The 57,671-nt window shown below is 40.8% G+C and carries 36 protein-coding genes (2 of these 36 cut by a window edge); 24 read left to right on the plus strand and 12 right to left on the minus strand.

Annotated features, from left to right (window positions below):
- From BFL47_RS05415 to BFL47_RS05505, 19 genes are all read left to right on the plus strand, one after another.
- On the plus strand, positions 1 to 116 hold the final stretch of the coding sequence (locus BFL47_RS05415; RefSeq protein WP_069658788.1) for a glycoside hydrolase family 140 protein. The gene continues 1,282 nt to the left of window position 1, outside the view; only the last 116 of its 1,398 coding nucleotides appear in the window; its start codon lies off the left edge, out of view; it ends in the stop codon at positions 114 to 116.
- A 9-nt stretch (positions 117 to 125) separates the two neighbouring features.
- On the plus strand, positions 126 to 1,031 hold the full coding sequence (locus tag BFL47_RS05420; protein ID WP_069658789.1) for a glycoside hydrolase family 43 protein: 906 nt from the start codon (positions 126 to 128) through the stop codon (positions 1,029 to 1,031).
- Between the two features lie 51 nt (positions 1,032 to 1,082).
- Positions 1,083 to 2,942 carry a sialidase/neuraminidase family protein gene (locus tag BFL47_RS05425; protein WP_069658790.1) on the plus strand — a complete coding sequence of 620 codons (1,860 nt, stop codon included), beginning with the start codon at positions 1,083 to 1,085 and terminating at the stop codon, positions 2,940 to 2,942.
- On the plus strand, positions 2,939 to 4,366 hold the full coding sequence (locus BFL47_RS05430; RefSeq protein WP_069658791.1) for a sialate O-acetylesterase: 1,428 nt from the start codon (positions 2,939 to 2,941) through the stop codon (positions 4,364 to 4,366). Before BFL47_RS05425 ends, BFL47_RS05430 begins: the two co-directional genes overlap by 4 nt.
- 1 nt (position 4,367) lies before the next feature.
- Positions 4,368 to 7,154 carry a glycoside hydrolase family 2 protein gene (locus BFL47_RS05435; protein WP_069658792.1) on the plus strand — a complete coding sequence of 929 codons (2,787 nt, stop codon included), beginning with the start codon at positions 4,368 to 4,370 and terminating at the stop codon, positions 7,152 to 7,154.
- An 8-nt stretch (positions 7,155 to 7,162) separates the two neighbouring features.
- Positions 7,163 to 9,937, plus strand: a complete 2,775-nt coding sequence (locus BFL47_RS05440) for an alpha-L-rhamnosidase (RefSeq protein ID WP_069658846.1) — start codon at positions 7,163 to 7,165, stop codon at positions 9,935 to 9,937.
- 2 nt (positions 9,938 to 9,939) lie between these two features.
- The gene (locus BFL47_RS05445; RefSeq protein ID WP_069658793.1) at positions 9,940 to 11,076 is read left to right on the plus strand and encodes a sialidase family protein; all 1,137 of its coding nucleotides are present in this window, start codon (positions 9,940 to 9,942) and stop codon (positions 11,074 to 11,076) included.
- A gap of 13 nt (positions 11,077 to 11,089) precedes the next feature.
- Positions 11,090 to 12,487, plus strand: a complete 1,398-nt coding sequence (locus tag BFL47_RS05450; protein ID WP_069658794.1) for an acetylxylan esterase — start codon at positions 11,090 to 11,092, stop codon at positions 12,485 to 12,487.
- Positions 12,488 to 12,662: 175 nt separating this feature from the next.
- Positions 12,663 to 13,625, plus strand: coding sequence for a sugar phosphate isomerase/epimerase family protein (locus BFL47_RS05455; RefSeq protein WP_083257023.1), 963 nt, complete (start codon positions 12,663 to 12,665; stop codon positions 13,623 to 13,625).
- Positions 13,626 to 13,752: 127 nt separating this feature from the next.
- Complete coding sequence (locus BFL47_RS05460; protein ID WP_069658795.1) at positions 13,753 to 16,524, plus strand: family 78 glycoside hydrolase catalytic domain; 2,772 nt, start codon at positions 13,753 to 13,755, stop codon at positions 16,522 to 16,524.
- A 16-nt stretch (positions 16,525 to 16,540) separates the two neighbouring features.
- A complete protein-coding gene (locus BFL47_RS05465; RefSeq protein WP_069658848.1) occupies positions 16,541 to 17,656 on the plus strand; it encodes a glycoside hydrolase family protein in 1,116 nt (371 codons plus the stop codon).
- Between the two features lie 7 nt (positions 17,657 to 17,663).
- Positions 17,664 to 20,093, plus strand: coding sequence for a beta-galactosidase GalB (galB, locus tag BFL47_RS05470; RefSeq protein ID WP_069658796.1), 2,430 nt, complete (start codon positions 17,664 to 17,666; stop codon positions 20,091 to 20,093).
- The gene (locus BFL47_RS05475; protein WP_069658797.1) at positions 20,093 to 22,000 is read left to right on the plus strand and encodes a right-handed parallel beta-helix repeat-containing protein; all 1,908 of its coding nucleotides are present in this window, start codon (positions 20,093 to 20,095) and stop codon (positions 21,998 to 22,000) included. Before galB ends, BFL47_RS05475 begins: the two co-directional genes overlap by 1 nt.
- A 134-nt stretch (positions 22,001 to 22,134) precedes the next feature.
- The gene (locus tag BFL47_RS05480; RefSeq protein WP_069658798.1) at positions 22,135 to 24,315 is read left to right on the plus strand and encodes an alpha-L-rhamnosidase-related protein; all 2,181 of its coding nucleotides are present in this window, start codon (positions 22,135 to 22,137) and stop codon (positions 24,313 to 24,315) included.
- Position 24,316: 1 nt separating this feature from the next.
- The gene (locus tag BFL47_RS05485; protein ID WP_069658799.1) at positions 24,317 to 27,616 is read left to right on the plus strand and encodes a glycoside hydrolase family 2 TIM barrel-domain containing protein; all 3,300 of its coding nucleotides are present in this window, start codon (positions 24,317 to 24,319) and stop codon (positions 27,614 to 27,616) included.
- Positions 27,617 to 28,077: 461 nt separating this feature from the next.
- A complete protein-coding gene (locus BFL47_RS05490) occupies positions 28,078 to 31,503 on the plus strand; it encodes a glycosyl hydrolase (protein WP_069658800.1) in 3,426 nt (1,141 codons plus the stop codon).
- Positions 31,504 to 31,509: 6 nt separating this feature from the next.
- Complete coding sequence (locus BFL47_RS05495) at positions 31,510 to 33,552, plus strand: aceric acid hydrolase (protein WP_069658801.1); 2,043 nt, start codon at positions 31,510 to 31,512, stop codon at positions 33,550 to 33,552.
- A gap of 14 nt (positions 33,553 to 33,566) precedes the next feature.
- Positions 33,567 to 34,988, plus strand: a complete 1,422-nt coding sequence (locus tag BFL47_RS05500; RefSeq protein ID WP_069658802.1) for a sialate O-acetylesterase — start codon at positions 33,567 to 33,569, stop codon at positions 34,986 to 34,988.
- A gap of 67 nt (positions 34,989 to 35,055) precedes the next feature.
- Positions 35,056 to 37,404, plus strand: a complete 2,349-nt coding sequence (locus BFL47_RS05505) for a DUF5703 domain-containing protein (RefSeq protein ID WP_069658803.1) — start codon at positions 35,056 to 35,058, stop codon at positions 37,402 to 37,404.
- A gap of 87 nt (positions 37,405 to 37,491) precedes the next feature.
- Here BFL47_RS05505 and BFL47_RS05510 read toward each other — a convergent pair whose 3' ends face one another.
- The 3 genes from BFL47_RS05510 to BFL47_RS05520 form a co-directional block, all read right to left on the minus strand.
- On the minus strand, positions 37,492 to 39,669 hold the full coding sequence (locus BFL47_RS05510) for a glycoside hydrolase family 3 C-terminal domain-containing protein (RefSeq protein ID WP_211480935.1): 2,178 nt from the start codon (positions 39,667 to 39,669) through the stop codon (positions 37,492 to 37,494).
- Between the two features lies 1 nt (position 39,670).
- A complete protein-coding gene (locus BFL47_RS05515; protein ID WP_069658804.1) occupies positions 39,671 to 42,058 on the minus strand; it encodes a glycoside hydrolase family 31 protein in 2,388 nt (795 codons plus the stop codon).
- 169 nt (positions 42,059 to 42,227) lie between these two features.
- The gene (locus tag BFL47_RS05520; RefSeq protein WP_069658805.1) at positions 42,228 to 43,991 is read right to left on the minus strand and encodes a glycoside hydrolase family 9 protein; all 1,764 of its coding nucleotides are present in this window, start codon (positions 43,989 to 43,991) and stop codon (positions 42,228 to 42,230) included.
- A 451-nt stretch (positions 43,992 to 44,442) separates the two neighbouring features.
- Between BFL47_RS05520 and BFL47_RS05525 the strand changes: the two genes are divergently transcribed.
- The gene (locus BFL47_RS05525) at positions 44,443 to 45,033 is read left to right on the plus strand and encodes a GIN domain-containing protein (protein WP_069658806.1); all 591 of its coding nucleotides are present in this window, start codon (positions 44,443 to 44,445) and stop codon (positions 45,031 to 45,033) included.
- A gap of 765 nt (positions 45,034 to 45,798) precedes the next feature.
- Here the strand turns inward: BFL47_RS05525 and BFL47_RS05530 are convergent.
- Positions 45,799 to 46,335, minus strand: coding sequence for a GNAT family N-acetyltransferase (locus BFL47_RS05530; RefSeq protein WP_069658807.1), 537 nt, complete (start codon positions 46,333 to 46,335; stop codon positions 45,799 to 45,801).
- Positions 46,336 to 46,370: 35 nt separating this feature from the next.
- On the minus strand, positions 46,371 to 47,069 hold the full coding sequence (locus tag BFL47_RS05535; RefSeq protein WP_069658808.1) for an SDR family oxidoreductase: 699 nt from the start codon (positions 47,067 to 47,069) through the stop codon (positions 46,371 to 46,373).
- A gap of 333 nt (positions 47,070 to 47,402) precedes the next feature.
- Here BFL47_RS05535 and BFL47_RS05540 point away from each other — a divergent pair, with 333 nt between their 5' ends.
- Together BFL47_RS05540 and BFL47_RS05545 are read left to right on the plus strand one after the other, a co-directional pair.
- The gene (locus tag BFL47_RS05540; protein WP_069658809.1) at positions 47,403 to 47,813 is read left to right on the plus strand and encodes an EVE domain-containing protein; all 411 of its coding nucleotides are present in this window, start codon (positions 47,403 to 47,405) and stop codon (positions 47,811 to 47,813) included.
- A 127-nt stretch (positions 47,814 to 47,940) separates the two neighbouring features.
- Positions 47,941 to 48,426, plus strand: coding sequence for a DinB family protein (locus BFL47_RS05545; protein WP_069658810.1), 486 nt, complete (start codon positions 47,941 to 47,943; stop codon positions 48,424 to 48,426).
- Between the two features lie 15 nt (positions 48,427 to 48,441).
- On the opposite strand, the gene BFL47_RS05550 is transcribed toward BFL47_RS05545, so the two are convergent.
- The 7 genes from BFL47_RS05550 to asnS form a co-directional block, all read right to left on the minus strand.
- Entirely contained in the window at positions 48,442 to 48,924 is a 483-nt protein-coding gene (locus BFL47_RS05550; protein WP_245681313.1) for an acyl-CoA thioesterase, read from the minus strand.
- Between the two features lie 50 nt (positions 48,925 to 48,974).
- Positions 48,975 to 50,273, minus strand: coding sequence for a type IX secretion system plug protein (locus tag BFL47_RS05555; RefSeq protein ID WP_245681314.1), 1,299 nt, complete (start codon positions 50,271 to 50,273; stop codon positions 48,975 to 48,977).
- Positions 50,266 to 52,179, minus strand: coding sequence for an ABC-F family ATP-binding cassette domain-containing protein (locus BFL47_RS05560; protein WP_069658812.1), 1,914 nt, complete (start codon positions 52,177 to 52,179; stop codon positions 50,266 to 50,268). Before BFL47_RS05560 ends, BFL47_RS05555 begins: the two co-directional genes overlap by 8 nt.
- A 218-nt stretch (positions 52,180 to 52,397) precedes the next feature.
- Positions 52,398 to 52,991, minus strand: a complete 594-nt coding sequence (locus tag BFL47_RS05565; protein WP_069658813.1) for a DUF4142 domain-containing protein — start codon at positions 52,989 to 52,991, stop codon at positions 52,398 to 52,400.
- Positions 52,992 to 53,230: 239 nt separating this feature from the next.
- On the minus strand, positions 53,231 to 54,412 hold the full coding sequence (gene nhaA / locus BFL47_RS05570) for a Na+/H+ antiporter NhaA (protein WP_069658814.1): 1,182 nt from the start codon (positions 54,410 to 54,412) through the stop codon (positions 53,231 to 53,233).
- 20 nt (positions 54,413 to 54,432) lie between these two features.
- Positions 54,433 to 55,053 (minus strand): L-threonylcarbamoyladenylate synthase, encoded by a 621-nt coding sequence (locus BFL47_RS05575; RefSeq protein WP_069658851.1) that lies wholly within the window; start codon positions 55,051 to 55,053, stop codon positions 54,433 to 54,435.
- Between the two features lie 70 nt (positions 55,054 to 55,123).
- Positions 55,124 to 56,569, minus strand: coding sequence for an asparagine--tRNA ligase (asnS, locus tag BFL47_RS05580; protein ID WP_069658815.1), 1,446 nt, complete (start codon positions 56,567 to 56,569; stop codon positions 55,124 to 55,126).
- A gap of 95 nt (positions 56,570 to 56,664) precedes the next feature.
- On the opposite strand from asnS, the gene BFL47_RS05585 reads away from it, so the two are divergent.
- The gene (locus BFL47_RS05585; RefSeq protein WP_069658816.1) at positions 56,665 to 57,243 is read left to right on the plus strand and encodes a DUF1572 family protein; all 579 of its coding nucleotides are present in this window, start codon (positions 56,665 to 56,667) and stop codon (positions 57,241 to 57,243) included.
- Positions 57,244 to 57,251: 8 nt separating this feature from the next.
- Positions 57,252 to 57,671, plus strand: the 5' portion of a protein-coding gene (gene lspA / locus BFL47_RS05590) for a signal peptidase II (protein ID WP_069658817.1). It continues 90 nt past the right edge of the window; 420 of the gene's 510 nt are visible here — the first part of the coding sequence; the start codon lies at positions 57,252 to 57,254; its stop codon lies off the right edge, out of view.

Below are 57,671 nucleotides of genomic sequence, written 5' to 3' on the forward strand. Positions count from 1 at the left end.
GAGATGGAAAAACTACAGCAATTGCTGAGTTTCCGAATACAGGTACCCATGAGTTTGATCCACCGGCAGACATTAAAAATGGTAATGACTGGGTATTGGTTTTAGAGAAAGCATAATCAATAGCTATGAAGCGTTACCTGTTTATCCTGTTCTCTTTATTGCTTTTTGGTTCCTGCTCTGAAAGCGCGTACGTGTTTACCTCATTTCATGAGCCTGCAAATGAAGGTCTCCGGATGTTGTACAGCATGGACGGCTATAAATGGAATGACTTTAACCGGGTTTTTATGAAACCAGAGATAGGGGAACAGAAGATTATGCGCGATCCGTCTATGGCTCAAGGTCCGGATGGAACTTTTCATCTGGTTTGGACAACGGGATGGAGGGGGACAAAGGGATTTGGTTATTCCAGTTCAAAGGATCTGATTCACTGGTCAGCACAACAATCTATTGAGGTGATGCAAAATGAACCTACAACGGTGAATGTATGGGCACCGGAAGTATTTTATGACGATGAAACGAGTCAGTTCATCATCATCTGGGCTTCTACTATTCCTTTTCGTTATCCAAAAGGAGAGGAGGAAGAGAACAATAATCACCGGATGTATTATGTGACTACGAAAGACTTTAAGGTGTTTTCGGATAAAAAGTTATTTATGGATCCGGGCTTTAGTGTGATCGATGCGGTTATTGTGAAGATTAATAAAGGGAAATATGCCCTGGTTTTAAAAGATAATACGCGTAAGAACCGTAATATGAAAATCGCTTTTTCTGATCATGCTATTGGGCCTTATACTAATGTAAGTGCTGCATTTACAGATAACCTCACGGAAGGTCCCAGTGTGGTCAAGGTTAAGCACAAATGGCTGGTCTACTATGATGCCTATGGGGAGAAGAAATATCTGGCTAAGGCAACAACTGATTTTAAATCTTTTCAGGATGTGCGTGTTGAAGTTCAATTACCTGAAGGACATAAACATGGAACCATAGTAAAGGTTCCTAAAAAGCTGATTCGGAATATTTTAAATAAATAATGCTATTAAGATTACCAGGGCAAAGTTTTTTGTCCTTTATTGAATTTTGTTATGAATAGGGTGCCAAGAAATTATAAAACTGCTTTAGCTGCATTCGTTGTGGTTTTAACTGCCGGAGTATCTTCAGCAATTGCGCAGGATACAGTACGGTATACAGGAACGACGCTTTCAAATGTGGATTATCATCATGGTCAGTTGAGTCCGGCGATGGGAGTTCATAATATTCAGATATTACGGGCTAACCGGGAGCAGCCTGATGAGTCAAACGGGAATGGCTGGACGTATAATCATGCTCCAATGATTGCTTACTGGAACAATACTTTTTATCTGCATTATCTGAGTAATCCAGTTGGGGAACATGTTCCACCGGGTCAGACTTTATTGAAGACCTCTAAAGATGGGTATAGCTGGACCAAACCAGTCATTTTGTTTCCGCCGTATAAAGTTCCTGATGGTTTTAAGAAAGAAGGAAGAGAAGGAGTTTCGAAAAATCTAATGGCAGTGATGCACCAGCGGATGGGGTTTTTTGTTTCAAAGAAACAACGCTTGCTTACTTTGGCCTATTATGGGGTTGCAATGGATGCTAAAGATGATCCTAATGATGGAAAAGGTATTGGCAGGGCAGTAAGGGAGATTCATAAGGATGGAAGTTTTGGTCCGATTTACTTTATCCGCAATAATTCGAGCTGGGATCAGAAGAAATCTACTTACCCTTTCTACACAAAAAGTAAGGATAAGGGCTTTGTTGCGGCTTGTAATGAGTTGTTAGCTAATCCATTAATGATGCAGCAGTGGGTGGAAGAGGCAGATAGGAATGATGCACTTATTCCGATCAAGAAGGCCTATAAGGCTTTTAGTTATTACCATTTGCCGGATGGACGTGTAGTTGGTTTATGGAAACATGCATTAACAACCACTATAACAGAAGGTAAGCCATGGCCTCAAAGTGCATCGAGAGCACCCGGCTTTGTGAATAGTAATGCAAAGATCTGGGGACAGCGTACCTCTGATGGAAAATATGCCACTGTATATAATCCTTCGGAATACCGTTGGCCACTTGCACTTTCAGTGAGTACAAATGGATTGGAGTATACTAATCTTTTGCTTGTAAATGGGGAGGTTTCGCCCATGCGTTACGGAGGGAATTATAAATCTTATGGTCCTCAATATATAAGAGGAATACTGGAAGGTAACGGAGTTCCTCCTGATCATAATATGTGGTTGGCCTACAGTATGAATAAAGAAGATATCTGGGTTTGTAAAATTCCTGTTCCTATCGTGGACAAAGCGCCTCAACAGGCAAATGATATCTTTAACAACCTTCCTGATCAAAAGGAGCTGGTTTTATGGAACACATTCAGTCCTTTGTGGGCTCCAGTACAGGTGCAAAAAGAGGCAGATGGAGTTAAATACCTTTTGTTGAAAGATAAGGACCCTTACGATTATGCCAAGGCAGAAAGAATGATTCCTGCGACTAAAAAGTTGTTGGCAGAGTTTGATATTACAGCTGGACAGAATAGTTATGGACGTTTGGATGTTGAGTTTCAGGACAAAAAGGGTACTCCATTTGCAAGACTTACCTTTGATTCGACAGGACAAGCAATTTTCAAAGCAGGTGCGCGGGATAAGGGTATCATGAAGTATGAGGCTGGTAAAAAGTATACATTTCAGGTTACGTTGAACACAGAGAACAGGGCATGTACCATAAACGTGAATGGCAAGGATGTCGTAAATGGGATTGCATTTTCGCCAGTTGCAGTGATTGAAAGGGTTGTTTTTCGTACAGGTGGAGTGCGTCGTTTTCCTGATATTGATACTCCTGCAGACCAGACTTACGATTTACCGCAGGCTGGAATACCTGTTACAGAAGCGAAATATCAGATTAGCTTCTTAAAAACTAAAGCCTTATGAGATTAAAATATATAGCTCTTGCTGTGTTGATGACTGGCTTCAGCCAATTGAAAGCTGAAGTGGTATTACCAAGTGTGTTGGGCCACAGTATGATTCTTCAGCGGGAACAACCTGTTCCGGTATGGGGAACGGCGGCAGCGGGAGAGATGATTCGTATTCAGTTTGCCCAACAGGTTAAAGAAACACAGACTGATGGCAATGGGAAATGGAAAGTACTTCTTGATCCGATGGAAGCATCAGCTCAGCCTCAGGATTTAACTATTGCGGGTACGAATACGATTGTATTGAAAAATATTCTGATAGGGGAAGTTTGGCTATGTTCAGGACAATCCAATATGGAATATGCCATGAGGAAGAACAGTAAATTAACGAAGCCTTATAGTGGTGTGAATCCGGTTGATGAATTGGAGTATGCAGATAATGATCAGATCAGGATTTTCCTGGTAAATAGAAAAGAGTTAATTAAACCTCAAGCTGATCATGGGGGCTGGAATGTGGCCAGTGGTTCAGCTTTACGATCTTTTTCAGCAGCAGGGTATTTCTTTGCAAAGGAGTTAAATAAACGATTGCAGGTTCCGGTAGGTATGATTTCATCTGCTATACCTGGGAGCAGGATAGAGCCATGGATGCCTTTGGCTGTTGCGCCTACATTGGATGGCGAACCAGGAAAGTTTTATACGCCTATGATAGAGCCCTTACTGCCTTTTGCGGTGAAAGGTTTTTTATGGTATCAGGGTGAAACGAGCGTTTTTTTAAATGATTCCAGTCAGTATACCGCGAAAATGAAGTTATTGATTGATAGTTGGAGGAAGGCATGGAATTCTCCTGATTTGCCCTTTTACTATGTACAACTTGCTCCTTTTTATTATTCAAAAAGTGGTGGGGAGATTAAGCTGAACAGAGAGTCGTTGCCTAAAATGTGGGAAGCGCAGGAACAGGCGCTATCTATTCCGCATACAGGGATGATGGTGAGTACGGATTTGGTTTCCGATCTGAATGGTATACATCCAGGATTTAAATGGGAAATCGGCAGACGTCTTGCTTTGCTTGCGTTGCGAGATACTTATCATGTAAAGGTAGTGGCAAATGGCCCGGTTTATCAAGGCATGAAGCAGGTTGCTAATAAAATGCAGCTTTCATTTAAGTCTGTAGGAGCGGGACTTTACAGTAAAGACGGTCAAAAGTTAAGATGTTTTACTATTGCAGGTGCTGATGGCAAGTTTGTTCCGGCAGATGCTGTGATTAAAAACAATAAAGTTTTGGTATCGGCTTCTTCGGTTAAGAAACCTGTTGCGGTACGGTTTGCCTGGACTGAGGATTCGCAGTCCAATTTCTTTAACCGGGATGGCTTACCAGCTGCACCATTCCGGACGGACAGACCGGCTTTTTTAAAGTCCAATCAAGATTTATACACGATAAAATAGAATGAAATTGATTCGTACGCACATTATATTAGTTTGCCTTTTTCTATACGCAGGCATTACCCTTCAGGCACAGGAGACGCAGCAGCTTTTTCTTTCCGGTACGGGGAGTGATCATACTGTAAATTGGCAATTCTATGTTACCGGAGGAATGCAAGCAGGCAAGTGGGCCAGCATTGCTGTTCCATCCAACTGGGAACTGCAGGGATTTGGTAAATACGACTACGGATTTTCAAAAGATAGCTTGCGGGGAAAGGAACAAGGTCTGTATAAATATACGTTTCGGGTTGCTGATCAGTGGAAAGGTAAGAAGGTGAATATTGTGTTTGAAGGATCCATGACGGATACGGAAGTAAAGGTAAATGGTAAATTGGCCGGACCAATTCATCAGGGATCGTTTTATTCATTTAAGTATGATGTTTCCAAACTGGTTAAATATGGTGCTGATAATGTGCTGGAAGTTAAGGTTTCGAAGCATTCTGCAAATAAGTCAGTTAACTCAGCAGAGCGTGAAGCTGATTTCTGGCTCTTTGGTGGAATCTTTCGTCCGGTATTTTTAGAAGCGTTACCACAGAATCGTATAGAGAGGGTGTCTATTGACGCTCAGGCAGATGGAACTTTTAAAGCGCTTGTTCGCACTATGGGGAATGCGGATCATTTAGAGGTTTCTCTGTTTACTGCTGATGGTCGTTCTTTTGGTGAGGCAGTTAAAGATCGCTTGAATAAGAAAAATGGTTCTGTGCTATTAAATGGAGCTTTTAAATCTCCGGATTTATGGTCTTCAGAATTCCCTAACCTATATAAAGCGGTGTTTACGCTGTATCAAAAGGGTAAAATTGTACATACGGTGTCTCAGAAGTTTGGTTTTCGTACCGTTGTTGTCAAACTAAGGGATGGGATGTACGTGAACGGGGCTAAGATTAAGTTTAAAGGGGTGAACCGGCATTCTTTCTCGCCTGAGTCAGGACGTACAACCAATAAAGATTTAAGTATTAGTGATGTGCTTCTCATGAAGGAGATGAATATGAATGCGGTCAGGATGTCTCATTATCCTCCGGATGGTCATTTCCTGGATGTATGCGATTCGTTAGGACTGTATGTGATGGATGAACTGGCTGGCTGGCACGGTACTTATGATACACCTACAGGTTCAAAATTGCTAGAGGAAATGATTGTTCATGATGAGAATCATCCTTCCATCGTGTTTTGGGCGAATGGTAATGAAGGGGGACATAATTTGGATCTCGATACATTATTCAGACAGTTTGATTTTCAAAAAAGACCTATTATTCATCCTTGGCAGCTGTTTGATGGTTTTGAAACGCAGCATTACAGGGAATATGATTACGGAATCGGTAATTATATGCATGGGCATGAGATTGTGATGCCTACAGAATTTCTACATGGAATGTATGATGGGGGACATGGCGCAGGTCTGGAGGACTATTGGAGAGAAATGTGGCGGAATCCTTTATCTGCAGGTGGATTTTTATGGGACTTTGCTGATCAGGGTGTTGTACGGACGGATAAAAATGATAGTATTGATACGGACGGTAATCATGCTTCGGATGGTATTGTTGGTCCGCATCATGAAAAAGAAGGTAGCTTCTTTGCGATAAAAGAAATTTGGAGTCCTGTATATATCGAACACAGGGAAATAGCAGCTGGCTTTGATGGCACGTTTCAAGTGGAAAACCGCTATTCATTTGCCAATTTAAATCAGGTTGGGTTTACATGGAAACTGACTAAACTAAAGGGTCTCCAGGTTTTGGAAGACAAATCAGTTACTGGTATCTCTGTATCTCCAGATTTGAAACCGCTGGAAAAGGGAAGTATTCAGGTTCCTCTGCCTGCAGACTGGAAAGAGTATGACGTTTTATATGTTACAGCAACCGGATTAGATAAAAAAGAAATTTTTACATGGAGCTTTCCAATTACTCGTCCTGCTCAAACTGCCCTGAAGATGGTTGATAAAAACGGAAATGGTGTGGTTAAGATTACCCAAACTGATTCTTTATATCAGGCAACGGTTAATGGCCTGCAACTTTCTTTCAGTAAACGAACAGGAATATTACAGCAGGTTAGAAATGAAAAGGGTGAAATTCCGTTTAATAATGGACCGGTTTTACAGGAAGGCTTAAATAATTTCAAGACATTCAGTCATCGAATGGAAGGAAAGAACCTGATCATTGAATCAAAGTTTGATCGAAAAAATAGTTATAATACATTGCAATGGACCATATATCCTTCAGGATGGTTGAAATTGAAGGTGAATTATTTCCCCGGTCAGTATTTTACTTCCATAGTGGGAATCAACTTTTCTTATCCTGAAGCTCAAGCTAAGGGAGTAGAATACATGGGTTCTGGCCCTTATAGGGTTTGGAAAAATCGTATGAAAGGAACTCAGTTTGGCGTATGGGATAAAGATTACAACAATTCGGCTACAGGTGAATACCCATTTCAATATCCAGAGTTCAAGGGTTATTATGCCAATATGTATTGGTTGAAGTTCATAGGGAAAGAGCAGTCCTTTACTGTGGTGACAGAAAATGAGGATCTGTATCTGCGTTTATTCACACCAAAGGTGTCAGATGATCCCTATCATAACCTGGAACCGGTGTTCCCGACAGGCGATATCTCTTTTATGCAAGGCATATCAGGAGTTGGAACTAAAACTCAGAAGCCGGGAACAACAGGTCCGATGGGCATGAAGAACATATTCTATGATTATGAGAAAGAGCCGACACGAGCAAAAGAGATTGTTTTATACTTTAATTTTTCAGGTAAATAAAGATGTACATGTTTAAAATAAAAAGAGTTGTTTTAGTGATCGGGTTGGTTGTGAGTGTTTTACTTTCAGGCTTGACATTAAAAGCAGAAACAAAAACACAGTTGCAACATCTCCGCTGTGAGCTGTTGACTGATCCCTTGGGGATTGATGTGGTACAACCTCGTTTAAGCTGGGAGGTTTCAGGAGCAGAACGTGGCTTGAAACAAGTGGCTTATCAGGTAATGGTGGCTTCATCGCTGGAAAAGCTAAACGCTGGAGTGACTGATCTATGGGATTCAGGTAAAATTGGTTCTGATCAGTCTGTGCATGTTGTGTATGCTGGTAAAACATTGCGCAGTAAGGATAAAGCTTTTTGGAAAGTTCGGGTATGGACGAACAAAGGGAATAATACATTAAGTGAGACTTCTAAATGGAGTATGGGTTTATTGAATCCGGTGGATTGGAAAGGTCGTTGGATTGGTCTTGACCGTGCATTTCCATGGGATGTAGAAACAACCTGGTCGCGCCTTTCTGCACGTTACTTCCGCAAGGAGTTTAAGGCAGCGAAAGAAGTGAAGTCTGCATCCGTGTATATTATGGGTATGGGGATGTATGAGTTATACATCAATGGATCGCGCATAGGAAATCAGGTGTTAGCACCAGTTCCTACAGATTATACTAAAGGAGTTAAATATAATGTATTTGACGTGACAGATTGTGTGAAAAGCGGTCTGAATACCGTGGCTACTGTACTTGGAAACGGTCGTTTCTATACCATGCGTCAGCATTACAAACCGTATAAGATCAAGACGTTTGGTTATCCGAAGATGCTTCTTAATCTGGAAATTACGTATACAGATGGCAGTACGGAGACGATTACTACAGATGATACCTGGAAAGTAACTGCAGATGGCCCTATCCGCTCTAATAATGAGTATGATGGGGAAGAATATAACGCCACTAAAGAAATGCCGGGATGGAACAACACGGGTTTCAAGGATACGAACTGGCTGAAAGTAGAATATGTTCAGGAACCGGGTGGAATGTATGAGGCACAGATGACTCCTAATATGAAGATCATGGCTACCGTTAAGCCGCTTACGATTAAGGAGCTTAAACCAGGAGTGTTCATCATGGACATGGGCCAGAATATGGCAGGCTGGATTAAAATGAAAGTTTCAGGAACAAAGGGACAGCGGGTATCGCTTCGTTTTGCTGAGTCACTTCAAAAAGATGGCCAGTTGTTTGTAGCGAATCTACGTGATGCCAGAGTGAACGATATATATACATTAAAAGGAAATGGGATAGAGACATGGCAACCTTCTTTTGTTTATCATGGATTTAGATATGTAGAAATCAAGGGATATCCTGGAACTCCTTCTTTAGGTAATTTTGAAGGAGAAGTGGTATCGGATGAAATGAGAACCGTTGGAGAGTTTGCTACTTCTAATAAAATTACGAATCAGATTTACAAAAATGCCTATTGGGGCATCTTGAGTAATTACAAGGGGATGCCGGTTGATTGTCCGCAACGTAATGAACGTCAGCCATGGTTGGGTGACCGTACTACTGGAGCATACGGGGAAAGTTTTATATTCGACAATGGGCGTTTGTATGCTAAATGGTTAAATGATATTCAGCAGGCTCAAAAAGCAGATGGCAGTATTCCAGATGTAGCACCTTCTTTCTGGAGGTATTATGGGGATAATGTAACCTGGCCGGGTACCTATATTACAATTGCAAATATGTTACTGAATCAATATGGAGATCAGCGTTCTGTGGAGCGGCATTATGATGCCATGAAAAAGTGGATTATGTACATGAGTGGAAGATATATGGTGGATAATCTGATTACAAAAGACAAATATGGTGATTGGTGTGTACCTCCTGAATCCTTGGAAATGATTCATTCCCGTGATCCTAAACGCCAGACCGATGGTGAGCTAATCGCTTCAGCTACCTTTTATGATCTGTTAGGAAAGATGAAAAACTTTGCCGTGTTATTACAGAAACCAGAAGATGTTTTGGTATACACGAGCTTATCGGATAAAATTAAAGCAGCCTTTAATACAAAATTTTTGAATAAATCAACTTACCAGTATAGCAATAATTCAGTTACGGCAAATCTATTGCCGATGTATTATGGTATGGTACCTGAAGAAAGCCGCATTGAGGTGTTTAAAAATATAGAAGATAAAATATTGATTGAGAATAAGGGTCATATCAGTACCGGTGTAATCGGGACACAATTGCTGATGCGCGGACTTACTCAATTTGGTCGTGCAGATATTGCCTATAAGATTGCAAGCAATATCACTTATCCAAGTTGGGGTTACATGGCGGAAAACGGTGCTACAACGATATGGGAATTATGGAATGGAAATACTGCAAATCCTCAAATGAACTCTCAGAATCATGTGATGCTTTTGGGTGACCTGATTGTGTGGTATTATGAAAATTTAGGTGGCATAAAATCGGCTGGACAAACTGCCTTCAAGCAGGTAGAAATGAAACCAACGTTTACTGACGGCTTAGATTCTGTACATGCTTCATATTACTCTTTATATGGAAAGATTGAGAGTAAATGGATTAAATCGGGCGATCGGTTTAACTGGGATATCACTATTCCAGGAAATAGCACTGCTTTAGTTTACATTCCTGCGGCATCTGCAAAAGACGTAAAGGAAGGAATGAAGGGAATCTCTGCAACTGGAGATATTAAATTTATCAGAATGGATCAGGATAGAGCTGTTTTTGAAATAGGCTCAGGTCAATATAACTTTACAAGTACGATTAAGAAATAAAGATGAATAAAATAGGGGGTTTAATGCTGTTGTTGCTGTCTGTAGTAGCATTTTCGGCGCATGCACAAATTGAGAAATGGAAAAGTGGTGTCCTGAAAGAAGAGTTTATATATGATAAAGCGCCGTTCCCATCCTGTCATTCCGCTACAATAGCAGAGACCCCAACAGGTCTTGTCTATGCTTTTTTTGGTGGTACAAAAGAACGTAATCCTGATGTGGAGATCTATGTTTCCAGACAAGTTAATGGGAAATGGACCACTCCAGCTTCTGCAGCCAATGGGATTCAGCTTGAAGGAAAAAGGTTACCTACATGGAATCCCGTATTATATCAGGTTGCAGGAGGTGATTTACTTTTGTTTTATAAAATCGGACCAAAACCATCAGAATGGTGGGGAATGTTAAGGACCTCCAAAGATGGTGGAGCCACTTGGTCTGATGCTCAGAAACTACCTGAAGGTTATTTAGGTCCTGTAAAGAACAAACCAGTTTTATTAAGCAATGGAAATTTGTTTTGCCCTACCAGTACAGAAGGTGATGGATGGAAAATACATTTTGAAGTGACTTCCGATTTGGGTAAGACATGGCGTAAAATTGGTCCTTTAGATCCAGGAAAAGATAGTATTGATGCCATTCAGCCTAGTATTCTTGATCACGGTAATGGTAAACTTCAAATTCTTGCCCGTAGCAGGAACAGAGCATTGGTTGAAGCATGGTCTACAGATAATGGAGAAACCTGGTCTGCACTTTCTAAAACAGATCTACCGAATAACAACTCAGGGACAGATGCAGTAACGATGAAAAACGGATTGCATGTATTGGTTTACAATCATGTATTGCCTCCGGGAAAACTGGTTAAGGGTGCAAGGACTCCACTGAATGTGGCAGTTTCTAAGGATGGTAAAAATTGGAAAGCGGCATTGATACTGGAAGATTCTCCAATCAGTCAGTATTCTTATCCAGCAGTGATTCAAACGGCAGATGGTCTATTGCATTTTGCCTATACCTGGAGGAGGACACAAATGAAACATGTCGTGGTAGATCCCTCTAAGTTGAAATTGAAGAAAATTAAAAATGGTAAATGGCCTGCTATGAAGGGTTATACCGCTCCTGTTGGAGCTGTAGCTAGTGAAGAACTTTAAATTAAATGCTATAATGATATACCGGATAGGTTTCTTTTTTGCGCTGATGGTTGGTCTTGGTTTTTCTGTCCAAGCGCAGAATTCTGATGATCAGTACCGTAAGCCACTAAAGGTTGTGTTGGAAGATATTCAAAAGCGGTTTAATGTGACCATTAAATATGGCGACAATATGGTTAAGGATCGCTGGGTTACTTATGCGGACTGGCGCTTAAGGAGTGATGTAGATGTTACTCTAGATAATGTACTTAGTCCTCTTGATTTAAAAGTAAATAAGGAGGGTGTTGGAAAGTATAAGCTGAAGGACTATGAATACTTTCGCTGGGCACCAGAAGACGGTTGGAAAAGGATGGATGACATTGCGCATCAGTATCACGATGTGGCTACATGGGCGCAAAGGAAGGTATTACTTAAACAAGAATTGTATGCAGCTTTGCAGTTGTCTCCAATGCCTGCCAGGTCTTTATCAAAACCTATTGTCACTGCAAAGCGTGTCATGGATGGTTATACGGTCCAGAATATGGCGATTGAAATTCTTCCCGGATTATACATCAACGGATCTTTATATAGTCCATTGAAATCAAAAGGGAAAATCCCATTAATATTAAGTCCTGATGGACACTGGTCTGCTCAACGTTACCGTAAAGATTGTCAGATTCGCTGTGCGTCGATCGCTCGTATGGGAGCAATGGCTTTTAGCTATGATCTGTTTGCCTGGGGTGAGTCACTGCTACAGTTTAAGGAGGAAGATCACCGGCGGAGTCTGGCTGTAACGATTCAGGCATTAGGTGGAATTCGCATACTGGATTATCTGTTGACTTTAGATAACGTAGATAAAAATAGAGTAGGGATCAGTGGAGGATCAGGAGGAGGAAGTCATACCGTGTTAATGACGGCACTGGATGACCGTATTAAGCTGAGTGCACCTGTTGTTTCCTTGTCATCCTATCATTTTGGAGGTTGTCCTTGTGAAAGCGGCATGCCTATTCATCAATGTGGAGGAGGAACAAATAATATTGAGTTGGCCGCTATGGCTGCCCCAAGACCTCAACTTGTTGTTTCTGATGGTGGGGACTGGACGGCACAAATGCCTGAACATGATTTTCCTTATTTAAAGAAGATGTATGGGTATTACGGCAAAAGTAGCAATGTGGAAAATGTGCATTTGCCATTGGAGGGACATGACTTTGGAATATCCAAAAGAAAGGCTTTGTACGCTTTTTTAGCTAAATATTTTGATCTTGATTTGAGTGCTGTAAAATATACCAATGGGTTAGAGTCGAACATTACTATAGAGCCTGAAAAGGCAATGTATGTATTTGGGGATCATGGAGAAAGATTACCAGCACATGCAATTAAAGGGTTTTCACAGCTGGAAAAAGTTTTTTATGTGCATACAAAGAAAGTTTTGTAATAGAAGGTTGAACGGTTCAGCATAGCCATTGGAAATGGATATAATGGGAGATTTAATGATTGGAGATAGCAAGATTAGTTTTTTGCAATAAAAAGTTCAACAGTTCAGATGATCTCATTTTACTTGATTTGATAGAAAGTTTAACAGTTCAGAATAGCCCACCCAAATTAATATAATGAAAGATTTAACGGATCAGATTAGCAGGCGTAAATTTTTAACTCAAGCGGGAATAGTAGTAGCGGGCGTAGTCTTACTCCCTCAATTTGCTCGTGCTTCAGAAGGATTAACCGGATTACTGACTCATGCATCTAAAGAATACTCAGGGTTTCTTGCTCCGGCGAATCCTCGTTATAAGGTAGCTGTTGTTGATCTAATGATTCTTAAACGTCAGAAGTTAAGCGCCATTCAACTCACAAAGGATATCGGTGCCGATGGGTTAGAAATTGATATGGGTAGTCTTGGAAGCAGAGATACCTTTGATAACAAGCTCGCAGACCCTGCAACCCGTCAGGAGTTTCTTAACAAGGCAAAGGAACTAAATATCGAAATATGTTCCTTGGCTATGACTGGTTTTTATGCGCAGTCGTTGGCTACCCGACCTACTTATCAGCGTATGGTTCAGGATTGCATCAACACGATGAAGGAAATGAATGTTAAGGTCGGCTTCCTTCCATTAGGTGTTAATGGAGATCTGGTTAAGAATCCTGAGTTACGTCCAGTCCTTGTAGAAAGGTTAAAAGTTATTGGCAAAATGGCTAGAAAAGCCAGAGTAGTTATAGGAATAGAAACAGCTCTGGATGCCACACAAGAGCTTCATTTATTGAATGACATCAACTCCAAAGGCATTAAAAGCTATTTCAATTTTTCCAATGCTTTAAAGAATGGCAGGGATTTGAAAAAGGAGCTTCAGATACTTGGAAGGAAGAATATCTGTCAGATTCATTGCACTGATGATGATGGAGTATGGCTTCAAAATAATCCAAGGATCAACATGGAAAGGGTCAAAGCGACTTTAGACGATATGGGCTGGAGTGGATGGTTGGTCATTGAGCGATCCAGAGATGCCAATGATACCAAAAATGTGAAGCGGAATTTTGCAGCGAATACGGCATACGTAAAGTCTATATTTCAAAAATAGTCTCTTCCCTCTTGCATTGTAATATCCTTGTTCAAGATAACATCATACAACATATAGCCAACTTTTTATTAGAATTAGCTTCGATCTTCGAGTATTTTTGTTTCTCTAACCAGAATACTTAAATAGTATGTATAAAAATATAATTATTGTCTTCCTGTTGCTTTTTGCTGCACAGGTGAGTGGAAAGGATCTGGGAACCAGGAATCTTCGCTGCGAGTATAAAATAAATCCGGTTGGGCTTGATTTGAAGGCGCCAAGGTTGAGCTGGGAGCTTTCTTCATCTGCACGAAATATTGAGCAGCAAGCCTATCAAGTCATCGTTTCTGATGACTTAATGAAATTAGAAAAGAATACAGGAAATATATGGGATTCGCGGAAGGTAATTTCATCCGCTTCTATTCAGGTTGCCTATGCAGGCAAGGCACTTATCGCTACAAAAGTATATTACTGGAAGGTAAAAGCCTGGGATAATAAGGGCCATGTTTCCGAATGGAGCAAGCCTGCACAATGGCAAATGGGCCTTTTAAGTACAGCCGACTGGAAGAATGCCCGTTGGATTGCCTACGAAAAAATGCCCGATTCTTTGATTAATCCACTAGTATCCGATGCCAAGAAAGATAAGACGAATGACAATAACATATTACCATTGTTGCGCAAGGAGTTTAAGGTCGATAAAGGAATTAAAAATGCAACACTGTTTATTTCAGGCTTAGGGCATTTTGACTTGAGCTTAAACGGAAAAAAGGTAGGTGAAAACTTTCTTGATCCAGGCTGGACGAAATATGATAAACAAGCCCTCTATGTGTCTTTCGATCTGACTGCATTATTAAAACAGAAAGATAATGCATTAGGTGTCATGTTGGGTAACGGATTTTATTATGTTCCGCCTGTTAAAAAGCGTTTCAGAAAGTTAAAGACTTCTTTTGGCTTTCCAAAGATGATTTGTCGCCTGGCTATAGAATATCAGGATGGCCGAACAGAAGATATTATCAGTGATTCTTCCTGGAAGACTGCAGTAGGGCCTATTACATTCTCCAGTATTTATGGAGGTGAGGATTATAATGCTAATCTTGAACAGCTGGGTTGGGACACTAAAGGTTTCAATGACAATTCCTGGAAACAGGTTGTACTGGTAGATGGTCCCCCTGTTCTAAGTCCTCAATTGGCAGATCCCTTAAAGGTGATGCAACAATTCGCTCCGATAAAAATAACAAGTCCCAAAGCAGATACCTGGGTATATGATCTTGGGCAGAATGCGTCAGGAATTCCTTCCATCCAGGTAAGAGGGAAAAAGGGAGATACCGTGCGTATTACTCCCGCGGAACTCATAAACGAAGATGGTACCGTAAATCAAAAGGCAAGTGGAAGTCCACATTACTATGATTACGTTTTAAAGGGAGATGGCGTAGAAAGCTGGCAACCCCGTTTTACCTATTATGGATACAGGTATTTACAAATAACAGGTGGTGTCCCGGAAGGAAAAGAAAACGCAAGCCATAAACCTGAAGTAATCAATCTTAAGGGATTGCATATCCGTAATTCAGCAGCCAGGGTCGGAGAATTTACGTCCTCCAACGAGTTGTTTAATAAAACCGATCAGTTAATTGATTGGGCGATTAAAAGTAATATGATGAGTGTGCTGACGGACTGTCCGCATCGTGAAAAGCTAGGTTGGCTGGAAGAATCCCACCTGATGGGCTGTTCAGTGATGTACAATTATGATATCGTAAACCTGTTTCGTAAAATAATGGGGGATATCCGTTATTCGCAAACACCCGAAGGTCTTGTTCCTGAAATAGCACCCGAGTATGTGACTTTTACATGGGGTGGTGATATGTTTCGCGATTCTCCGGAATGGGGAAGCAGCAGTATCATTGTGCCCTGGTATGCCTACCAATGGTATGGAGATGAGCGCATCCTGGAAGAAAATTATCCTACTATGCGCCGTTATCTGGATTACTTAAAAGGAAAAGCCAATAACCACATCTTAAGTCAGGGTTTAGGCGACTGGTTTGATATAGGACCCGAAAAGCCTGGCGTATCGCAACTGACCCCTATGGGCGTAACCGGTACGGCAACCTACTATTATGATTTGTGTATCATGAGTAAAATAGCGCTTAAAATAGGTAAACCGGAAGATGCTAAGGCTTACGATCAATTGGCCGTAGCTGTTAAAGCTGCATTCAACAAAAAGTTCTTTAATCAAGAAACTAAACAATATGCAACGGGCAGTCAGACGGCTAATGCCATGGCTGTTTACATGGAGCTGGTTGATCCTCAAGACAAGGCAGCGGTCATTGCTAACTTAATTCAGGATATCAGGAACCGTAAGAATGGACTTACAGCAGGAGATATTGGTTATCGGTATGTCTTGCGTGTGTTGGAAAAGGCAGGGCGTTCTGATGTGATATTTGATATGAATAGCCGCTCAGATGTTCCCGGATACGGGTATCAACTTGCAAAAGGAGCAACTGCTTTAACAGAATCATGGCAAGCGTACGAAAATGTATCCAATAACCATTTTATGCTGGGGCATTTAATGGAATGGTTTTACAGTGGTTTAGCCGGGATCCAGTCTGCAGATAATGGTGTAGCATATAAAGACATTGTGATTTGTCCGGAGCCTGTTGGAGATGTCACACATGCCAGTGCCACGTATGCATCTCCTTATGGTCAGATAGCCAGTAAATGGACGAAGACTAAAGGACGGTTTGAGCTTAATGTTCTGATTCCTGAAAATACAAGAGCAACTGTTTATTTGCCTGCTACTGCTGAAAATACAATCAACGAGAGTGATAAGAATATTAAAAGCAATGCGGACTTTAAGAATATCAAGTTCGAAGATGGCAAGGCTTTAATCAACCTGGGTTCGGGCTCTTATTCTTTCAGTGTTCAATAATTTAAACGGATTCAAAATGAACATAAGAAACGTAGTACTGATTGCTGTCTGTTTATTAGGACTGATGCCAATGGTGCATGCACAGTCAGAAAAGAACAGGATTCCTGACGAACGGATGCAGCAGGTATATGAGGAGATAAAAACGCCGTTTAAATATGGATTAGTTATGGTTCCCCCTGATGATTCAGAAAAAATGGATTGCCCCAGTGTATTCCGTAAAGGAAATAAATGGTACATGACTTACCTGGTATATGGAGGCCGCGGTTACGAAACCTGGCTTGCAGAAAGTAAAAATCTTTTAGACTGGAAACTAAAAGGAAGGATCATGTCTTTTTCCGATTCAACAGATTGGGATGTCAATCAAAAGGCCGGCTATATCGCCTTACAGGATCCCAAATGGGGCGGTAGTTATAAGTGGAATGCGTTTCAAGGTAAACATTGGATGTCTTACTTCGGCGGTAACACCACAGGATATGAAGCAGGAGTGCTTTCCATCGGAATGGCCTATTCGAAAGAAGACCCTACAAAAGTGCATCAATGGCAAAGGCTTTCTAAACCGGTACTCACCGTTCATGATAAAGATGTGCGTTGGTGGGAAAACAGTACGATGTATAAAAATTCTGTTGTCTATGATCAGTCCAAAACTACAGGTTCGCCATTTGTGATGTATTACAATGCCAGGGGAGACAGTTTGAAACCTCAAAGAGGAAGTGAACGTATAGGAATGGCTGTTTCAGACGATATGATCAACTGGAAAAGGTATAACAGAGATCCTGTTATGGGAAAATTCAATAAAGGTATTACCGGAGATGCGGTGATTCAAAAAATGGATGATCTATGGGTGATGTTTTACTTTGGTGCATTCTGGAAAGGTACGAATGGTGCATTCAACCGTTTTGCCTGTTCCAAAGACCTGGTCAACTGGACCGATTGGAAGGGCGCAAACCTGATAGAACCCTCAAAACCCTATGATGAATTGTTTGCTCACAAATCATTTGTAGTTAAACATAAAGGAGTGGTGTACCACTTCTATTGTGCCGTAAACAAAAAAGATCAACGAGGAATAGCTGTGGCTACTTCAATAGATAAAGGAACGAGTAAGATGAACTTTACTACAGCTTCAAAGAAATAAATATAAAATGTATAACTCTACTTTTTTACGCTTCCTGTTCTTCGCAACTGTATTTCTATTTATTGGTAAAACAGATGCGCAGGAGGGTTCTTCTACTCGTCTTTCTTTTAATAAAGGCTGGAAATTTTCTCTTGTAAATGACAGTCTTGCTGTTCAGAATAACTATAATGACTCTGGCTGGAGGATATTAAACCTTCCGCATGACTGGAGCATTGAGGGCGTTTTCAGTGAGAAGAATCCAGCAAAACCTGAAGGTGGAGGATTACCGACCGGAATAGCGTGGTACAGGAAATCTTTTGAAATGCCTGCATCGAAGCGTAATCAAAAGGTTTACATAGATTTCGATGGGGTGTATCAGCATAGCGAAGTCTGGATTAACGGTACATCATTAGGTAAACGTCCAAACGGATATATTTCATTTCGTTATGATCTGACTCCTTATTTGAAGTACGGAAATGAACGAAACATCATCACGGTGAAAGTGGATAATTCAGCTCAACCGAACTCCAGATGGTATTCCGGTTCTGGAATATACAGGAATGTATGGCTTGATATTACTGAAAAAGTTCATGTGGCACATTGGGGAACCTTTATTACTACGCCTAAGGTAACGCAGGAATCAGCTACCGTGTTGATCCAAACGGAGTTGAGTAATACAAGTGGCCTTTCTAAGCAAGTAGCAGTTAAAACTACCCTGTATTCCGCAGATGGCAAACAACAGAATATAACAGAAACGAAAGGAGTTCATTTACCTGATTCTTCGACCAGCATAAGTCAGCAGTTTGAGGTTAAAAAACCCGCTCTATGGTCTGTGGATCAACCCAACCTCTATAAGGCAGTTGTACAGGTGTTTGAAGACAAAAAACTGGTCGACACATATTCCACAACCTTCGGGATCCGGTATTTTGATTTTGATCGCCATAAAGGTTTCAGTCTGAATGGTAAGCCTTTGAAGATTCTTGGGGTATGTAATCACCATGATCTAGGCGCATTAGGTGCCGCAGTAAACATCAGGGCTATGGAACGCCAGCTTGAGATTCTGAAGGCAATGGGTTGTAATGGAATCCGTATGGCTCATAACCCTACGGCACCAGAACTTCTTGACCTTTGCGACAAAATGGGCTTCATTGTCATGGACGAAACGTTCGACATGTGGAACAAGAAGAAGAATAAGAACGATTATCATTTTGATTTTAAGGAATGGCATGAACGTGATTTAACTGATCACATTAAACGCGACCGTAATCATGCTTCTGTATTTATGTGGAGCGTAGGAAATGAAATCAGAGAGCAATTTGATAGTACCGGGATTGCGATTACAAAGGAACTGGTTGCTATCATTAAACGTCTGGATGCTACCCGTCCGGTTACTTCAGCACTAACAGAGATGGTTCCATCGAAGAATTTTATCTATCAGTCTGGTGCTTTAGACCTTTTAGGTTTCAACTACAATCATGCAAAGTACGATAGTCTTCCTCTGAAATTTATCAATCAGAAATTCATAGCGTCCGAAACAACATCAGGCTTAATGACCCGTGGACATTACGATATGCCATCCGATAGCATCCGCAGATGGCCGATTAATGCGAAGACCAAGCTTACCGATGGTAACGCAGACTGGACGGTTTCTGCATACGATAACGTATCTGCTTATTGGGGATCGACACATGAGGAAACATGGAAGACGGTAAAAAAGCTTGATTTCATATCCGGACTGTACGTATGGACCGGTTTCGATTATTTAGGAGAGCCTACTCCTTATCCATGGCCTGCACGAAGCTCTTACTTCGGAATAGTTGATTTGGCAGGATTTCCTAAGGATATCTATTATATGTATCAAAGTGAATGGACAAATAAGCCGGTGTTGCATATTTTTCCACATTGGAACTGGGAGGCAGGTAAAACAGTTGATGTTTGGGCTTATTACAATCAAGCCGATGAAGTGGAGCTCTATCTAAACGAGAATTCTTTGGGCATTCGCAAAAAAACAGGTGACGATGTACATGTCATGTGGAGAGTGCCATTCCAAGCGGGAACACTGAAAGCGGTTTCAAGAAAAAACGGCAAAGAGGTATTGGTGAAAGAGATTAAAACTGCAGGTCGTCCATTTAAAATAGAGATGACAGCAGATCGGAATGAGATTAAAGCAAATGGGACTGATCTTTCCTTTATTACAGTGAAGGTACTGGATAAGGAAGGAAACTTAATTCCGGATGCAGACGATTTAATACAGTTTACCCTGGATGGAAATGCCACTATTGCTGGAGTAGATAATGGATACCAGGCCAGTATGGAGCCTTTTAAGGCCAATTCAAGAAAAGCTTTTAATGGTTTGTGTCTGGCGATCATTCAATCTACAGAAAAGGCTGGAACTATTAAATTGGTTGCCAGAGCTGCTGGTTTACAAGCTGCAACACTACTAATTAAATCGAAATAATGAGAAGAGTGCGGAGCATACTGCCAGAAATTAGGAGAAGAGTACAGCGTGTACTGCTTTTAGGAGTTATCCTGTTTTCTTCATTATCCATCAGTGCAGAAGAAATATGGGTCTCTCCATCTGGATCAGATAAAAATGAGGGCACAAAAACTAAACCCTTCATTACCCTTCATGCTGCATTGAGAAAAGCCAGGGAGTTAAGAAGATTGCAGGATCCTTCAATCCATAACGGAATTCAGATCCTGATGAAAGGGGGATTATACCCCTTGACGGAACCTGTATTTATCCGTCCGGAAGATTCAGGAACAGCAGCATCACCTACTAGCATTTGTGCCGCTCAAGGAGAGCATCCTGTGTTAAGTGGAGGATTGCCTTTATCCCAGTGGAAAATGGCTAATGGTACTATTCCAGGTTTACCTTTAGAGGCGCAAGGAATGGTTTGGGTAGCAGATGCCCCATATCCAGGGGGAAGACTCTTGGAATTCAGACAACTCTGGGTAAATGATAAAAAAGCACAAAGGGCAAGAGAAGTAAATGACAATAACCTGCATCGGCTTTTAGTGTGGGATAAGGATAAACAGGAAACCTGGATCCCATTATCCGCATTGAAATCCGTTAGGGAACCCGCACAGATGGAAATGGTATTACACCAGATGTGGGCAACAGCAGTACTTCGAATCAAATCTATACGTATAAAAGGGGACCGTGCTGTACTTAAGTTCCATGAGCCAGAAAGTCGGGTGCAATTCGAGCATCCATGGCCTTCACCTGTTATGGATGGCAAAAATGGAAGTTCTGCTTTCTATCTCTGTAATTCAATTGGTTTCCTAGATCAACCCGGAGAATGGTATGAGGATTTAAGTTCTGGTAAAGTCTATTACTGGCCACGTAAAGGGGAAAGCTTAAAAAATTCCGAGGCGACAGTTCCTTACCTCGAGACCCTGGTTAAAATAAGAGGATCCCGGGCGAAACCGGTTTCTTATGTATTCTTTAATGGGATCAGTTTTAAACACAGCACCTGGTTGAAGGCATCGCGCGAAGGACTTATACCACTTCAGGCAGGTATGGCTTTGATAGATGCCTACAAATTGGCTAAACCGGGCACTTCGGCTAAGAAAGATCTTGAAAATCAGGCATGGACAGAGCGTCCACCTGCAGGGATGATGATTAGCGGAGCAAATCATATTGAAATTCAGAACTGCCGTTTTCAACACATGGCGGCAGCAGGACTTGATTTAGTTTCGGATACCCACCATGATCTGGTAAAAGGATGTGTGTTTCGTGATATAGGTGGAAATGGAATCCAAATGGGTGTATTTTCTGATATCAGCGATGAGGCGCATCTTGCTTATGATCCTTCTGATATCAAAAACGTAACTTCCAATGAAACTATAAGTAATAATTTACTAACCGACTGTACCAATGAGGATTGGGGTTGCGTGGCAATGGCATTAGGCTATGTGCGCGATGTAACTATTGACCATAATGAAATTAGTCATGTCGCTTATACCGGCATCAGTTTAGGATGGGGATGGACACCTGATTTAAATGTGATGCGCAACAATCGTGTTCATGCCAATTATATTCATCACTATGCCAATTACATGTATGATGTGGCTGGGATCTATACGCTGTCCGCACAACCGGGAACAGTCATTTCGGAAAACTGCATTGATAGCATAGGGAAATCAGCTTACGTACATGATCCCGAGCATTGGTTTTACTTGTATCTGGATGAAGGATCTTCCTTTATGACCGTAAAGGATAATTGGTGCCCTTCTGAAAAATTCCTTGCTAATGCAAACGGACCTGGTAATATCTGGACAAATAATGGGCCTATGGTATCAGATACGATTAAGAGAGCAGCAGGTTTGGAAGCAGGATATAAACATTTACTTAATGAGTAGTAAATAGGTGCTTACTGATCAATAATTAAAATTGTGATTAACCCTAGTTTAAGCATTCAGGTATTACTAATACATAGGCAAGTTTAATCAATGCACATTTAAAAAGAAATAAATTAATCGATATAAAGCAGGTTATGAAAAAGGAACAATACATCGGTAAGGCTTTTATTCTACTAAGCTTCATATTGATGCTTTCTACAGCGCTTTCCGCTCAAAGCAAGGCTACCTGGATCTGGTATCCCGGAGATTTTGAGATATGGCTGAGCAATAACATGCAAAATCGCCGTACGGAAAGGGATACTTTTTTTTCCCCTTTCTGGAGACAGGATAGTCATTATGTCTTAATCGATTTTCATAAAGTGTTCACACTATCGCAGCCCGAAGAAGTAGAAATTGCTACAGAAGGAAAATATAACGTGAAGCTGGACGGTAAAATGCTGTCCGGTTTCCCTAAAAAGATTAACATCCCTGCCGGAAAACATAAGCTGAATCTTAAGGTACATGCCCAGGATAGGGTTCCCGCTATCTATATCAAAGGAAAGACACTGGTATCCGATTCCAGTTGGCTGGTCACATTTGAAGATAAGGAGTGGATCGATGAAACGGGTAAAGCATCAGATCAGTCGGGCACTACCTGGTTGAATGCAGGTTCCTGGAACTTCAACGATGTGCAATCACCTCCCTCACAGTTTAAGTTAAGCACAAAACCTCAATATGCTGTATCCAAAAAACAAGATCAGAGCGGTCTATTGCTTGACTTTGGTAAAGAGACATTTGGTTTTATCAAGTTACATGGTTTAAAAGGAACAGGTAAAGCGCATTTATATTATGGCGAGTCAAAGGAAGAAGCTCTGTCAATTGATGCTGGTGAAACATTAGATAAACTGCACATCAACAACAAAGTTGCCAAAGATTCTGTCATTAATCTTTCTAAAGCATTCCGCTTTGTAAATATCAAATTAGATCTAGGGGTAAGTATGGATTCTGCCTCAATGCTCTATGAGTATTTGCCTGTTGCAGATCGGGGTAGTTTCAAAAGTTCAGATGAAGAGCTTAATAAGATTTGGGATATTTCTAAGTATACCATGGAGCTGACTACCAGGGAGTTCTTTATTGACGGTATTAAGCGCGATCGCTGGATTTGGTCCGGGGATGCTTATCAGAGTTATCTGATGAATTATTACCTGTCATTTGATTCCCCCACCGTAACCCGCACTATTTTAGCCTTAAGAGGGAAAGAACCAGTAAGTAGTCACATCAATACCATCATGGATTATACGTTTTACTGGTTCCTCAGTGTTCAGGATTACTATCAGTATACTGGCGATAAAACCTTTGTAAATCAGCTTTATCCACGAATGAAAACCATGATGGATTATTGTTTATCACGTAGGAATAAAGATGGTATGATGGAGGGATTGGCTGGTGACTGGGTCTTTATCGACTGGGCAGACGGCTTAAGCAAAAAAGGAGAAGTAAGCTTTGAGCAACTCTTATTTTGCAGAAGTTTAGAGACTATGGCCGTTTGTGCAGACCTATCAAACGATCCTAAAGGAGCCGCTGAATACCGAAAGACTGCTGAAGAACTTAAGGCTAAAATCTTTGCCATGTATTGGAATGCCGATAAAAAGGCATTGGTACATAGCAGGGTGAATGGTGTTCAATCTGAAAATGTAACCCGTTACGCCAATATGTTTGGTATTTTCTTCGATTACTTTAATAAAGAACAAAAAGATCAGGTTAAACAAAGTGTCTTATTAAATGACAAGGTGCAGCAAATAGTTACACCTTACATGCGTTTCTATGAACTGGAAGCACTTTGTGCAATGGGTGAACAAGATTACGTATTAAAAGAAATCAAAGATTATTGGGGCGGAATGCTCAAACTTGGTGCAACTTCTTTTTGGGAAGAATACAACCCATCAAAAAAGGACGATGAACATTATGCCATGTACGGCAGGCCTTTCGGAAAGAGTCTTTGTCACGCCTGGGGTGCTAGTCCGCTTTACCTGATGGGCAAATATTACCTTGGCGTAAAACCATTAACTCCCGGTTACCAAACCTATTCCATTGAACCTGTTCTTGGGGGATTAAAGTGGATGGAAGGTTCAGTGCCTACACCTCATGGGGATATAAAGGTCTATTGCAGCCATACTGAAGTCAGAGTATCTGCCGAAACAGGAACAGGTCTGCTGAAACTTAAAAGTCGCATGAAACCAGTGTGCAAAAATGCAACCGTCCTGTCAAAAGGGGATGGACTGTACGAAATCGCTTTAACTAAGGGTCAGGAATATACTATTACCTACAAACTATAAAATGAACACAATTAGTCGTTATATATTTATTATTACGTTGTTGAGTATAGGAACAGGTCGCCTTTCTGCTCAGACCGTAGATGGTTTACCAGCAGTTTTACCTCCGGTACCTCATGTATTTAACCTTGAACCATGGGAAGATCAAACGGTTACCAGTATCAACCGTGACCCTTCCAGGGCAACAGGCTACTCCTTCCAATCCGAAAAAGAAGCCTTAGTAGGTGATAGAGAAAAGAGTGGAAGAATGATGTCATTGAATGGCGACTGGGATTTCTCATTTGCTTTTAAACCAGCTGACGCACCTCAAGACTTTTACAAGTCCCGCGTAAATGGATGGAAAAAGCTGGAGGTACCTTCCAGCTGGGAGATGAAGGGTTATGATATTCCTATTTATAAAAGTGCGGTTTACCCATTCCAACCCGTTGATCCTCCACGAGTGCCAAAGGATTATAATGCAGTAGGCTCATTTCAAAAAACGTTTACACTTCCTTCCGCCTGGAAGAATATGAATATTACGCTTCATTTTGGTGGTGTGGCTTCAGGCTTCAAAGTATGGATAAACGGTAAGTTTCTGGGTTATGGAGAGGACAGCTGTCTGCCTTCCGAATTTAATATGACCCCTTACCTGCAGGCGGGAGAAAATATAGTATCTGTTCAGGTAATCCGATGGAGCGATGGTACCTATCTTGAAGATCAGGATCACTGGCGCATGAGTGGAATTCATCGTGAAGTGATGATCCTGGCTGAGCCTAAGGTACGCATTGCAGATTTCCACTGGCAGGCAAAACTGGACAAGCAGTATAAAGATGCAATCTTTAGTATCCGTCCACGCATTGACAATTATTCTGGAAAAGGAATTGCAGGGTATAACCTGAAAGCGCAATTGTATGATAAGACAGGGAAGCCAGTATTGGCACAACCCCTGCAACGTACTGCCGAATCAATAGTAAACGAAATTTATCCACGCCTTGATAATGTGAAGTTTGGTCTGCTTGAAACGACGATTAAAAACCCGGATAAATGGAGCGATGAAACACCCACTCTTTACACTTTAGTGCTTACCCTGACTGATTCATTGGGACAGGTGCTCGAATCTAAAAGTTGTAAAGTAGGCTTTCGTTCCATCGCATTCTCTAAAGAGAATGGAAAGCTTTTAATAAACGGGAAAGTAACTTATATATATGGCGTAAACCGTCACGATCAGAATCCAATAAGGGGTAAAGCGCTTACCAGAGAGGATATCTTGAAAGATGTGCAGATGATCAAGCAGTTTAATTTTAACTGTATTCGCACCAGCCATTATCCAAATGACCCTTATTTCTATGATTTATGCGATGAGTACGGCATCCTGGTCATGGATGAAGCGAATCATGAAACGCATGGGCTGGGTGGTAAATTAAGTAATGACCCTACCTGGACCAATGCCTTTATGGAACGCGTTACCCGCATGGCGATGCGCGATAAAAACCATCCGAGTATTATCTTCTGGAGTTTGGGTAATGAGGCAGGCCGCGGTCCTAATCATTCCGCAATGGCAGGATGGCTACACGATTTTGATATTACCCGCCCTATTCATTATGAACCAGCACAGGGAAATCATCGTGCGGAAGGCTATATTGACCCATCAGATCCCCGCTATCCGAAATCAAATGATCATTCACACCGGGTAGGAAACCTAACCGATCAGCCTTATGTGGATATGATCAGTCGCTTCTATCCTGGAACATTTACCCCTCAACTTTTACTTGATCAAAAGAACGGTGATAACAGGCCTATCATTTTTGTAGAATACTCACATTCTATGGGAAACTCTAATGGTAATATGAAAGAGTTTTGGGATATCTTCCGCTCAAGCCCAAGGTTGATTGGAGGATGTATCTGGGAATTCAGAGATCACGGACTGGTTAAAAAGGATCTAACAGGTAAAGAATTCTATGCTTATGGTGGCGACTTTGGAGAAAAAAGACATGATTCTAACTTCTGTATAGATGGAATGGTCTCTTCTGATGGCCGTCCCAAAGCAGCCATGTACGAATGTAAACGTGTTTATCAACCTGCTGAAACCACATTAAAAAATGGCAATCAGCTTTACATTCTAAATAGACATGCAGCGAAGTCACTCAAGGATTACGTAGTAACTTTGGTGATTAGAGAAGATGGAAAAGCGGTCATTTCCAAAATACTTCCTTCGATCGATTTGGCTGCCGGAAAAGATACTTTAATTAATATCCAGCGCTACCTTCCTCGCTTTAAAATGGGAACAGAGTATTTAGCCGACATCCACTTTACCTTGCCCCATGATGAATTATGGGCAGCTAAGGGATATGAAATTGCATCTAACCAGTTTATCCTAACCGGTGTGGCTGCAAAAACAACGAGCGTAAAAAAATACCCAGCACTAAAACTTACTGAAAATGCCTCCGCTTTTGAACTAAGTGGAGCAGCGTTTACCGTTAAGATCAGTAAGACCAATGGTGCGTTGATTTCTTATATCAATGCAGGTCAGGAACAAATATTCAGCCCTTTATTGCCGCATTTCACCAGACCGCAAACGGATAATGATCGTAGAGGATGGAAGCCTAATGTTAAGCTTAAAGAGTGGGTTGAAGCTGGTTTAACTCTAGAGACTGTTAAAGCGGAGAATACAAGTACCGGAATAATCAAAATTAGTAGTAATTATACTTTAATTAAAGGAAAAGCAAAGGCGCAGGTGGTTTATACCTTAAATGGTGATGGTGTACTTAAAGTAGATTATTCCCTTAATCCCTCTGCAGGACTGCCCAATATTCCAAAGGTGGGTATGCAGGTTGGGATCCGTCGCAATTATGAGCAGATCTCCTGGTATGGCAGAGGTCCGGTTGAAAACTACCTGGATAAACGTTATGGGTTTGATGCCGCTATTTACACGCTGCCCATATCCAGTTTCATGGAGCCCTATGTATATCCGCAGGAAAATGGTAACCGTACGGATGTGAGATGGATGCAATTGGCTGATGCCAAACAGGGATCAAGTCTGCTCGTAGTGGCAGATAGTCTTTTAAGCATGAGCGCATGGCCTTATACAGAAGCAGAGATCGTTAGAGCAAAACACTGGCATTTGTTAAAAGATGCTGGATTTTTAACGCTGAATATTGACCTGATCCAAATGGGTGTGGGAGGAAATGATTCCTGGACAGACGTATCGCAACCTATAGAAAAGTATCAGATTCCTTCTAAACCGTATCAGTACAGCTTTTACTTGTTACCGGTAAAAAATAAGGTACAAGAGGTTGGCCAGGTGGCAAAGAAAATAAGGTTTTAACTTGTTCTGCGGTTTAATTTGAAACGAGGTAATCATGAATAGACAGGAAAATAGTCCAGAATCATATAAGATTAAGCTTTGTGATTTTAAACTGCATCAAAGGGTATCAGGAATAATTGAACAGGTATGAGAAGGAAAATAAACCAGAATCATATAGCATTAAGCGTGTTAGTTTTAAACCACATCAATGAGTATTAGGAATATAAATGAATGTGACTTGATTCCGTTCTCAATTTCAGATAACCCGCTTCCGGAGCGGACAAGGTGCGGAGAAGGTGCGGAGGAGGTGGGTATAAAGTGCGCTTAAATTAAGAGGGAAATAGGGTCGATTTAAAGACTTTATAAAGATTTGGAGCTATAAAAGCGGAAATTAAAGCTCGCAAATATAAGTAACATCAATAAATAAGGTATTGAACTAAGATGATTTAATACCAGTACAATTTGTACAACGCAAAAGAGAGATGATGAGAAGATGCTGTTTACTATTGCTTTCAGGCCTGTTCTGTTTTCAGGTTTCCATAGCTCAATCCATTGGTTCAAAACAAGCGGATCCGGCTAAACCATGGGTGTTTTGGTATTGGATGCAAGCTAGTTTTTCCAAACAAGGGATTACTAAAGATCTGGAAGCCATGAAAGAGGCCGGTATTGCAGGGGCTTATCTGGCGCCTATAAAGGGAAAGACGAATCCGCCTTTATATACTCCGGTGGTTGAACAACTGAGTCCTGAATGGTGGAAAATGGTACGCTTTGCTCTTGATGAGGCAGATCGTCTGGGTATTAAAATTGCTATGCTTCCTAATGATGGCTTTGCTACTGCCGGTGGACCATGGATTACGCCAGAGTTATCGATGCAAAAGGTGGTTTGGACCGAAACACGAATTAAAGGAGGTCAGCCTTTTGCGGATACATTGAGTCGTCCATCTTCTTATCAGGGGTATTATAAGGACATTGCTGTTTTGGCTTATCCGACTTCCTTAGGTTCAGGAATTTCTACCTTTACAACAATACCTAAGGTTACAAACAGCATTCCGGGTAAAAATGCTTCATTCCTGATTAAAAAGAGTAATAAAGAGAACTTTGCCAGCACTGATCCCTGCTGGATTCAATATGAATTTGAGCAGCCTTTTACTTGTCGTACCGTTACTATTCATGTAAACAGTTTTAATAATCAGTCGCAACGATTAACTGTTGAAGCAAGTGACAATGGTACAGACTTCAAAAAGGTAACCACATTGCAAGCTCCACGGTCAGGATGGCTGGATTGGGATGCCGACGTGACGAATGCAATAGCACCGGTTACTGCCCGTTTTTTTCGTTTTGTTTACGATAGGGAAGGTACTGAACCTGGTGGAGAGGATCTGGATGGTGCAAAATGGAAGCAAAATCTAAAAATCGCAGGGATTACGTTATCGTCTGCTGCAAGGGTTCATCAGTTTGAGGGCAAGACAGGAGAAGTTTGGCGCGTAAGTACTCGCACAACCCAAGAACAATTACCTTCTGGATTAGCTGTTCCTTTAAATAAAATTATCAACATCACGGATCATTTGGATTATAACAACAGGTTAACCTGGACACCTGAAGCAGGAGATTGGACGATTTTACGGATCGGTCATACTTCTACAGGTCACATGAATGAAACTGCAGGAGCAGGTAAGGGTTTGGAGTCTGATAAGTTTAATCCCGAAGCTGCAAAATTGCAATTCGATAAATGGTTCGGAGAAGCGGTACGTGTAGCTGGTCCTGATTTAACAGCACGCGTTTTGAAAGTATTTCATGTGGATAGCTGGGAATGCGGGAGTCAGAACTGGTCACCGGTATTTCAGGAAGAGTTTAAAAAGCGACGTGGATATGATTTAACGGCTTATCTTCCGGTGATGGCAGGGATTCCTGTTCAGGATGCTGAAGTATCAGAACGATTTCTTTATGATGTAAGGCAAACCATTGCAGAGGTGCTTCAGGATAATTTCTTTAAGGTGCTGAGAGACTTGGCGCATGAAAAGGGGGCTACATTTACAGCAGAGACGACCGCACCGATAATGACAGCAGATGGTTTGATGCATTTTCGCGATGTAGACGTGCCAATGGGCGAGTTCTGGTTAAGAAGTCCTTCTCACGACAAGCCGAATGACATGATGGATGCCATCAGTGCTGCCCATATCTATGGAAAGCCAATTGTGCAGGCTGAGGCCTTTACTGAGTTACGCATGGCATGGGATGAACATCCCGGAATGTTGAAGACTTTACAGGATCGAAATTATGCATTGGGAATTAACCGACTGGTATACCATGTGTTTACTCATAATCCATGGCCCGACCGCAAGCCAGGAATGACGCTTGATGGGGTAGGGTTACTGTTTCAAAGAGATCAGACCTGGTGGAAACCGGGAAAAGCATGGGTTGATTATGCACAGCGGTCTCAGGTTTTACTTCAAAAAGGAAGTCCTGTAACCGATATTGCTGTCTTTACGGGTGAAGAGATTCCTAGAAGGGCGATATTGCCTGATAGGCTGGTTTCCACATTACCCGGAATTTTTGGAAAAGAGCGGGTAAGAATTGAACGGATCAGAAAAGAAAATAAGGGGTTACCGATGAAACAAATGCCTGCAGGGGTAAATGTTTCTGCGAATTTATTTGAGCCGCAAAACTGGCTCGATCCATTAAGGGGATATGCGTACGATTCCTTTAATCCGGATGCGTTATTAAGATTGGCTACTGTAAAGGATGGCCGGGTTGATTTTCCAGGTGGAGCAAGTTATGCTTTACTGGTTTTTCCGGGGAAACATCCTATGCAGCCTAACAGTCAGGTGATGTCTGTAGCTGTTGCCGAGAAAATCCTTGAGCTTGTGCAGGAAGGGGCAACTGTACTTTTGGCTGAGCGTCCGGTTATTACTCCCGGACTTGCGTCCGCATCTCAAAATGATCAGAGGTTATCGCAGTTGACAGAGGAACTATGGGGTGGAGCATTTAAGACGGTTCAGGATGGTTCTGAGAGTTTTAGGATGAAGGGAATTAAAGCCGGAAGGGTGATTCTTGGTCCTTTTGCTGCTACTTCATTTGATAAAATAGGGATTAAGCATGATGTGGAAATCAGGGATAAGGCAGGAGAAAGAGCTTCGGGCTTCGTGTGGACACACCGTAAGGACTTAGCATCTGAGATCTATTTTATTGCCAACCAGGATTCTGTTAAGAAGACGGTATCTCTGTTTTTTAGAGTAACAGGTAAAGCTCCCGAATTCTATAATGCTGTAACTGGTGCAAGTTATTTGGCCAGTCAATATGTAATAGCAGATGGGGTAACTACCCTAAATTGTCAGTTTGAACCGAATGCATCCGTTTTTGTCCAGTTTAAGCAAAAGACTTCTGTTGCGTCCTTGAATAAGGGGAATAATTGGAAAGAAACACAGGTGCTTCAAACGATCAGTAAACCCTGGATGGTGCAATTTGATCAGACATTGGGCGGACCAGAGAAAGCTGTTGATTTTAAAGAGTTGAGTAGCTGGTCGGAGAATGCCGACTCATTAATTCGCAATTATTCGGGAACAGCAAGTTATGCAAGCTCGTTTAAATTGAATGCGGTAAAGGCAAACGAGAAAGTATGGTTAAACCTTGGCGAGATCTCCAATATTGCGGAAGTAGAAGTAAACGGGATCAATTGTGGAGTAATCTGGACTGCGCCTTATCGGGCAGATGTAACGAAGGCCATCAGGAAGGGCAACAATAAGATCCTGATTCGGGTAACCAATACTTGGGCGAACCGTTTGATGGCAGATCAGCGTTTGCCTGAAGATAAAAGAATTACGCGCACCACAGCACCTTTTCGTCTGGATGGAAAACCACTCCTTAAAGGAGGTTTGATAGGGCCGGTAACCTTGATAAAAGAAAAATAAGTGACCATGAACAAAATTTATAAAGGACTGATCGTGCTGGGGATAGTGATGCTGGGAGCGCCTAAAGGGTATTCGCAAGCAAGCAAGAGTCTGGTGAACACATCAAATAGTCCGTTTGCAAAACTAAGCGGTGTGAATATGAATGCCGTTAAATTAACGGATGGCTTTTGGGCTGAAAAGTTTAAAGTATGTCAGGATTCGATGATTCCCTACATGTGGAATTTGTATAAGGATCCAAAAACGGCTCATGCGTTTACTAACTTTGAGATAGCTGCGGGATTAAAGGAAGGGGTACATGTAGGCCCTCCATTTCATGATGGCGATTTTTATAAGCTGATAGAGGCTCTAGCATCTGTTTATGCTGTTACAAAAGATCCTAAAATCGATAAGATGATGGATGAGGTGATTCCAGTGATTGCTAAATGTCAGCGGTCAGATGGGTATATCCACACGCCAACGATGATTGAGGAGAAAAACAAAACGGCAGGAGCTGCAGCGTTTAAGGATCGGCTTCATTTTGAAACGTACAATCTGGGACATCTGATGACCGCTGCATGTATTCACTATCGGGCAACAGGTAAGACTACACTGTTGAAAATTGCGATTAAAGCGACCGATTACCTATATGAATTTCATAAAAAAGCTTCACCTGAATTAGCGCGTAACGCCATATGTCCATCCCATTATATGGGTGTAGTGGAAATGTACAGGACCACTAAAGATCCGCGGTATCTGGAGCTTTCCAAGAATTTGATTAATATCCGTGGATTGGTGGAGAATGGAACGGACGATAACCAGGATCGTGTTCCTTTCAGGCAACAGACCAAGGCAATGGGACATGCAGTAAGAGCAAATTATCTGTACGCCGGTGTGGCAGATGTATATGCTGAAACGGGTGATACCTCTTTATTGTCGCGGTTGAATTTGATGTGGAATGATGTGGTGGAACGTAAAATGTATGTCACAGGTGCTTGTGGTGCCTTGTACGATGGCGTGTCTCCTGATGGAACATCTTATGATCCAATTGATGTACAGAAAATACATCAGGCTTACGGGCGCGATTATCAACTCCCGAACTTTACAGCTCATGGGGAAACCTGTGCCAATATTGGGAATGTATTATGGAACTGGAGAATGCTGCAGTTAACTGGTGATGCACACTACACGGATGTGATGGAACTAGCTCTTTATAATAGTGTCCTTTCGGGTATTAGTCTTAATGGTAAGAATTTTTTATATACCAATCCCTTAAGTACGTCTGATGATTTGTCATTTCAACAACGCTGGTCGAAAGATCGGGTAGGGTATATCGCCTTATCAAATTGTTGTCCGCCTAATGTGGTTCGCACGATAGCAGAAGTGAGCAATTACCTGTATAATACCTCTGATAAAGGACTTTGGTTTAATCTGTACGGAGGTAGTGAACTGGCTACTACATTAAAGGACGGGTCGAAAATTAAACTTACACAAACTACCAGCTATCCTTGGGATGGAACGATCAGTATTTATTTGAAGGAATTTTCAAATAAACCTGTCTCACTGTTTTTTAGGATCCCAGGATGGTCTAAGAATGCCACTTTAACTGTTAATGGTAAACCTGTAGATTTGGCGCTGATACCTGGCGAATATGCTGAAATTAATAAAAAATGGTCAAAGGGGGACAAGATTCAATTGATTCTGCCGATGCCGGTAGCTTTAATGGAAGCGAATCCTTTGGTAGAGGAAACCCGTAATCAGGTAGCTGTAAAAAGAGGACCTTTAGTATATTGTTTAGAATCAACCGATTTACTGAAAGGTGAGAAATTGTTTGATATCACTATTCCTTTTCAGATTAAGTTGACTCCTGTAAATACAAGAATTGTTAATAGTTCAATAACTTTATTAGAAGGAGATGCGATGCGTACAGGAAAAGGCCAATGGGAAAATAAACTGTATCGTGAGGTGTCAAATAAACAACAGGAAGCTGTACATATCCGTTTAATTCCTTATTATGCATGGGGAAACCGTGGGCATAATGATATGGCGGTATGGTTACCATTGAGCAGATAAAACCAGTATAACACATGAAATATTTATTTACCATTCTTTTTGTGCTTGTTGCACAACTAGCAACACAAGCAGAAATTAAATTAGCTTCCATATTTACGGATAATATGGTGTTACAGCAACAGTCCAGCGTTCCAGTATGGGGATGGGCAAAGGCAGGGAGTTCGGTTACCTTAATCCCTTCGTGGAATAACAAAACCTATACCATTAAAGCAAATTCGAATGGTAAGTGGAAGCTACAGGTTGAAACTCCTGTTGCGGGAGGCCCTTTTGAAATTAGCATCAGTGATGGTACTCCGCTAAAATTGAGCAATGTACTGATTGGTGAAGTTTGGTTATGTTCCGGACAATCCAATATGGAAATGCCGCTAAGAGGGTTTAAGTCTCAGCCTATATTGGGATCAAATAATGCGATACTGAAATCAAAGAATAGCAATATCAGGATCTATACGGTTCCTCGGTCATCAATAACAACGGAACAGGAAAATAGTAAACCTTCACCCTGGAAAGTGGCTGGAGCAGAGTCGGTTTCGAGTTTCAGTGCAACGGCTTATTACTTTGCTCGCTTACTTCAGGAAATGCTAAACGTACCCGTAGGAGTGATCAATTCAAGTTATGGCGGTTCTACCATAGAGGCATGGATGGATCCTGAAACCTTAAAACCGTTTAAAGATATTAAGGTTCCCGGTAAAAAAGACTCTATTATTGAAAAAAGCCGTACCCCTACGACGTTATACAATGGAATGATTTATCCGATTGTTGGTTACGGGATTAAAGGTTGTATCTGGTATCAGGGGGAATCTAACAATGGACGGCCGGATCAGTATGAAAAGCTCTTTGCAGCTATGGTAAATCAATGGCGGACAGAATGGGGTGGAACACAATTTCCTTTCTATTTTGCTCAGATCGCTCCTTATACTTATGTAACGCCTACTTCTGTTAATCAGGGTAAAAAGTTTAACTCGGCGTACCTGAGAGATGCACAGCGGAAATCAGTTGCACAGATTCCTAATACGGATATGGCGGTTCTGCTGGATCTTGGAGAAGAGAAATCCATTCATCCTATGCACAAGGAAGAAGGAGGTACCAGACTTGCGCTTTTGGCACTGGCAAAGACTTATGGAATGAAAGGCTTTGGATATGCAAGTCCGGAGTTGGATACTACAGCAGTTGATGGAAGTATTCTGACTGTTAAGTTCAAGAATGCAGGGAATGGCTTGACTTCCTTTGGTCAGAAGCTAAGTCAGTTTGAGATTGCGGGTGAGAATAAGACATTTTATCCAGCAGATGCAGTGATTTCAGGAGCTACAGTTTTAGTTTCTTCGCCGTATGTAAAAGATCCGAAGCAGGTCCGTTATGCGTTTAAAGATTATGTGGTTGCTGATCTTTTTAGTACAGAAGGATTCCCTATTTCATCTTTTAGAACTGATAATTGGTAGGATGTTGCTTGGCTTTTTAGTAGGGAAGGTTTTCCTGTATCATCGTTAGGAACCGATAATTGATAATATGTTTCATAAAGCTCTTCTCTTTTTTCTTGTTTTAAGTTTGTCATTACCTGCATTGTTTGCTCAGCCAAAAGGTTTGAGCAACTATGATCTCGTATGGAATAAGCAGAGTCTAAATTCTGCTGAGTCTATGCCCTGTGGAGGAGGGGATATAGGCCTTAATGTATGGGTAGAAGGAGATGAGCTACTATTTTACATCTCAAGAAGCGGAACGTTTGATGAAAATAATACCCTGTTGAAGTTAGGCAGGGTAAGAATGAAGTTGAGCCCTAATCCGTTTAGTCAGGATGATTTCAAGCAAACTTTAGTGCTTAATAAGGGGCATGTTGAAATTGCGAGTAAAAAGAGTAAGCTCAATACACGAATTAATGTATGGGTAGATGTGTTTCGTCCAGTAGTACATGTGGATGTTAAAAGTGATCAGCCTTTGCTTGCAGAAGTCTCCTATGAAAGCTGGCGTTATGAAAATCGCTATCCAAAAGGGAAAGAGAACAATGCCAATTCCTGGAAGTGGGCTCCGCAATATGAAGTCGTCACTTTTAGGGATTCTATTAAATTCAATAATAATCAGGTTGTTTTCTATCATCAGAATAAAGACCTTACTGTTTTTGATGCTGCTGTAAAACAGCAAGGATTAGCTGCTGTAAAAGATCAATTAATGAATCCTTTAAAGGGACTATGTTTCGGCGGAGTTTTAAAAGGCGATGATATGAGGGTTTCAGGTACTTATACGGGCAAGTATCAAGATACAGAGTATAAAGGTTGGAAGCTGGTGAGTAATCAACCATCAAAGGAACATGCAATAGAGGTTGTACTACAGACCTCTTATTCGGAAAACAGTGTTGTACTTCAGATTATTCATTCGGAGAATAACTGGAACTTATTATTGGATCAATCAGTTAAACAATATGCCAAAGCAGATCGATCAGCCTATAGTAAAACCCTGGAATGGTGGAAGCAGTTTTGGAACCGGAGCTATATTTTTATTAATCCTTCCAACAAAGATGAATCACAGGAGGCTTGGCAGGTAGGACGCAACTACCAGTTGTTTCGCTACATGCTGGGTTGTAATGCCTTTGGGAAATACCCCACTAAGTTTAATGGAGGGCTGTTTACTGTAGATCCTTCATCTACCGATTCGACATTTAAGTTTAGTCCTGATTTTCGAAATTGGGGAGGGGGGACCCATACGGCACAGAATCAGAGGCTGGTTTACTGGCCGATGCTAAGAAGCGGAGATTTTGAAATGATGAAGCCGCAGTTTGATTTCTATCTAAATCTCCTGCGCAATGCAGAATTGCGGACCTCTTTTTACTGGCATCATAAGGGGGCAAGTTTTACTGAACAACTGGAAAATTTTGGTCTTCCGAATCCTGCGGAATACAACTGGAAAAGACCTGCTGGTTATGATATGGGCATGGAGCATAATGCCTGGCTGGAATATGAATGGGATACGGTACTTGAGTTTTGCCAGATGATTCTGGAGACCGAGCGTTATCAGAATAAAGACATCCATACGTATCTTCCGCTTATAGAAAGTTCGCTTACTTTTTTTAATGAACATTATCAGTATTTGGCTAAACAAAGGGGAAGTAAGGCCTTTGATTCCAATGGTTATTTGGTATTATATCCCGGCTCTGCGGCCGAGACCTATAAAATGACCTATAACTCATCATCTACTATTGCGGCTTTGAAAACAGTGCTGACACGGCTTCTTGAACTTCCTTCCAGTTATCTGGATGAGGAGAAGAGGAAATCGTGGAAATTGATGCTTAGTCGCATACCACCCATTAGTTTTAGGGAATCCTCGGGGCACCCTACGATAGCACCCGCTAAGTTGTGGGAGCGGATCAATAATACTGAGACACCGCAACTTTATCCCATTTATCCATGGGGAATCTATGGTTTAAATAAACCCGGTTTGGATACTGCTATCAATACCTATAAATATGATGTTGATGCGCTTCGTTTTAGAAGTCATATTGGCTGGAAACAGGATAATATTTTTGCCGCACGTTTAGGGCTAACCGAAGAGGCCCAAAAGCTTACTTTGCTGAAACTGAAAGATTCAGGAAGGCGCTTCCCGGCATTCTGGGGACCAGGTTATGATTGGGTTCCTGATCATAACTGGGGAGGCACCGGCATGATAGGGCTTCAGGAAATGCTGTTACAAACTGATGGGAAAAAGATCTTTCTTTTGCCGGCATGGCCTAAAGATTGGAATGCCTCGTTTAAACTGCATGCCCCTTATCAAACCACCATCGAGGCTGTTATAGAAAACGGAAAGATAACTACTCTGCATGTAAACCCTGAAAGCAGAAGAAAAGATCTGGTGGTTGTAGAACAATAATTTTCCAGAAATAATTAAAAAGACAGCGATCAGATTGATAGCAGAACGGAGTTTGTAGAACAATAATCATTTACGAAGAGAACAGACTTACAGCGTCAGTTCTTTTCGTAAATGAATGTTAGCAGAAGAGGAACCAATCATGATCTGTATTTTATCATGCTCGAGATCAAACCGCTTTGTTTTGATATTCCAATACTTTAAAAGCTCGAGAGGCATGTTGATCTCAACCGTTTTTGTTTCTTTAGGCTGCAGTGTGATTCTTTTAAAACCCTTCAATTCTTTTAAGGGTCGATCAATCTTAGAATTTAGGTGACTGATATATAATTGTACTACCTCATCACCAGCTATGGCACTGGTATTGGTTACGTTAACCTGTACCTTGATTTCCTTTTTCTGAGTTACAGGAGTAGTGAACAGATTAGAGTAGGAGAAAGAGGAATAGCTCAAGCCATATCCAAAAGGGTATAGCGGGGCATCTTTAAAATACATATACGTTCTTCCTTTGCGGATATCGTAATCCATCATGGGAGGAAGCTGATCAGTGGACTTAGGCCAGGTTTGTACTAATCTTCCCGCAGGATTAACATCGCCAAAAAGAACATCAGCGAGTCCGTTTCCTAGTTCCTGACTATTGTGAGTTAAGTGGACGATGGCTGGAATATTCTCCTGAGCCCAATTGATGGCATAAGGAAAACTGCTAATGAGCACGACAATGGTGTTGGGATTTACGGCGTAGACCTTTTTAATCAGATTTTCCTGAGCGGAATCCAGTAAGATCTCTTCACGATCTACAGCTTCCCTGCCTTCGCTGGTGTTTGATACTTTTGCCCAGCCTGACATATTTCCTGTAGGATGATTCCCAATACAGACGATTGCCACTTCAGCGGATTTTGCAAGACTTATTGCCAGATCATTATTTGTAGTGTGTGAGATGATCGCTTTCGAGGCGACCTTATTTTTAATACCTTCTAATGGAGAAACCGTATAAGCCGGTGATCCGCTATACCAGTCCAGGGCCACTTCATTTGAACGTGGGCCAACCACAGCAATAGACTTTATTTTATTGACATCAAGAGGTAGAAGGCTCTTGCTGTTTTTAAGCAGCACGACCGATTTCTGAGTAATCAACCTGGCGAATGATTTATTTTTCTCTGATAACCAAGGCTCCGGACCGTCTTTAATTTGCGCATAGGAGACAATTTCTTTTGGATCAAGCTGTCCCAATTTGATCATTACCCTAAAAACACCTTTTAATACCTGATCTATATCTTTCTCTGTTAGTATTTTTAGTTCTAAAGCACCTTTGATTCCAACCTCGTAATCATCTAAAAACTGATTGATTCCTGCCTTAACACAAGCGGCAGCTGCTTCCTCAAGAGTAGGAAAATAGTGATGTGCGTTGACTAGCATTTGATACGCTCCGCCATCTGTACAAATAATTCCATTCTGTCCCCATTCTTTTACGGTGATATCTTTGAGGATAGGATTTACAGCAGCAGGAATACCATTAATTCTATTGTATGCGGCCATGTAAGCCCGGGAGCCTCCTTCCTTTACGCCCATTCGGAAAGGAACGGAATAATACTCCCGTAAAAGACGCTCGTTAAAGTTTGAAGAACTACTATCACGACTTTTCTCATTACTGTTTGCAAGGAAATGTTTCATTAATGCGGCCGTTAACCAGTATTTAGGATCATCTCCCTGGAGTCCTTTGATATAGGCAACGGCCATGGTTCCATTGAAAAAGGCATCTTCGCCATAACATTCCTCTGTTCTTCCCCAGCGGGGATCACGACCTAGGTCTGCATTCGGTGCCCGTATAACCAATCCTCCTTTTTTATACTGTTCGCTTTGAAATAAATACCGGGCCTCATAGCCTTCAATACCTGCTGCTTGTTTTAGGAGTTCCGGCTCCCAGGTCTCCGCCATCCCTATAGCCTGAGGGAATGTGGTTGTCGCAACTGGGGTTTTGTGTCCCCAGTCACCCGGAATTCCAAGTGCTAAACCGTGTAAGCCCTCAACATGTCCGGCTCCTACGATTCCCAATCTGGGTACGCTAGGGGTGGTACCCAGACATACTATTTTTTCCTCCAGATTCATGAGGGAAAGAATGTTACTGATCCTTTTTTCTACATCCAGGTTGGGGTTTTGAAAAGGATATTTGGTTTGAGCCTGTACAAATGGGCCAGAGACAAGCAGTAAAAGTAAAATTAGATTTAAGGGTTTCTGCTTCTTAAGCATGATCGGTTTTAAGAATATCTGCATCTTACTTAAAGCTATGAATTTGCCATTTTACCTTTCCATTAAAAGGATCGCTAGCCAATGCGTTTGCGGATACCGAAACTTCCCTCAGCACATTATCAGCAGGTAAGCAGACCAAACCTGTTGCTTTTTTACCATCCATTGCGTAAGAAATAAGCTCTAAGCGTGACCAATCCATTTGCATGGTAGATTGTGCCAGAGCAATATGAGGAATTATAGAACCTTCCTTCACCAGCATGACCACAGGCATTGCACCTGCTTTTATTTTGTTCCATCCGGAAGGGTAAACCTGGTTGGTTTGGTAATCAATCCATTGTCCCGGTGGAAGATATACATCTCTTTCCGTCATGTTTTCAAATAAAGGTGCGACAAGGATATCCGATCCAAACAGATATTCATCATCTACGAGCCATGATCCTTTGTCTTGAGGGTACTCCACAAAAAGCGCACGCACCATAGGCAGACCTCTTTGCGAACAGTCCTTAGCCTGTGCATAGATGTAAGGCATCAGTTTATAGCGCATTTCATCCATTGATCTAAAGTCTTTCAGGAAGGCCGCACTGTAGTCCCAAGGTTCTTTTGGGGGAGCACCATGAGAACGGGTATGCGAAGAAAGCATGCCAAAAGCAGTCCAGCGCCTATATAGATCTTCAGGTGTTTTCATCACAAATCCTCCTATATCGTGACTCCAGAATGAAAAGCCAGAAAGGCCAAATGATAAACCGCCACGAAGTTCTGCAGCCATGGCTGTATTGGTATTGGCAGCGTCCCCTCCCCAATGTAAGGGATAACGCTGACTTCCTGCCCACGCACTTCTGGCCCATATAATATTCTCTCCGCCCACTTCTTTGGTGATATCAGCCACTGCTTTATTATACCTAAGGGGATAGAGATTATGTTCGTAAAAGCCGGTACGTCCGGAAGCATAAAGACCATTTGCAGGTGCCGCTTCCCCAAAGTCAACTTTAATAGCGCCAACGCCAAGTTTTATCAGTCCAGCAATTTTATCCTGATACCATTTCACGGCAGTAGGATTTGAAAGATCCAATACGGCATCCTCATAAGGGATATTTCCCTTTGCATCCTTCACTACCAGTCCTTTTTGGATCAGCTCATTAAAGAAAATATTTTTAGGCGTAAAATAAGGCAATTGCCAAAGGGAAATATGAAAGCCCTGTTTCTTCAGGTCTGCGATCAATTTTGCCGGATCTTTAAAACGGTCGGCAGCAAACTTATAATCCGTCCGCCAGTCTGTGGTATACCAGCCTGTATCATAATGAATTACATCGGCAGGTATCTTATTTTCACGGAGTTTAGCCGCTACATCGCGACCCTCCTGTTCCGAAACATAGGTAATCCTGCTCATCCAGAAACCGAAAGACCACAGCGGAGGCATCGCTGCCTTACCAGTAAGCGTGGTATACTCATCCAGAATCTCTTTGGGATTACCTAGAAATACGAATAGGTCGAGTTCATCATCACCAATCATTAAAGATGTAACCCCACTGAAATACTTACCGAAATCGCAGGTAATAGGAGTAGAGGTATGCATGAACATGCCGTAACCGCGGTTACTCATAAAGAATGGGATAGGCTTATACATTGTCTCGTTTTGCACTCCGTTGGCATCATCTGCCCATAACACCACTTTTTGTCCTCGTTTATTGAATTCAGTGAACGATTCACCGCAACCAAAAATCCTTTCATCGGGAGACAGGGAGAAGGTGGCACACATGCTTTTTGAATAATCCTGTGCGCGTCTGACGTAAGAAAAGGGTAATACAGGTGTAAATGTGGAGTCTGCGTTATCCTGGTGATGTATCGTCTTCGTGAGCAATCGTCCATTCGCGTCCCTGAATTCCACATGCCAAGGGTGTTCCATGACCGATACGGATCCAAAAGCACTGGTATAACGATGACCACCAGTTATTTTGCTGTATTTCCAATCCTTTTTATCAATTGGCGCCTTTCCATTGACCAGCATTAACGATTCCTGATCAGGTTTAGCCTGAAATCCGGATATGGCTCTTAAGCGTACTGTCCTTGCCGAAACAAATTGAAGAGAAAAGGGCAGGGAAGGAGCAGCTTCATATTCTGTGGTAGGAAATTCATTTGCACTGACTGGTTTTAATACACCAAGCATGTTGTTAAATGCCTGCCGGGTAACATAATTGTATCGCTTATAACCGACTCTCCCTTGTGCGGTTGCAGGGTCAAACTGAACCAGACTATCTGCCAGATAATAGGTGTTCGTAAAACTTTTAAAGTCATCGCTGATGTCTATAGGTGTATTCAGCAGATTCATGTTTTGAATTTGTGCCGATGTATGTACACTCAAAATGAATAAGAATGTAAAACAGGTACAAATTTTAATGCATACAGGATTATTCATTTTATAGGGGTTTATGTTGGTTATAACAAGTGATTATATTGGTCTTAAATCAATTTTAAAAGAGAATAAAATTAATCTTTAGTCCAATATAATTACGGTTGAAATTAGTCTTAAATCAAATGTAAGGAGGGATGTAAATGTTAATGATTAGGAGCGATTATGTTAACAATTAGTAGCCGATCTCGCTTTGCAACGCTTCTATCGCATTAGACAGATAAACGATAGGCGCATTCCAGTTGATGGCGATCTCATTAGAAGCATAGGAACAATCGCGATCAATATAAGCCAATTCAGGTGCTTTTTCCGGATAAGTGCATACTGTTTTCACATCCTGCATTCCTGGATTGGGGCCACCGGACATCAAACCAGGAACAGGATCCGCTATTTTATCAGCAACAGACTGACGGTGATGCGGATGTTTCACAGATTTACTACCTATTCCGGTTACAAAACAATAACCCGTAGCGTTCCGTCCAAGGATATAGTCCAGGTTGGTTAAAGCATGATCTACATATTTTTTGTTATGAGTAAGCAGATAGGCATTGATTAAAAGGATACCCTGATTGGCAGCAACCGAATTGCCACCCCAGTTGAAATCACGTGCCGATTGTCCCATTACTGTCTTGAATGCATTTAAACGTTCATTTTCAATAAACTTATCCGCGATACGGATAATTTCTAATCCTGCTGAATCTATCTGCTCCTTTAATAATGGAGGTAATGCTGTTTTATTCCGCAACAAAGAATACCAGCCTAAAGCAGACACATTGGCCCAGGAAGGAACGGTAATTCTTTTTTGAAGGCCATCCTTTATATTAGTTTCATAACGTTTGTCGCCGGTACTGCAATACAATTCTGATGCAGCCCAAAACCACTCATCGCTAAAAGCCTTATCACCATACCCACCAGTAGAGATTTGTGGCTTATACTTTGAGTTGATCAGGGTTTGGTTATATTCCATATTGGGGTTCTTCAATGCCCATTCCCAAGCCATGGTGGATGCTTTTAAACAGCTATCGCTAAGTCCGGGTAGTTCTGTAGGGTATTTCTTTAAAATTCGAGCAGCCTGTGCTGCTACTGCAGCAAAACCAAGCGTAGCGGCAGTACCTTTTTGCACTACAAAACGTGGCGCTTTAGTTACACCAGGCATCACCATGCCATCAAATGCGGCATTGGTGCATTTGTTATATACGCCACCATCATTAGGATCCTGCATGGTTAACATCCAGCGAAGGTTATAAAGAACTTCATCCAGCTGGTCAGGTAGCCGATTTCCGCTTTCAGGGATATTCGTTTTTAGTGTATCAAAATAATGAGGGAAGTCCTCATAAGCAGAAAGTAAGGTTCCCATGGTAATACCGGAATTGACGATGTATTTGTTATAATCTCCGGCATCATACCATCCACCAGGACTAGCTATCACCGTTCCAGCAGGCCTTTGTGCTGATGCAGCTGATGGATGGATCAAAACCCTGGTATCGGGATGTCCCGCCGGACGATTCCATTTGCCGGCATATTGCAGATCCAAAGGCATGGATACCCGTTGATAGTAAAATCCCTTTAAAGTGGCTATGGCAGCATGCTGGTTTACGTTTTTACCAATTGTGAAAGGATAGGAGGAGCCAATACCGGGAACTACAAGTACAAATATACCGCTTTGTTGTAACGTGCTAAAATCTACCATTCTGGTCTGTGTCTCTGAATAGGCTGACTTTGATACCGGACCTAAGGTAGATCTAAATACAGTGTCCTTTCCTAACTTAGAAACGATGTAGAACTGACTTGCAGGAAGCGTTCCGGTAATAAAAGCGAATTTTGGAGCCTTATTATAAAATCCCAGTTGATTTAATTTGATCAGGTCTGTCTGGGCGTATAATGTTGTCCAGATCATCAAAATTAAAGGTATAAAAAGGAAGGAAATTCTAAATTTCATCTTTTAAATTGGTTAGATTTTATTAATGTTAAAATAGCGCTAATTATTGTGCACTTTCCGTCATTTATTGATGATATTTTATTAAATCAGGCTGGAGAATCAGAAGCAATCCTAAGTCGTCTCCTTATTATGCGAATGAATTTATGTGCGATTTTATTTAAAATAGCTATAACTAGCTATTTTAATTCGCTAAAGCCTGATGTAATTTTGATTAATCAATTTAAATCTAAAACCCCTATAATCAATTAAGTATTTAACTATCGGCTCCCCCAGCTAAAATCTAGTATCCTCAGAAAGGACTTAATAATGATTCACACTTCTTAAAAGCCGAGAGCAAATCAAAAACAAGAAACCATTTTTTTATCATCAGTGCTGGGATTCATTTCAACCTGAAGAACATCGTTAGCTTTTTCCTCGAACTGAAAAATCATTTAAAAATTTAATTAAGGACATGAAAAATTTATTAAGAATGACAGTAGTGATGGCAATTGTCGCCATTTCTTCTGTGACCCATTTATTTGCAGCTAATCCTGAAACAACAACTATTAAAAAGATAATTATAAAAGGAACAGTAAGGGTCTTTTTAATCCAAAGAGATAAAGAGGCCGTGGTCATAAAGGATACTTATGATCCTAATAAAACAACAGTCATTGTTAAAGGATTGTCACTATTGATCAATTCTACAGAAAAAGAACCTGTAACAGTAATCGTTTATGCGAAAAGTCCCTTTCGTATAGAAGCCTCGAATACCTCCTATGTGAAAACAATAGGCGAATTCAACTTGCCTTATCTTCAGGTATTTGTAAATGACAATGCAAAGGCAGATATAAATTCCACTACGCAAAGTTTGTATACCCGGGTGAATCAGCTTGCCACCTTACAGATGAGAGGAATATCGGATGAACATTTTATGGTTCGGAGTAGTGATGCAAAACTTAAAATGGATAAATTATACTGCGGGAAAACCAGTACCTCTTATTTCAAACCTTACCAGATCGATAAGAGTAAACTTACAGCCGAAAATCTAAGGGATAATAGGTGATTTTTAATGAAGGCTGATGCTTGAAGAATACATAAATCAAGTATCGGCCTTTTCTTCGCTCCTAACAAAATTCTTTAACTAACTGGTTTCTTCATGACCCAGGTAATTAAATCTGTTGCTATACGTTTTATACCTGAACTGATTGATTTTAACTTCAAATAGTATCTATATAACCCAAATTGAGTAGTAAATTGGTATGTGATTATTTGTTAGTCTAGGCATTTGTTGCCATCATTATTTAATGTAAAAATTTTACATTATTTGATGTTAATCTACTTTATATTTTGAAGTTAATATAGAAGGCAGTGTTTTTCCGCACCTTATAGGTTGGAAATGTCTAAGTGGGACAGGCGCGCATATGATCTATGAAAATGTGACTGATGGACATGTGAGAAAAAGTGATAGTTAATAATAGCTTCTATTCGTACATTATGTGCTTCCTATATTAGGGACAAAAAATCTTTCATGATAAAACTAAACCGATCTGAATATATTTTTGTAGGATGTTTCATAGCCCTTTGTTTTTATTTTGTTTTACATCACTATGTGAGCATCTACCCAGCATTAGTTTTTTCAGCCTTTTCTACTGCCCCTAATATATGCTTCTTTTTTATCGTTCTATTAGGAATCCTTGGCGCTGGATACTATCTTATCATTCAACTAAATGGGAAATTAGATCCAGTGATTACATCTAAAAGGTATGCATAATAAAGCTGAATTACTAAGCTTATGAATTGTTAATTAAGAAATTTTTGTGAAAAAAGGTTACTCGCCCAAATGTTCAGGATTGATTATTTTAAACCAGCAATGTGGGATACTATCATAGTCAAAAGTTTCTATATTTTTAAAACCTGTCTTCTCCAAAACCTTTCTTGATGATAGATTTTCCAAATTTGCCATTGCATGAATAACGGGGAGATTCAACTGGTTAAAGCCATATTCCACAACAGCAAGCGATGATTCGGTTGCATAGCCTTTGCCCCAATACCGCCTGATCAGCCTGTATCCCAAATCGTGATAACCTTGATGACCGTTAGTCGGTTCTGTAATGAGTTTAAAGCCGCCCCAGCCAACAAAACTGTTAGTTTCTTTCTCAATAATTGCCAAACGTCCTATGCCATTCGTGACGTACTGTTGCTGAATAAAAGTAATAACCTGTCTGGCCTGTTTGATGTCTTTAATGGGGTTGTTCCCCAGGTAACGATGGACTTCCGGATCAGAATCTAATTCATAGATCCCTTGTTCATCAGTAGCTACTAATTCTCTTAAGAGAAGCCGCTTTGTTTCTATAATTATACCCATTCAACAAATTTATTCCGCATGAATATAAATTTAAGCTATGGATTTGTTGCCCAAACATTTATTTCAGGAATAAATCCAATATCGTTAATAGCAAGCACACCAACAATGGCTTGGGCAATTTCAATTGCTTTAAGTTTATTTTCAGGGTTTACAGATTCGTAACCAAGTTTAACAGCGAAGTCTGTAATTACTTCACTTGGGTTCACCTGTGTTACCCTGATGTTATGCTTGCGCAATTCCGCCTGCCAGCACATGGTTAAACCGGACATGGCTGCTTTGCTGGATACATAAGCAGATCCATTGGCAAAGCCTTTTAAAGCACCCATGGAAGATATATTCAGAATATTACCTGTGTTTTTGCTTATAAAATATTTTGCTGCCGCTTGTCCACATAAAAATGCACTTTTCAAATTGATCTCCCAGATTCTTGTAAAATCAGCTACTGAAGTTTCGACAAGTGATCCCATGAAACCAATACCGGCGTTGTTAATCAATACATTGAGGTCACTAAGTTTATCAAGGGTAAATGCAAACAGCTTCTCTACGTCGTCTTCCTTAGAAACATCTGCTTGAATACCAAACACATCCAATTCTTGTGCTGCTTTCTCTATTGTTTGTGCATTACGGCCACAAATCACTACCTGGGCTCCTTGCGAGCGTAACAACTTTGCTGTTTCATAGCCTATCCCTGAACTTCCGCCTGTAATCAGGACTTTTGATTTACTTAGATCCATTCGTTTTTTATAGTAATTGAGCGAGATTTTCTTGTTTTTACTAAAATAGAATTAAAAGATAAATGTTTAGCATTATAATAGAATTGACAAAAGGAGGAGGGCTGATAATAATAAAAAATAAAAGTCAAAACTTCAATATCTTTTAATTCCAACCTATTTGTTAGTTTTACAGCTTAGGTAGAAATTTAGATGAGGATTGATACTTGCTTTTTCCTTAAAAGTATGAAAACGGAGTATTGGTTGCATTTAGAAAAGTGCTAGCGTTCAAAACAGGTACTTCTTCTTGCTCTCAAGAAATTAAACGCCGGAATTAAATAATTAAACAAAGAAAAGATGAACCATTGGCTCGTAAAGTCGGAACCGCATAAATATAGCTGGGATAAATTTAATGAAGATGGCAGCACCTTCTGGGATGGTGTGCGTAATTATCAGGCACGGAACAACCTGAAAGCCATGCAAAAAGGTGATCTCGTTCTTTTTTACCACAGCAATGAGGGGAAAGAAGTTGTAGGGATTGCCAAGGTGGTTAAAGAGTTTTATCAGGATCCTACTACGGAGGATTCGAATTGGGTCGTTGTCGATCTGGCTCCTTTAGAAAAGCTTAAAAGGGCAGTTACACTGGAGGAAATCAAAAAAGATTCGCGTCTGGAGAATATTGGATTAGTTAAACAAGGACGATTATCTGTAATGCAATTAAAGGTTGAAGAATTTGACCGTATCGTTGAATTAGGAAACGGGGAATAATTTTTTGGCCTTTTTGTCGTACTGTAATTTTATATATATCTTTGATTATCAGGGCAAGTCAGGATATTAAATCGCCTTGGTTTTTGAAATTCATGAAACATTAAAAAGACATCGCTGTATTTTTCGTATGGATTATATTAGAAGCAAGGACATTGTTGCAGAACTTACTCAGCTAATAAAAAAAGGGAACGCCCATGTTTCTTTCGAAGAAGCAGTAGAAGGTCTTCCTCCTGAATTGCGGACCAAAATTGTGTATGATTTGCCTTACAGCATCTGGCAGTTGACCGAGCATATCCGTATTACCCAATGGGATATCCTCCAGTTTTGTAAATCATCAGACCATGTTTCGCCTAAGTGGCCCGATGAGTATTGGCCTGGTACTGTCAATGAAGTAGATGACACCCTATGGAATTCCTCTCTGGAGCAGATTAAAGCGGACAGATTGGAGTTTTTTGAGTTACTTAATAATTCTACCTTACATTTTGTAGATCCTATTCCTTATGGAGATGGTCAAACTTTGTTACGGGAAGCGATGGTAATTGCTGATCATACCTCTTATCATATCGGGCAGATCATTATTATCCGGCGTTTGCTTCATGATTGGAAGTCCTAGTTAGGCCCCGAATAATTATAGTTCAGGAAAAAATAGGGCTTTAAGCTGAGTCGCATTTTCAGGTTTCATCTTACCTGCCAGGATTAACCGAAGTTCTCTTCTGGAAAGGGCAGTGGTATAAAGTAGTTTTTCTTCTTCAGTCTCTGGAATAATTTCTGGTACTAAAGTTGTCTTGCCGGTATCGTCAAGCGCTACAAATGTATAATAAGCTTCGTTACTTTTGATTCTGCTGTTAGGCTGTATGTTTTCGGAAAATACTTCAATCCGAATTTCCATAGAGGTATGAAATGATCGGGTTACTTTGGCCTGAATGGTGATAACATCACCAAGTTTTACGGGATGCTTGAAAGAAACATTATCTACTGAAGCGGTAACTACAATATGATTGGAATGTTTTTGCGCAGAAATGGCCGCTGCAATATCCATCAGGTGGAGTAGTCGTCCCCCCATAAGATTATGAAGCGGGTTGGTGTCATTGGGAAATACTAACTCATTCATAACGGTGAATGAATTGATTGCGGGCTTGGAGCTAACTGTCATAAAGTTTGTTATTTATTGAATTCCTGGTATCCTACCAATTGGTCCCATCTTGATCCGGGACGGCGGTAATACAAGAAAGCCTGATATGCGTTTTTTGTTTCAAAGAATGCCCCTTCAAGTATAGTCGAATTTGATTCCGCTGATTTAGAGGGGGCGGCCCATACATACTGATAATCGTATAAGCCTTGTTTTAAATAGATAGAGCCATAAAACCGCGTGCGGCTTTCATCATAAGTAAGTTTGTTTTCCTTGCTCAACTGGTAATTGTTAAATTGACCAACGATGTAAACAGAGCTGTTTGAAGAGGGTTTTGCTGACTCTAGCGTAAAGGTAACATAAGCATAGTCTGCTTCAGTTCGATTGTCCTGTCCATCTTGATTGCGGATAAAAAAATTGCCGTTTTCATCAAATAAATAGGAATATTTTGTGTCGGTATTGGGCAGATCAGGAAGGAGCTGAACTGTGTTGACAGAATCTTTATAAATGCGGTCTACCCTTTCGGTCTGTAAACGCAGACTCCTGAAGTCGAATTTACGGAATTCATTACCTCCCTCAAATTCTAATGTCTGAAGGTCATTGTAAATCAGTTGGCCCTGACGGATGATAGCAGGACGGTCAACCGTTTGCTGCTGGTCTGGGCGGCCATTCTGCATGACGATCAGCTTTACATCAGCATATGGGTTTGTAATCGTTAGTTGGGGGTGGTTGACCGTAATGTTTACTTTTTGGTTTTTAGTACGGTTGATTACTTTCGATGATGCGACCAGTTCGGTAGTAAGAGTAACGAGCGGGGATAAGACATAAAATCTACGGGTGATAATAATCCGCGAGGGGTCAGCATCTTCATACACCTTGAGTATATAATTACCATCAATTTTGGGACTGATGTTCGCATTTGGAAACAGGAGTTCATAATGCGTATAAACCTGCAGTGTATTTATGGAATTGAAATAGTTCGTGATCCGGTCTTCATTAAAACTTTCCAGATAGTCAATGGGGGAGAGGTTACTGCTTTGCCAGTTGACATCACAATGTTCAATCGTATAATAATAATCTTTATGGTCGGCTTGCAAATCGTCAAAGCCCAATAGCAACTCTTCAGTGGAATGAAGCGTGATTACAGGCATTGACTGCTCTTTATTGCGGTTATATAGTTCAACTGTTTTGATCTGCGGACTAAATACCTGGTTGTTGAAAACCTTTTCCTGCGCGCAGACTTGTACGTTGCTGTAAAGCAAAATAGCCAGGACTATCGCATAAAGCGTAGTTCCCGGCAATTTCAGTAATATATTTTGTGGCTTACTCAAGCTCCATAATTTGTTCGGCAAGACTTTCCCATTCCGCCTGTGTGATCTTAAGCGATGCTTTTACGGTTTGGTAGGTGGCATTGGCAGCATCCAGTTTCTTTTTATCCTGGTAGATGTCTTCGTGACCCAAAACTAACTCAGCCTGAGTAAGTTCCTTTTCTAATTCAGCAATTCGTTCCTCAACCTGCTGTAAAGTGTGGTTCAGTTTTTTTATCTGTTTGCTTTTATCATCCGTGGTATGAGAGACTTTAACTACAGGCTTTTCTTCCTTTTTAGGTTGTATAACAGCCTGAGGTTTTGGTACGTAAGCCGGACGCTTGGATTGCCATTCTTCATATTCCGCATAAGTACCTGGGTAGATCTTAATCTTATGGTCTTCAATAAACCAGATCTTATTAGCTACATTATCTAGTAAATACCTATCATGGGATACCACGATAAATGTTCCTTCAAACTGGTTAAGTGCCTGAATTAGGATATTAACCGATTGCATATCAAGGTGATTGGTAGGCTCATCCAGTATCAGGAAATTGGCATCGGCAGTAAGTGCTTTTGCCAGTGCTACGCGTGATTTCTCGCCACCTGAAAGTACCTTAATCTTTTTGAATACATCGTCACCTGTGAAAAGGAAACTTCCTAATATAGAACGAAGTTCGGTGTCGGTATGTTTAGGTGCAAAAGCTTGCAGCTCTTCAAGGATCGCATTTTCGAGATGCAATGATTCCAGCTGATGCTGTGCAAAGAAGGTTTCCGATACATTATGTCCGGTGATACACTCGCCTTCAAAAGATTCTACACCTGCAATAATCCGTAGCAAAGTAGATTTACCACGTCCATTGGCACCAATCAAGGCAATTTTATCACCTTTTTCAATCACGGCGTCGGTATGGTCAAGAATAACGTTTGACGGGTAGGCCTTGCTCACGTCTTCTATACGGATAACATGACGGCCGGATTGCTTGCTGAATTTGAATGAAAAGTTAACGCTTGGATTTTCATCATCCACGTCTTCAATACGTTCCATTTTATCGAGCATCTTAATGCGAGACTGTGCAAGTTTAGCCTTACTGGCCTTCGCCCGGAAGCGATTAATCAGCTGCTCTTCCTGTTTGATCTTTTGTTGCTGATTCTTAAACTCACCTTTCTGAATTTCTCCTCTTAAGGATTTTTCCTCCAGATAAAAGCTGTAGTTACCGGCGTAAACCGTCAGTTTTCCCTTGCGTGTTTCTACTGTACGGTTAATTACCTTATCTAAAAACCACCTGTCATGCGATACAATCACGATAGATCCTTCAAATGCCAGTAAATAGGTTTCCAGCCACTTGATGGAAGGTAAGTCAAGGTGATTCGTAGGCTCATCCAGTAAAAGAATATCGGGAGTCTGTAATAATATTTTTGCCAGCATTACGCGCATTCTCCAACCTCCGGAAAATTCAGCAAGCTGACGCTTCTGATCTTCTTCACTGAATCCTAAGCCTGCAAGGATTTCGTGTGCTTTAAATTCAATACTGTAACCATCCAGGTTTTCAAACTCATGCTGTTTGTCACTCAGTTTATGCAGCACTTCTTCCGAATAATCTGTTTCCAGTTTATTAAGTAAGATTTCGATTTCAGCATGGAGTTGATTCTGACGTGCAAATGCTTCCATTGCCACGTGTAAGATGCTTTTATCTGATTGATATGAAAGTAAATCCTGGTTTAAATAACCGATCTTAATGTCTTTGGACATTGAGATGGTACCACTGGTTGGTTTAGCATCACCAACTATTAATTTTAGAAGGGTAGTTTTCCCTGTTCCGTTCGCTCCAATTAATCCGGTTTTATCACCTGGCTTGATGTGCCAGTTCGCTTCGTCATATAATGCCCTCGCACCGATCTCGAAGGTAAGGTTGTTTATTGCAATCACTTTGCAAAATTACAAAATTGATTCTAAATGAGGAACTTGATTGTGATGATTCTTTGTATTAAGGCTTTTATGTTCAAATATTCGATAATTTTTCTTTAAAACACTTTGATTAGGGAGTCGATGATAATGTTATAATCGTTAAAAACCCTTAAAGCTCCAGTATTTGTGGGAGCTTTAAGGGTTTTTAACTTCAAAATTTTGAATTAACTGAAATTATTTTAGTCAATAGCGTCCTTAATTGCTTTTGCAGAATCCAGGTGTGTACTTAAAACCGGAAGCGTTTTAGTTGCGAAAGCTTTTAAATCTGCATCTGGTGCGTTTTTTGATGCTTTTTCAAAAAGATTGATATCTTCTTTATGGTCATCTGTCATCATACTCATATAATGTTTGTCGAAATCAGCACCCTTCATCTTCTTCATTTCGTTGATGTGATTTTGCATCTCAACTGGCATAGTAGAGGGAATAGTGATGCCTTTGCTTGACGCCAAAGCCATTAATTCTTTGTTTGCCTTTGAGTGATCTTTAACCATCATGGCACCAAAACCTTTCACTCGGGCACTTTTTGCATTTTGTTGCGCTATAGTACCTAATTCAACTTCCATCATTCCTTCAGCTCCTGCTTTTACCGCAAATGTGGTGGAATAGTTTGACGAGGTGTCGGAAGCGTCGTGTACTGTGGTAGCAGAATCGTAAGCATTCATGCTATCTCCTGCAGTGGAAGTTGAATTTTTAGCTTGCTTTGCAGTATTGTTACAGGAATACATGATGAAAATAACGGCTACAGCCGAAATGGCTAAACTCAGATTTTTCATAGGTATATTTTTCCTTTTTTAACAGACTGAAAATTAGTTTGTTTTTAAAGTTTTGTATCTGATTTTAAAGACTTTGTAATTGTGAATTTTTGCTTTTAACCTATTTGTTGAACCATCTAACCAGACGATCTAAATGAAGAATATGGATAAGAACGAGCGATATTATGCTATTGGAACGATCTTTCATGCTGAACACAATTAAATACATTGCATTAAACTACTCTATTGTAAAATTATTGTTAAGCTTTAGTCCTTTTTTTCTTATTTACGTTCACAAGGATCAGATATCCGCCTACACCAGCGAAAAATGAAGCGATTAGAATGGAGAATTTTGCCTCTGATTGTAAAAAAACATCATCGAATGATAACAAGGCTATAAATACCGACATGGTAAACCCTATTCCACCTAGCATTCCTAGTCCTAATATATGAGGCCATCTTGCTCCAGAGGGAAGCTGAGACCATTTTAGTTTTACGGATAACCATGAAAAAGAAAATATGCCTACTGTTTTGCCTACAAGAAGACCAGCAATGATTCCCAATCCGAGTGAACTTCCCAGGCCTTCTACCATACCGCTTTCAAAGTGAATAAGGGTATTGGCAAGGGCAAAGACAGGCATGATGATCAGGTTTACTGGTCTTGTTAGAAAGTGTTCTAATTTTTCCAGAGGGGAACATTCGGCCGTATTATTGGTAGGGATAGTAAATGCAAGCAATACCCCTGCGATGGTGGCATGTATGCCTGAATGATGGATGAAATACCATAAAAACAGTCCTGGAATCAAATAGAATACCAGGTTTTTAACCCCAAATCTGTTGAATAGAGCCAATAAAGCAAGAATGCCTGCAGAGTACAGGAGCTGATCTAAATGTACGTTACCGGTATAAAACAGAGCGATTACGAGGATTGCACCTAAATCATCAACTATCGCAAGTGCTGCAAGGAATATTTTGAGAGAGGCGGGAACTGATTTTCCAAGCATGGAAATCACAGCGAGTGCAAAAGCAATATCTGTGGCCATTGGGATTCCCCAACCGCTTGCAGTAGGAGTGTCTCTGTTAATCAGGAAATAAATTAAAGCGGGAACCAGCATGCCTCCCAATGCGGCAAATACAGGCATTGCGGCTTTTTTTACAGAGGAGAGTTCGCCTTCTACTATCTCTCTTTTTATTTCCAGACCTACTAATAAAAAGAATATGGCCATTAAGCCATCATTGATCCATAATTCGGTGGGATACTTGAGTTCTATGTTTGGGGTATTGAAGCCGATTTCATAATGAAGCAGGGTTGCGAATCCTTCATATAAGGAGCTGTTCGCGATCAATAAGGAGATGACAACAGAGACCAGTAAGATGACTCCTCCGATTTGTCCTGATCTTAAAAATTCTTTAAATGTATGTAGATTAATTTTTGGGAGCATCTGGCAAATATAGGTATTTACTAAACTAACTCGTCCAGCTTGCCTTTTCCTTCACGAAGTATAGTGAATTCATCTGTTGTACAATCAACTACTGTGGATGCCACATTTTCTCCATACCCGCCATCAATGACGATGTCTACCTGATCCTGATACTTTTCGTAAATCAATTCCGGATCGGTTGAATATTCAAGGATATCATCATCATCCCGGATAGAGGTTGAGATAATAGGGTTACCCAAAAGTTTTACAATTTCACGAGCAATATCATTGTCCGGAACACGGATCCCTACTGTTTTCTTTTTTGAACTTAACATTTTAGGCACCTTATGAGAGGCGTTAAATATGAATGTAAAGGGTCCTGGCAGTGTCTTTTTTAACATACGGAATGTTGCCGTGTCAATAGGCTTGATATATTCCGCTATATTTTGAAGGTCGTAGCAGACAAAGGAAAAATTTGCTTTATCTAATTTAATTCCCCTAATCTGACAGATCTTTTCAATTGCCTTATGATTGGTGATATCGCAACCTAAACCGTAAATGGTATCGGTAGGGTAAATAATTAACCCTCCGTTTTTTAATACTTCAACCACTTGTTCAATGGCTTTTGGATTGGGGTTCTCTGGATATATTTTTAATAGCATACTCATCTAATATATAATGCCAAAAGGCCCGAATTGTTTAAATACAGGCCTTTTGGTTGATATGAATTTTTTAAAACTCGGCGTTATTCGGTGTTCTCGGGAATGCGATGACATCACGGATGTTGGTCATTCCGGTAACAAAAAGAACTAAACGTTCGAATCCAAGTCCAAAACCTGCATGTGGCGCTGAACCGAAACGACGGGTATCAAGGAACCAGGACATCTCTTCTACAGGGATATGCATTTCGTACATCCGTTGTTCTAGTTTGTCCAGGCGTTCTTCTCTTTGCGATCCACCGACAATTTCACCTATTCCAGGGAATAAGATGTCCATTGCGGCTACTGTTCTGCGGCCTGTTTCATCGGGTTCATTCTGGCGCATGTAAAATGATTTGATGTCGGCAGGATAATCTGTTAGGATAACGGGTTTCTTAAAGTGTTTTTCTACAAGGAAACGTTCGTGTTCGGATTGCAGATCAGCTCCCCATTCGTCAATCAGGTATTTAAATTGTTTTTTCTGATTGGGTTTAGAGTTTTTTAAGATATCTATCGCTTCTGTATAGGTGATGCGCACAAAGTCGTTGTCTAGGCAAAAATTGAGTTTAGTAACTAAGTCGAGCTCAGAACGATCATTCGCAGGTTTTTGCTTTTCCTCTTCCAGCAAGCGTGTACTTAAGAATTCAAGTTCATCACCACAGTGGTCAAGTGCATAACGGACTACATATTTTAACAGCTCTTCTGCCATGTCCATGTTGTCCTGCAAGTCACAGAATGCCATTTCAGGCTCTATCATCCAGAATTCTGCAAGGTGACGAGTTGTATTGGAGTTTTCTGCACGGAAGGTAGGTCCGAAGGTATAGATTTCTCCAAACGCCATAGCGGCAAGTTCGCCCTCAAGTTGACCGGATACGGTCAGGTTAGTGGACTTACCAAAAAAGTCTTCTTTATAATTTACGGTACCATCTTCATTGCGGGGTACCTTATCAAAGTCAATAGTAGAAACGCGGAACATCTCACCTGCGCCTTCTGCATCAGAGCCGGTAATGATGGGGGTATGCATGTAAACGAAGCCCTTATCATTAAAGAACTTATGAATGGCAAAAGCAAGGGCATGCCTGATTTTGAAAACAGCGTTGAAGGTCGTGGTGCGGAAACGCAGGTGTGCAATTTCACGAAGAAATTCCAGGCTGTGTTTTTTGGGTTGAAGTGGAAATTTTTCCGGATCGCTGTCACCCAGTATTTCGAGTGTTTTCACTTTAAGCTCTACACGTTGGCCTTTACCCAGGGATTCAACTAAGGTTCCTGTTACAGAAACTGCAGCACCTGTAGTAACGCGCTTTAATAATGCATCATCTGTATGGACAAAATCTACAACCGCTTGTACATTATTTATAGATGATCCATCATTTATAGCTATGAACTGATTGTTTCTAAAAGTTCTGACCCAACCTTGAACGTTAATTTCCTGACCAAAGTCAGTGGTATTGAGGATGTCTTTAATTTTTGTACGCTTCATGTTGCTGCAAATCTAAAAAAAGAAAATTTATATTTAAAGAAACCTATATATTTAGGTAAGGGAGTTTGCCAGGATCATTAAAATCAGAATTTGTTATGGAATTGGATTATTTAGACAGCGTTAAAAAGCAATTTTCTTATTACAAGATGCTGGGTGATAAAACGTTCAGTCAGCTTTCAGATGAGCAGCTTTTTTGGCAATATCATTCAGAAAGTAACAGCATCGCCATGATTGTAAAACATTTGAGCGGAAATATGTTGTCGCGCTGGACTGACTTCATGAGTTCTGATGGTGAAAAGAGCTGGCGACATAGGGAGTCGGAGTTCGATAATGATATTCAAAGTCGTGAGGAACTGTTAATTAAATGGAACGAGGGCTGGTCATGCCTGTTTAATACGCTAGATTTACTGAAGGATACCGATTTAGATCATATGGTGTATATTAGAAACATGGGGCACACCGTTATGGAAGCGATAAACAGGCAATTGGCTCATTACCCTTATCATATTGGTCAAATTGTATTTATAGGCAAAATGGCTTGTAATGAAAGCTGGCTTTCGTTGTCTATACCTAAAGGGAAATCTGCAGATTACAATGCGGACAAGTTCTCACAAACTAAACATAAGGAGCATTTTACGGATGAGTTTTTAAATAGGCTCAACGATCAAAGTTAAAAACAGAGATGAGGTTGAAAAAAGGGATACGAAATTTGATGATAGTGCTGATCATCGCATGTAATATTGGTTGCGACCAGATTTCGAAGACTATAGTACGGGAAGAAGTTGATTATAACGAAAACATAACATTGATAACACGTTTTCTAACACTTACTAAAATAGAAAATTCAGGTGCTTTTTTAAGTGTGGGTGATTCTCTCCCATTTGTAGTTCGGTTTGTTGTATTGTCATTGATTCCGCTAATTGCCCTTGGTGCCGGTTTGTACATCGTTTTAACACGAATTAGTATGAAGAGACCTATTGTTATCGGTATTTGCTTTGTGATAGGGGGAGGCATCGGTAATCTGTACGACCGGATGTTATATGGCTCGGTAACTGATTTTCTTCATATGGATTTCGTGTTGTTTAAAACGGGGATCTTTAAT

Origin of the sequence: Arcticibacter eurypsychrophilus (assembly GCF_001730525.1) — a bacterium.
In the GTDB taxonomy this organism is placed as follows: Bacteria; Bacteroidota; Bacteroidia; order Sphingobacteriales; family Sphingobacteriaceae; genus Arcticibacter; species Arcticibacter eurypsychrophilus.

What these genes read in the sequence shown, in the direction of transcription:
- BFL47_RS05420 (WP_069658789.1), top strand. Translation starts at nt 126, where the DNA reads ATGAAGCGTTACCTGTTTATCCTGTTCTCTTTATTGCTTTTTGGTTCC.
- BFL47_RS05425 (WP_069658790.1), top strand. Translation starts at nt 1,083, where the DNA reads ATGAATAGGGTGCCAAGAAATTATAAAACTGCTTTAGCTGCATTCGTT.
- BFL47_RS05430 (WP_069658791.1), top strand. Translation starts at nt 2,939, where the DNA reads ATGAGATTAAAATATATAGCTCTTGCTGTGTTGATGACTGGCTTCAGC.
- BFL47_RS05435 (WP_069658792.1), top strand. Translation starts at nt 4,368, where the DNA reads ATGAAATTGATTCGTACGCACATTATATTAGTTTGCCTTTTTCTATAC.
- BFL47_RS05440 (WP_069658846.1), top strand. Translation starts at nt 7,163, where the DNA reads ATGTTTAAAATAAAAAGAGTTGTTTTAGTGATCGGGTTGGTTGTGAGT.
- BFL47_RS05445 (WP_069658793.1), top strand. Translation starts at nt 9,940, where the DNA reads ATGAATAAAATAGGGGGTTTAATGCTGTTGTTGCTGTCTGTAGTAGCA.
- BFL47_RS05450 (WP_069658794.1), top strand. Translation starts at nt 11,090, where the DNA reads ATGATATACCGGATAGGTTTCTTTTTTGCGCTGATGGTTGGTCTTGGT.
- BFL47_RS05455 (WP_083257023.1), top strand. Translation starts at nt 12,663, where the DNA reads ATGAAAGATTTAACGGATCAGATTAGCAGGCGTAAATTTTTAACTCAA.
- BFL47_RS05460 (WP_069658795.1), top strand. Translation starts at nt 13,753, where the DNA reads ATGTATAAAAATATAATTATTGTCTTCCTGTTGCTTTTTGCTGCACAG.
- BFL47_RS05465 (WP_069658848.1), top strand. Translation starts at nt 16,541, where the DNA reads ATGAACATAAGAAACGTAGTACTGATTGCTGTCTGTTTATTAGGACTG.
- galB (WP_069658796.1), top strand. Translation starts at nt 17,664, where the DNA reads ATGTATAACTCTACTTTTTTACGCTTCCTGTTCTTCGCAACTGTATTT.
- BFL47_RS05475 (WP_069658797.1), top strand. Translation starts at nt 20,093, where the DNA reads ATGAGAAGAGTGCGGAGCATACTGCCAGAAATTAGGAGAAGAGTACAG.
- BFL47_RS05480 (WP_069658798.1), top strand. Translation starts at nt 22,135, where the DNA reads ATGAAAAAGGAACAATACATCGGTAAGGCTTTTATTCTACTAAGCTTC.
- BFL47_RS05485 (WP_069658799.1), top strand. Translation starts at nt 24,317, where the DNA reads ATGAACACAATTAGTCGTTATATATTTATTATTACGTTGTTGAGTATA.
- BFL47_RS05490 (WP_069658800.1), top strand. Translation starts at nt 28,078, where the DNA reads ATGATGAGAAGATGCTGTTTACTATTGCTTTCAGGCCTGTTCTGTTTT.
- BFL47_RS05495 (WP_069658801.1), top strand. Translation starts at nt 31,510, where the DNA reads ATGAACAAAATTTATAAAGGACTGATCGTGCTGGGGATAGTGATGCTG.
- BFL47_RS05500 (WP_069658802.1), top strand. Translation starts at nt 33,567, where the DNA reads ATGAAATATTTATTTACCATTCTTTTTGTGCTTGTTGCACAACTAGCA.
- BFL47_RS05505 (WP_069658803.1), top strand. Translation starts at nt 35,056, where the DNA reads ATGTTTCATAAAGCTCTTCTCTTTTTTCTTGTTTTAAGTTTGTCATTA.
- BFL47_RS05510 (WP_211480935.1), bottom strand. Translation starts at nt 39,669, where the DNA reads ATGCAGATATTCTTAAAACCGATCATGCTTAAGAAGCAGAAACCCTTA.
- BFL47_RS05515 (WP_069658804.1), bottom strand. Translation starts at nt 42,058, where the DNA reads ATGAATAATCCTGTATGCATTAAAATTTGTACCTGTTTTACATTCTTA.
- BFL47_RS05520 (WP_069658805.1), bottom strand. Translation starts at nt 43,991, where the DNA reads ATGAAATTTAGAATTTCCTTCCTTTTTATACCTTTAATTTTGATGATC.
- BFL47_RS05525 (WP_069658806.1), top strand. Translation starts at nt 44,443, where the DNA reads ATGAAAAATTTATTAAGAATGACAGTAGTGATGGCAATTGTCGCCATT.
- BFL47_RS05530 (WP_069658807.1), bottom strand. Translation starts at nt 46,335, where the DNA reads ATGGGTATAATTATAGAAACAAAGCGGCTTCTCTTAAGAGAATTAGTA.
- BFL47_RS05535 (WP_069658808.1), bottom strand. Translation starts at nt 47,069, where the DNA reads ATGGATCTAAGTAAATCAAAAGTCCTGATTACAGGCGGAAGTTCAGGG.
- BFL47_RS05540 (WP_069658809.1), top strand. Translation starts at nt 47,403, where the DNA reads ATGAACCATTGGCTCGTAAAGTCGGAACCGCATAAATATAGCTGGGAT.
- BFL47_RS05545 (WP_069658810.1), top strand. Translation starts at nt 47,941, where the DNA reads ATGGATTATATTAGAAGCAAGGACATTGTTGCAGAACTTACTCAGCTA.
- BFL47_RS05550 (WP_245681313.1), bottom strand. Translation starts at nt 48,924, where the DNA reads ATGAATGAGTTAGTATTTCCCAATGACACCAACCCGCTTCATAATCTT.
- BFL47_RS05565 (WP_069658813.1), bottom strand. Translation starts at nt 52,991, where the DNA reads ATGAAAAATCTGAGTTTAGCCATTTCGGCTGTAGCCGTTATTTTCATC.
- nhaA (WP_069658814.1), bottom strand. Translation starts at nt 54,412, where the DNA reads ATGCTCCCAAAAATTAATCTACATACATTTAAAGAATTTTTAAGATCA.
- BFL47_RS05575 (WP_069658851.1), bottom strand. Translation starts at nt 55,053, where the DNA reads ATGCTATTAAAAATATATCCAGAGAACCCCAATCCAAAAGCCATTGAA.
- asnS (WP_069658815.1), bottom strand. Translation starts at nt 56,569, where the DNA reads ATGAAGCGTACAAAAATTAAAGACATCCTCAATACCACTGACTTTGGT.
- BFL47_RS05585 (WP_069658816.1), top strand. Translation starts at nt 56,665, where the DNA reads ATGGAATTGGATTATTTAGACAGCGTTAAAAAGCAATTTTCTTATTAC.